47 protein-coding genes (1 of these 47 running past the window's edge) are annotated in these 57,671 nt (G+C 68.1%); 24 read left to right on the top strand and 23 right to left on the bottom strand.

Translation table 11 applies throughout. The annotated features are described in order from the left end of the window. The 5 genes from rnpA to AC5P5S_RS10070 all read left to right on the top strand — a co-directional run. Window positions 1-52, top strand: partial view of a ribonuclease P protein component gene (gene rnpA, locus AC5P5S_RS10090; protein WP_012481687.1) — the end only. 443 nt of this gene lie to the left of the window's left edge; 52 of the gene's 495 nt are visible here — the last part of the coding sequence; the start codon falls outside the window, past its left edge; its stop codon occupies window positions 50-52. Next, window positions 52-1,767 carry a membrane protein insertase YidC gene (gene yidC, locus AC5P5S_RS10085; protein WP_012481686.1) on the top strand — a complete coding sequence of 572 codons (1,716 nt, stop codon included), beginning with the start codon at window positions 52-54 and terminating at the stop codon, window positions 1,765-1,767. The genes rnpA and yidC overlap by 1 nt, the downstream gene beginning before the upstream one ends. 163 nt (window positions 1,768-1,930) lie before the next feature. Beyond that, window positions 1,931-4,603: a polysaccharide deacetylase family protein gene (locus tag AC5P5S_RS10080; protein ID WP_049418150.1), complete on the top strand. Its 2,673-nt coding sequence runs from the start codon at window positions 1,931-1,933 to the stop codon at window positions 4,601-4,603. Between the two features lie 3 nt (window positions 4,604-4,606). Further along, entirely contained in the window at window positions 4,607-5,956 is a 1,350-nt protein-coding gene (gene mnmE, locus AC5P5S_RS10075; RefSeq protein WP_231336660.1) for a tRNA uridine-5-carboxymethylaminomethyl(34) synthesis GTPase MnmE, read from the top strand. Window positions 5,957-6,115: 159 nt separating this feature from the next. Beyond that, entirely contained in the window at window positions 6,116-7,231 is a 1,116-nt protein-coding gene (locus tag AC5P5S_RS10070; RefSeq protein WP_495276313.1) for a glycerophosphodiester phosphodiesterase, read from the top strand. A 112-nt stretch (window positions 7,232-7,343) separates the two neighbouring features. On the opposite strand, the gene AC5P5S_RS10065 is transcribed toward AC5P5S_RS10070, so the two are convergent. Together AC5P5S_RS10065 and AC5P5S_RS10060 are read right to left on the bottom strand one after the other, a co-directional pair. After that, complete coding sequence (locus AC5P5S_RS10065; protein WP_012481682.1) at window positions 7,344-8,114, bottom strand: rhomboid family intramembrane serine protease; 771 nt, start codon at window positions 8,112-8,114, stop codon at window positions 7,344-7,346. Between the two features lie 93 nt (window positions 8,115-8,207). Beyond that, a complete protein-coding gene (locus tag AC5P5S_RS10060) occupies window positions 8,208-9,170 on the bottom strand; it encodes a TerC family protein (protein WP_062606442.1) in 963 nt (320 codons plus the stop codon). A gap of 348 nt (window positions 9,171-9,518) precedes the next feature. On the opposite strand from AC5P5S_RS10060, the gene AC5P5S_RS10055 reads away from it, so the two are divergent. Then, on the top strand, window positions 9,519-10,688 hold the full coding sequence (locus AC5P5S_RS10055; RefSeq protein ID WP_005411721.1) for a class I SAM-dependent rRNA methyltransferase: 1,170 nt from the start codon (window positions 9,519-9,521) through the stop codon (window positions 10,686-10,688). A 210-nt stretch (window positions 10,689-10,898) separates the two neighbouring features. Further along, complete coding sequence (locus AC5P5S_RS10050; protein ID WP_059033052.1) at window positions 10,899-12,140, top strand: dipeptidase; 1,242 nt, start codon at window positions 10,899-10,901, stop codon at window positions 12,138-12,140. A 92-nt stretch (window positions 12,141-12,232) separates the two neighbouring features. On the opposite strand, the gene AC5P5S_RS10045 is transcribed toward AC5P5S_RS10050, so the two are convergent. The 5 genes from AC5P5S_RS10045 to AC5P5S_RS10025 all read right to left on the bottom strand — a co-directional run bounded on the left by AC5P5S_RS10045 (window position 12,233) and on the right by AC5P5S_RS10025 (window position 16,556). Then, complete coding sequence (locus AC5P5S_RS10045; RefSeq protein ID WP_012481681.1) at window positions 12,233-13,660, bottom strand: amino acid permease; 1,428 nt, start codon at window positions 13,658-13,660, stop codon at window positions 12,233-12,235. A 166-nt stretch (window positions 13,661-13,826) separates the two neighbouring features. Beyond that, window positions 13,827-14,525, bottom strand: a complete 699-nt coding sequence (locus AC5P5S_RS10040) for a suppressor of fused domain protein (protein ID WP_005411718.1) — start codon at window positions 14,523-14,525, stop codon at window positions 13,827-13,829. Further along, the gene (locus AC5P5S_RS10035; protein ID WP_005411717.1) at window positions 14,522-14,944 is read right to left on the bottom strand and encodes a hypothetical protein; all 423 of its coding nucleotides are present in this window, start codon (window positions 14,942-14,944) and stop codon (window positions 14,522-14,524) included. The genes AC5P5S_RS10040 and AC5P5S_RS10035 overlap by 4 nt, the downstream gene beginning before the upstream one ends. Then, the gene (gene leuE / locus AC5P5S_RS10030) at window positions 14,941-15,570 is read right to left on the bottom strand and encodes a leucine efflux protein LeuE (protein ID WP_005411716.1); all 630 of its coding nucleotides are present in this window, start codon (window positions 15,568-15,570) and stop codon (window positions 14,941-14,943) included. Before leuE ends, AC5P5S_RS10035 begins: the two co-directional genes overlap by 4 nt. Before the next feature lie 14 nt (window positions 15,571-15,584). Next, the gene (locus tag AC5P5S_RS10025) at window positions 15,585-16,556 is read right to left on the bottom strand and encodes a LysR family transcriptional regulator (protein WP_049395268.1); all 972 of its coding nucleotides are present in this window, start codon (window positions 16,554-16,556) and stop codon (window positions 15,585-15,587) included. Between the two features lie 91 nt (window positions 16,557-16,647). Here AC5P5S_RS10025 and AC5P5S_RS10020 point away from each other — a divergent pair, with 91 nt between their 5' ends. Further along, the gene (locus tag AC5P5S_RS10020) at window positions 16,648-17,655 is read left to right on the top strand and encodes a zinc-binding alcohol dehydrogenase family protein (protein WP_049395267.1); all 1,008 of its coding nucleotides are present in this window, start codon (window positions 16,648-16,650) and stop codon (window positions 17,653-17,655) included. 79 nt (window positions 17,656-17,734) lie between these two features. Here the strand turns inward: AC5P5S_RS10020 and AC5P5S_RS10015 are convergent, their stop codons facing one another. Further along, entirely contained in the window at window positions 17,735-18,340 is a 606-nt protein-coding gene (locus AC5P5S_RS10015) for a glutathione S-transferase family protein (RefSeq protein WP_062606438.1), read from the bottom strand. 45 nt (window positions 18,341-18,385) lie between these two features. On the opposite strand from AC5P5S_RS10015, the gene AC5P5S_RS10010 reads away from it, so the two are divergent. From AC5P5S_RS10010 to AC5P5S_RS10000, 3 genes are all read left to right on the top strand, one after another. Then, window positions 18,386-19,945 carry a DNA recombination protein RmuC gene (locus AC5P5S_RS10010; protein ID WP_062606436.1) on the top strand — a complete coding sequence of 520 codons (1,560 nt, stop codon included), beginning with the start codon at window positions 18,386-18,388 and terminating at the stop codon, window positions 19,943-19,945. A gap of 71 nt (window positions 19,946-20,016) precedes the next feature. Continuing rightward, entirely contained in the window at window positions 20,017-20,415 is a 399-nt protein-coding gene (locus tag AC5P5S_RS10005; RefSeq protein ID WP_005411711.1) for a hypothetical protein, read from the top strand. A gap of 126 nt (window positions 20,416-20,541) precedes the next feature. Next, window positions 20,542-21,087 (top strand): glutathione peroxidase, encoded by a 546-nt coding sequence (locus AC5P5S_RS10000; protein ID WP_049417750.1) that lies wholly within the window; start codon window positions 20,542-20,544, stop codon window positions 21,085-21,087. 106 nt (window positions 21,088-21,193) lie between these two features. On the opposite strand, the gene AC5P5S_RS09995 is transcribed toward AC5P5S_RS10000, so the two are convergent. The 6 genes from AC5P5S_RS09995 to AC5P5S_RS09970 are packed head-to-tail and all read right to left on the bottom strand — an operon-like array spanning window position 21,194 to window position 25,293. Then, a complete protein-coding gene (locus AC5P5S_RS09995; protein WP_043035321.1) occupies window positions 21,194-22,210 on the bottom strand; it encodes an MlaA family lipoprotein in 1,017 nt (338 codons plus the stop codon). A 1-nt stretch (window position 22,211) separates the two neighbouring features. Next, a complete protein-coding gene (locus tag AC5P5S_RS09990; protein ID WP_005414956.1) occupies window positions 22,212-22,523 on the bottom strand; it encodes an STAS domain-containing protein in 312 nt (103 codons plus the stop codon). Continuing rightward, entirely contained in the window at window positions 22,513-23,175 is a 663-nt protein-coding gene (locus tag AC5P5S_RS09985) for an MlaC/ttg2D family ABC transporter substrate-binding protein (RefSeq protein WP_005411707.1), read from the bottom strand. Before AC5P5S_RS09985 ends, AC5P5S_RS09990 begins: the two co-directional genes overlap by 11 nt. Beyond that, window positions 23,172-23,696, bottom strand: a complete 525-nt coding sequence (gene mlaD, locus AC5P5S_RS09980) for an outer membrane lipid asymmetry maintenance protein MlaD (protein ID WP_005411706.1) — start codon at window positions 23,694-23,696, stop codon at window positions 23,172-23,174. The genes AC5P5S_RS09985 and mlaD overlap by 4 nt, the downstream gene beginning before the upstream one ends. A 59-nt stretch (window positions 23,697-23,755) precedes the next feature. Beyond that, window positions 23,756-24,505 carry an MlaE family lipid ABC transporter permease subunit gene (locus AC5P5S_RS09975; RefSeq protein ID WP_005411705.1) on the bottom strand — a complete coding sequence of 250 codons (750 nt, stop codon included), beginning with the start codon at window positions 24,503-24,505 and terminating at the stop codon, window positions 23,756-23,758. Then, complete coding sequence (locus tag AC5P5S_RS09970; protein ID WP_005411704.1) at window positions 24,505-25,293, bottom strand: ABC transporter ATP-binding protein; 789 nt, start codon at window positions 25,291-25,293, stop codon at window positions 24,505-24,507. Before AC5P5S_RS09970 ends, AC5P5S_RS09975 begins: the two co-directional genes overlap by 1 nt. A gap of 189 nt (window positions 25,294-25,482) precedes the next feature. On the opposite strand from AC5P5S_RS09970, the gene recC reads away from it, so the two are divergent. Genes recC through recD form a run of 3 tightly spaced genes read left to right on the top strand, consistent with a single transcriptional unit; the run spans window position 25,483 to window position 34,384 of the window. Then, on the top strand, window positions 25,483-28,830 hold the full coding sequence (gene recC / locus AC5P5S_RS09965) for an exodeoxyribonuclease V subunit gamma (RefSeq protein ID WP_062606434.1): 3,348 nt from the start codon (window positions 25,483-25,485) through the stop codon (window positions 28,828-28,830). Continuing rightward, a complete protein-coding gene (recB, locus tag AC5P5S_RS09960; protein WP_231336659.1) occupies window positions 28,827-32,507 on the top strand; it encodes an exodeoxyribonuclease V subunit beta in 3,681 nt (1,226 codons plus the stop codon). Before recC ends, recB begins: the two co-directional genes overlap by 4 nt. Beyond that, window positions 32,504-34,384: an exodeoxyribonuclease V subunit alpha gene (gene recD, locus AC5P5S_RS09955; protein WP_062606430.1), complete on the top strand. Its 1,881-nt coding sequence runs from the start codon at window positions 32,504-32,506 to the stop codon at window positions 34,382-34,384. Before recB ends, recD begins: the two co-directional genes overlap by 4 nt. A 469-nt stretch (window positions 34,385-34,853) precedes the next feature. Here recD and AC5P5S_RS09950 read toward each other — a convergent pair whose 3' ends face one another. The 6 genes from AC5P5S_RS09950 to AC5P5S_RS09925 all read right to left on the bottom strand — a co-directional run bounded on the left by AC5P5S_RS09950 (window position 34,854) and on the right by AC5P5S_RS09925 (window position 40,544). Further along, entirely contained in the window at window positions 34,854-35,252 is a 399-nt protein-coding gene (locus tag AC5P5S_RS09950) for a hypothetical protein (protein ID WP_059035979.1), read from the bottom strand. Between the two features lie 94 nt (window positions 35,253-35,346). Then, the gene (locus AC5P5S_RS09945) at window positions 35,347-37,386 is read right to left on the bottom strand and encodes an FUSC family protein (protein WP_049450019.1); all 2,040 of its coding nucleotides are present in this window, start codon (window positions 37,384-37,386) and stop codon (window positions 35,347-35,349) included. A 3-nt stretch (window positions 37,387-37,389) separates the two neighbouring features. After that, window positions 37,390-38,859 carry an efflux transporter outer membrane subunit gene (locus AC5P5S_RS09940; protein WP_062606428.1) on the bottom strand — a complete coding sequence of 490 codons (1,470 nt, stop codon included), beginning with the start codon at window positions 38,857-38,859 and terminating at the stop codon, window positions 37,390-37,392. Continuing rightward, window positions 38,856-39,773 carry an efflux RND transporter periplasmic adaptor subunit gene (locus AC5P5S_RS09935; RefSeq protein WP_062606426.1) on the bottom strand — a complete coding sequence of 306 codons (918 nt, stop codon included), beginning with the start codon at window positions 39,771-39,773 and terminating at the stop codon, window positions 38,856-38,858. The genes AC5P5S_RS09940 and AC5P5S_RS09935 overlap by 4 nt, the downstream gene beginning before the upstream one ends. Continuing rightward, window positions 39,770-39,979, bottom strand: coding sequence for a DUF1656 domain-containing protein (locus AC5P5S_RS09930; protein WP_010487502.1), 210 nt, complete (start codon window positions 39,977-39,979; stop codon window positions 39,770-39,772). Before AC5P5S_RS09930 ends, AC5P5S_RS09935 begins: the two co-directional genes overlap by 4 nt. Window positions 39,980-40,088: 109 nt before the next feature. After that, window positions 40,089-40,544 (bottom strand): MarR family winged helix-turn-helix transcriptional regulator, encoded by a 456-nt coding sequence (locus AC5P5S_RS09925; RefSeq protein WP_012481667.1) that lies wholly within the window; start codon window positions 40,542-40,544, stop codon window positions 40,089-40,091. Window positions 40,545-41,230: 686 nt separating this feature from the next. Between AC5P5S_RS09925 and folE the strand changes: the two genes are divergently transcribed. The 4 genes from folE to AC5P5S_RS09905 all read left to right on the top strand — a co-directional run bounded on the left by folE (window position 41,231) and on the right by AC5P5S_RS09905 (window position 47,509). Continuing rightward, window positions 41,231-41,842 carry a GTP cyclohydrolase I FolE gene (gene folE, locus AC5P5S_RS09920; RefSeq protein WP_004141296.1) on the top strand — a complete coding sequence of 204 codons (612 nt, stop codon included), beginning with the start codon at window positions 41,231-41,233 and terminating at the stop codon, window positions 41,840-41,842. 112 nt (window positions 41,843-41,954) lie between these two features. Further along, window positions 41,955-43,424 (top strand): DUF3375 domain-containing protein, encoded by a 1,470-nt coding sequence (locus tag AC5P5S_RS09915; protein WP_005411693.1) that lies wholly within the window; start codon window positions 41,955-41,957, stop codon window positions 43,422-43,424. Beyond that, complete coding sequence (locus AC5P5S_RS09910) at window positions 43,411-44,112, top strand: DUF4194 domain-containing protein (protein ID WP_005411692.1); 702 nt, start codon at window positions 43,411-43,413, stop codon at window positions 44,110-44,112. Before AC5P5S_RS09915 ends, AC5P5S_RS09910 begins: the two co-directional genes overlap by 14 nt. A gap of 16 nt (window positions 44,113-44,128) precedes the next feature. After that, entirely contained in the window at window positions 44,129-47,509 is a 3,381-nt protein-coding gene (locus AC5P5S_RS09905; RefSeq protein ID WP_005411691.1) for an ATP-binding protein, read from the top strand. 386 nt (window positions 47,510-47,895) lie between these two features. On the opposite strand, the gene AC5P5S_RS09900 is transcribed toward AC5P5S_RS09905, so the two are convergent. Continuing rightward, the gene (locus tag AC5P5S_RS09900) at window positions 47,896-48,675 is read right to left on the bottom strand and encodes a sulfite exporter TauE/SafE family protein (RefSeq protein WP_005411690.1); all 780 of its coding nucleotides are present in this window, start codon (window positions 48,673-48,675) and stop codon (window positions 47,896-47,898) included. Between the two features lie 102 nt (window positions 48,676-48,777). Here AC5P5S_RS09900 and AC5P5S_RS09895 point away from each other — a divergent pair, with 102 nt between their 5' ends. Next, window positions 48,778-49,170 carry a YchJ family protein gene (locus tag AC5P5S_RS09895; RefSeq protein ID WP_005414942.1) on the top strand — a complete coding sequence of 131 codons (393 nt, stop codon included), beginning with the start codon at window positions 48,778-48,780 and terminating at the stop codon, window positions 49,168-49,170. 3 nt (window positions 49,171-49,173) lie between these two features. Here the strand turns inward: AC5P5S_RS09895 and AC5P5S_RS09890 are convergent, their stop codons facing one another. Then, entirely contained in the window at window positions 49,174-50,454 is a 1,281-nt protein-coding gene (locus AC5P5S_RS09890; protein ID WP_024958384.1) for a GGDEF domain-containing protein, read from the bottom strand. A gap of 150 nt (window positions 50,455-50,604) precedes the next feature. Here AC5P5S_RS09890 and egtB point away from each other — a divergent pair, with 150 nt between their 5' ends. The 5 genes from egtB (at window position 50,605) to AC5P5S_RS09865 (ending at window position 55,931) form a co-directional block, all read left to right on the top strand. Beyond that, a complete protein-coding gene (gene egtB / locus AC5P5S_RS09885; protein WP_049395802.1) occupies window positions 50,605-51,876 on the top strand; it encodes an ergothioneine biosynthesis protein EgtB in 1,272 nt (423 codons plus the stop codon). Continuing rightward, window positions 51,873-52,847 carry an L-histidine N(alpha)-methyltransferase gene (egtD, locus tag AC5P5S_RS09880; protein ID WP_062606420.1) on the top strand — a complete coding sequence of 325 codons (975 nt, stop codon included), beginning with the start codon at window positions 51,873-51,875 and terminating at the stop codon, window positions 52,845-52,847. The genes egtB and egtD overlap by 4 nt, the downstream gene beginning before the upstream one ends. Window positions 52,848-52,931: 84 nt before the next feature. Next, window positions 52,932-54,200, top strand: coding sequence for a lytic murein transglycosylase (locus AC5P5S_RS09875; RefSeq protein ID WP_062606418.1), 1,269 nt, complete (start codon window positions 52,932-52,934; stop codon window positions 54,198-54,200). A 40-nt stretch (window positions 54,201-54,240) separates the two neighbouring features. Next, window positions 54,241-55,107: a D-hexose-6-phosphate mutarotase gene (locus AC5P5S_RS09870; protein WP_062606416.1), complete on the top strand. Its 867-nt coding sequence runs from the start codon at window positions 54,241-54,243 to the stop codon at window positions 55,105-55,107. A gap of 50 nt (window positions 55,108-55,157) precedes the next feature. Continuing rightward, complete coding sequence (locus AC5P5S_RS09865) at window positions 55,158-55,931, top strand: DUF2628 domain-containing protein (protein ID WP_005411683.1); 774 nt, start codon at window positions 55,158-55,160, stop codon at window positions 55,929-55,931. Window positions 55,932-55,937: 6 nt separating this feature from the next. Here AC5P5S_RS09865 and AC5P5S_RS09860 read toward each other — a convergent pair whose 3' ends face one another. Further along, complete coding sequence (locus AC5P5S_RS09860; RefSeq protein ID WP_495276312.1) at window positions 55,938-57,125, bottom strand: benzoate/H(+) symporter BenE family transporter; 1,188 nt, start codon at window positions 57,123-57,125, stop codon at window positions 55,938-55,940. Window positions 57,126-57,671 lie beyond the last annotated feature (546 nt).

Raw genomic sequence — 57,671 nt, 5'->3', positions numbered from 1 at the left:
TTCTTTGACCGAGCCGGCATCGCGTCCCGGCCCCGCCGAGCCTGTCCGCTGATGAACCAGACCCGCGTATTCCTCATTTTTGCCTGGCTGATGGTGGCCGTGCTGCTGTGGATGGAGTGGAGCCGTGAAAAGGCTGCTCCGACCCCGGCACCAACCACCACGTCGGCCCCGGCCGCCGCACAGAGTGTTCCGGGCGCGAACCCCGGCGCCATCCCCAGCGCCCAGGTGCCGGGCGCCCCCGGCCAGGCCGCCGCACAGGCCCAGGCCAGCGCTACCCCGGCCAGCCAGCGCGTGACCGTCACCACCGACGTGCTGCGCCTGGTGCTCGACGGCGGTCGCGTGCTCGATGCCGAGCTGCTGCAGTTCCCGCAGACCAAGGACGAAGGCAGCCCGCCGGTCCGCCTGCTGACCGAAGACCCCGCGCACCCGTACAGCGCGATCAGTGGCTGGGCCAGCGAAGACAGGAACACCCCGGTCCCCGGCGCCGACGGCTTCAAGCTGGTGGGTGACACCAAGGACTTCGTGCTGGCCAAGGGCCAGAACGAGCTGCAGATCCCGTTCGTGTGGACCGCCGACAACGGCGTGACCATCAAGCGCACCCTGACCGTCTCGCGCAACGAGTACGCCGTGCGCTTCAAGGACGAAGTCAGCAACGCTGGCGCCGCGCCGTGGAACGGCTACGTCTACCGCACCCTGGACCGCACCCCGACCATCCTGTCGCGGAGCATGACCAACCCGGATTCCTTCAGCTTCAACGGTGCCACCTGGTACGACAACGACAAGAAGTACCAGCGTCGTGCGTTCAAGGACTACCTGGAAGACGGCACGCTGAACCAGAACATCACCGGCGGCTGGCTGGCGATGCTGCAGCACCACTTCTTCACCGCCTGGATCCCGCAGAAGGACCAGACCGCACACTACGTGCTGTCGCAGGTGGCCGGTCGTGACCTGATCGAAGCGCGTGGCCCGGCCTTCACCGTGGCCCCGGGCCAGTCCACCAGCACCGAAGCCCGCCTGTGGGTCGGCCCGAAGCTGGTCAACCTGATCGCCAAGGAAGACGTGCCGGGCCTGGACCGCGTGGTCGACTACAGCCGCTTCTCGATGATGGCGGTGATCGGCCAGGGCCTGTTCTGGGTGCTGAACCAGGTGCACAAGCTGGTCGGCAACTGGGGCTGGGCGATCGTCGGCCTGGTGGTGCTGCTGAAGCTGGTGCTGTACCCACTGTCGGCAACCCAGTACAAGAGCGGCGCCAAGATGCGTCGTTTCCAGCCGCGCATCGCGCAGCTGAAGGAACGCTATGGCGATGACCGCCAGAAGTTCCAGACCGCGATGATGGAGCTGTACAAGAAGGAAAAGATCAATCCGATGGGGGGCTGCCTGCCGATCCTCATCCAGATGCCGATCTTCTTCGCCCTGTACTGGGTGCTGGTGGAATCGGTCGAACTGCGCCAGGCGCCCTGGTTCGGCTGGATCCAGGACCTGACCGCACGCGACCCGTACTTCATCCTGCCGGTCATCAACGTGGCAGTGATGTGGTTCACCCAGAAGCTGACCCCGGCACCGGGCATGGACCCGATGCAGCAGAAGATGATGCAGTTCATGCCGCTGGTGTTCGGCGTCATGATGGCCTTCATGCCGTCCGGCCTGGTCCTGTACTGGGTGGTCAACGGCGGCCTGGGCCTGCTGCAGCAGTGGTGGATGACCAAGCGCCATGGCGGCGAGCCGGTCCCGGCCACCACCGCGCCGGCCCCGGTCAAAAAGAAGTAATCCCGACCTGTAGAGTCGACTGTTGGTCGACTGGCAGTAGAGCAGTCGACCAACAGTCGACTCTACTACCGCCCCGGTCGATGAGAAGCCCGCCGCAAGGCGGGCTTTTCGCATGCGGCGTTAGAATCGCCGGCACACCGTTCCTCCCACCTTCGAGTCCACCATGCAGCGTGCGTCGTCGTTCCGCCTGTTCCTGCCGTCGCTGTTGTTGACCCTGGTCGTTGCCGGCTGTGGCGACAAGGACGCGAAGGCGCCGGCGACCACGGTCACCCAGCCCAGCGCGCAGGCCGCGGCCGCCGCCGATCCTGCCGCTGCACCGTTGCTGGCCGCGCTGCAGAAGCAGCTCGACGGCTACCGCCGCATCATCGTGCTGCTGGCCGACGAGGAACAGCAGTCGGCTGCCGACCGCGGTACCTCCACGCGCGTGGGCCAGCAGCTGTTCCACGATGGCCTGGAACAGCGCACGGCCATCGCCGCGCAGTTCGACACGCTGCTGCGCGGCTCCAGTCCGCAGCGCTTCGCCACCCTCGGCACCGTGCTGGACTACATCGAGTCGGCGCCGGAACTGTTCGACGCCGACCGCCTGGCCTTCCGCGAAGTGCTGCGTGACCTGCATGAACGGGTCGGCACCGATTCGTCGCTGCCGGCGGTGAAGCTGCACCAGCGCATCGGTGAGGACCTGGAGGCGCTTGATGAGATCGAGCGCAACTACAACCAGGAACTGACCCGCATCTTCAGCCGCTTCGAGCGCACCCGCGCCATCGAACTGAAGCGTGAGAAGTGGGACGACTACATCGCCCACCTGCACAAGGACTACAGCCGCGAAGCGATCCTGCGCGACTATGGCGTGATCGAGCCGTACCCGATGTCGATGAAGGACAGCGACCGCGAGATCTTCGGCCGCGACCTGCCGGCCAAGACCGTTGTGCTCACCTTCGACGATGGCCCGCACAAGGCCTACACCGATGAAGTGGTGGCCATCCTCAAGCGCTACGATGTGCCGGGCGTGTTCTTCGAAGTGGGCCGCAACCTCGGCAAGGTCGAGGCCGACGGCAAGGTCAGCCTCGGCCCGATGGCGAAGATCAGCCGCAACCTGATGGAAGAGGGCTATGCGGTCGGCAATCACAGCCTGACCCACGCCCAGCTGTCGCGCACCACCGGTGACGCGCTGCGCCAGCAGGTGCTGGACACCGACACGCTGCTGAAGGATGTCGACAGCAAGCGCGCGCCGCTGTTCCGCTTCCCCTATGGCGCACGCAATGCCGAAGGCCTGCAGCTGCTCAACGAAGCCGGGCTGAAGTCGATCATGTGGAACATCGACTCGATGGACTGGGCCGACCCGGTGCCGGAATCGATCGTGCAGCGCGTGCTCGACCAGGTGAACAAGGAACAGCGCGGCATCATCCTGTTCCACGACATTCACGATCGTGCGGTGAAGGCGCTGCCGCAGATCCTCGACCGGCTGATCGCCGATGGCTACCAGTTCGCTGGCTGGAACGGCCGCGACTTCACGGTCGCCCGTGCGCGCAAGGGCGCGACCAACGATGCCACCGTCACCACCGGCTACGAGAAGTCCTGGGCGATCGTGGTCGGCATCGACAACTACGCCAAGTGGCCGAAGCTGGAGTACGCCAGCCACGATGCGCAGGCGGTGGCCGATACCCTGACCGGGCAGTTCGGCTTCCCGTCCTCGCAGGTGATCGTGCTGAAGAACGAGCAGGCCACGCGCAACAACATCCTGGCTGCCTTCCACGACCGCCTGGCCGATGACCGCACTGGCAAGAACGATCGCGTGTTCGTGTTCTTCGCCGGCCATGGCGCGACCCGCCAGCTCGCCTCCGGGCGCGACCTCGGCTACATCATCCCGGTCGATTCGGACCCGAAGGAATTCGCTACCGACGCCATCGCGATGACCGACATCCAGAACATCGCCGAGAGCATGCAGGCCAAGCACGTGATGTTCGTGATGGATGCCTGCTACAGCGGCCTGGGCCTGACCCGTGGCGGTCCATCGTCGTCGTCGTTCCTGCGCGAGAACGCGCGGCGCAGCGCGCGGCAGATGCTGACCGCCGGCGGTGCCGACCAGCAGGTGGCCGACGCCGGTCCGAACGGCCACTCGGTGTTCACCTGGGTGCTGCTGCAGGCATTGGCCGGCAAGGGCGACCTCAACGGCGATGGGCTGATCACCGGTACCGAACTGGCCGCCTACGTTGCGCCGGCCGTCTCAGCCGTTTCACACCAGACCCCGGCCTTCGGCAGCCTGCCCGGTTCGCAGGGCGGCGAGTTCGTGTTCCAGGTGCCGGACAGCCAGGAGTTCCTCAATGCCGATACGCGCCAGTTGACCGCCGATGCGATCGCACTGAACAACAAGGTTGAAGCCGCCAGCGAAGCCAAGGGCAGCCAGGCGCCGGTGACGGTGGCTGACCTGCAGGGCGGCAAGGCCAAGCTGGTGGTGCCCACTGCGGGCCCGGCGTCGGATCGCCAGCGCGCGCAGCAGGCCAATGACCGCGGCCTGCAGCTGTACCGCGAGAAGCAGTACGACGAGGCGGTGGCGCAGTTCACCGAGGCACTGAAGCTGCGTCCGGACTTCGCCCAGGCCGCCAACAACCTCGGCTTCGTCTACTACCGCCAGCAGCGCTATGCCGAAGCGGCGCGCTGGCTGGAGAACACGCTGAAGATCGACCCCTCGCGTGCAGTGGCCTATCTCAACCTGGGTGATGCCTACTTCAACGCCGGCGACAAGGCCAAGGCCAAGCAGGCCTACACCACCTACCTGGCCTTGCAGCCGCAGGGCAGTGGCGCTGCACAGGCGCGCGCACAGCTGGAGAAGCTCTGAGCCATGAACGACGCGATCCGCACCGACACCATCGTCGCCATCGGCAGTGCCCCTGGCGCCGGCGGTGTCGGCCTGCTGCGCCTGTCCGGCCCGCGTGCTGCGGCCATCGCCAATGCACTGGGCGCACCTGCACTGCGTCCGCGCCACGCGCACTACGCGCGCCTGCGTGATGCCGACGGCGAGGTCATCGACGATGGCATCGTGCTGTGGTTCCCGGCACCGAACAGCTTCACCGGCGAGGAAGTGGTGGAACTGCAGGGCCATGGCAGCCCGGTGCTGCTGCAGCAGCTGGTCGCGCGCTGCATCGCGCTCGGCGCGCGCCAGGCGCGGCCGGGTGAGTTCAGTGAACGGGCATTCCTCAACGGCAAGCTCGACCTGGCCCAGGCCGAGGCCATCGCCGACCTGATCGCTGCGGGCGACAACCGCGCCGCGCGCGCGGCACGTCGCTCGCTGGATGGCGTGTTCTCGCGCCGCATCGACGCCGTGGTCGAGCAGCTGGTGCTGCTGCGCATCCACGTGGAAGCGGCCATCGATTTTGCCGACGAACCGCTGGATACGCTCGGTGGCGCGCAGGTGCGGCGTGGGCTGGAACAGGCGCGCAGCGATCTGGCCCTGCTGCGCCGCGATGCCGAACGCGGCCGTCGCCTGCGCGATGGCCTGCACGCGGTGCTGATCGGTCCGCCGAACGCCGGCAAGAGTTCACTGCTCAACGCGCTGGCCGGCAGCGAACGCGCCATCGTCACCGACATCGCCGGTACCACCCGCGACACCCTGCGCGAGACCATCCGCCTGGACGGCCTGGAGCTGACCCTGGTCGACACCGCCGGCCTGCGCGACGGGGGTGACGCCATCGAACGCGAAGGCATGCGCCGCGCCCACGTGGAAATCGAGCGCACCGATCTGGCGCTGATCGTGCTGGATGCGCGCGATCCGGCGGCTGGCGAAGCGGCGCTGGGCGAGGCCGTGGCGGCGGTGCCGCACAAGGTCTACATCCACAACAAGTCGGACCTGCTGGAGGCGTTGCCGTCGCTGGACGATCCGGACCGCGTGTTCGTTTCGGCCGCCACCGGCGCCGGGCTCGACGATCTGCACGCGCGTCTGCGTTCGATCGCTTCGGCCGGGGCAGGGGAGCAGGTGGATGGCGAGTTCTCCGCGCGCACGCGCCATGTGGATGCAATCGAACGTGCGCAGGAACATGCGCAGCGCGCCGATGGCGAGCTGGCGCACGAGCACCTGGAGCTGGCCGCCGAGGAACTGCGGCTGGCGCATGACGCGCTGGGTGAGATCACTGGGCAGATGAGTGCCGATGATCTGCTGGGGAGGATCTTCTCCAGCTTCTGCATCGGCAAGTAAGCCTTGGTAGTGCCGGCCGCTGGCCGGCAACCCAGCCGAACGAGCTTCTCGGGATCGCTACGGAGTCGGAGCCCCTGCGGGGATCCGACCCCAGGTCCCCCACCTGTCACATTGCCGCCGCATACTGACGCCCATCACATACCGCTTGGGGAAGTCGCAGTGAAGTCGTGGGGTTGTGCGTTGCTGTTGTCGCTGTCCGTGGCACCATCGGTGGCCATGAGTGCTGAATCCTCCACCCCGGCCGCGCACAAGGTGTCGGTCTATGGCCATCGCGGGGCGAGCGCGTTGCTGCCCGAGCACACCCTGGCCGCCTATGCGCAGGCGATCGCCGATGGCGCCGACTACATCGAGCCGGACCTGGTGATGACCAGGGACGGAGTGATGGTGGCCCGCCACGAGAACGAGATCAGCGGCACCACTGATGTGGCCTCGCATCCCGAATTCGCCAGCCGCCGCACCAGCAAGGTCATCGACGGGCAGAAGGTGGACGGCTGGTTCACCGAAGACTTCACCCTGGCCGAGCTGAAGACCCTGTACGCGCGCGAGCGCCTGCCGGAACTGCGCAGCACCGCCTATGACGGCCAGTTCCGCATCGCCAGCCTGGACGAGATCCTCGCATTCCTTGTCCAGCAGGCCGGGCGTGCCAACCGTGGCATCGGCCTGGTGCCGGAGATCAAGCACCCGACCTACTTCCAGTCGATCGGCCTGCCGATGGAAGACAAGCTCCTGACCGCGCTGCGTGGCAATGCCTATACCAACGTCGGCCCGGTCACCATCCAGTCGTTCGAGACCGCCAACCTGCGCTACCTGCGCGGCAAGATCCCGCGCGGCAGCAACATCCGCCTGCTGCAACTGCTGTGGAAGGGCGACACCCAGCCGGCCGACATCGCCAAGGCCGGTGGCAAGCTGACCTACGCGCAGATGATGACTCCGGCAGGACTGAAGGACATCGCCAGCTACGCCGACAGCATCGGCCCGGAACTGCGCTCGATCATTCCGCTGGACGCCAAGGGCGCGCTGAGCACTCCGACCACGCTGGTACAGGACGCACATGCAGTGGGCCTGATGGTGATTCCGTACACCTTCCGTCCGGAGAACCACTTCCAGGCCAGCAACCTGCGCCAGGGCGCCGACAACGCGCGCAATGCCGAGGGTTCGATTGCCGAGATGCGTGCCTATCTGGCCACCGGCATCGATGCCTTCTTCACCGATGACCCGGCACTGGGCCGGCAGGCGGTGGATGGCATGGGCGCGGCGGGGAATGCGGCGAACTGACGGACTCTGGTAGGTGCCAACCTTGGTTGGCACACAACAACCGCGCCGACCAAGGTCGGCCACTACCGGTTCATGAGGGTGCCGGCCAGCGGCCGGCACTACCGGGGCATTTTCAGCCGCGCGGCTCGTCTGGCCGGCGGAATGGAATCACCACGTAGTCCTGACCTTCGCGCGGCTGCCACAGCACCGGCACGCGCTGCGGTGACGGCGGTTCCAGCTCGTCGTCGGCCAGCGGTTCGGCCTCGTCTTCTTCGTCTTCCCAGCTGTAGCGCGGGCGCGGCGGCAGCGGGTCGGCGTTGCGGAACAGCAGCGCGGCGATGATGCCGGCGAAGGCGCCGCCCATGTGCGACTGCCAGGACACGCCGTCGGCGTGCGGCAGGATGGTCATCAGCATGCCGCCGTAGAACAGCATGCCGATCAGGCCGGTGGCAATCGCTGCACGGTCGCGGCGCAGCAGGCCCAGGCTGGCCAGCAGGAACATCAGGCCATGGGTGACGCCGCTGGCGCCCAGGTGCACGCTGCCCGGATTGCCCAGCATCCACGCACCGATGCCCGAGCCCAGCCACAGCAGGGGCAGGGCGCGCACGGTGGCTTTCGGGTAGACGCTGCCGGCCAGCGTGCCCAGGATCAGGATCGCGATGCTGTTGGCGGCGATGTGCTCGACCGAGGCATGCAGCATCGGGCCGCCGATCAGGCCAAGCAGGCCCTTGGCTTCCAGCGGCGCGACCGCCCAGGGCCGCCAGTCGAAGGTGCCCTGCAGGGCGAACACGGCCACCAGCACCAGCACGGCGGCCAGGCTGACATTGAACGCCCGCAGGATGCGCGAGCGGTCATTGCGGGGGGCCGGCAGGTCGCCAGCGGGCAGAGGCGCGTTGTTGTCCATACCTCAGCAATGGCGGTGACTGGCGCGAAACCAAGGCCACCGCAACGGGAGAGTGGGTGCGGCCGGCGGGACAATCCCGCCGGCCGGCCATGATCAGGTGTGGCCGGAGCCTTCCTTCGGCGGGTACTTCAGGCTCAGTACCACGGTGGCGGCGATGATCACCGCGACCACGCCCAGCGACACCGGGGTCGGGATCTTGAACAGGTCGATGATCATCATCTTGATGCCGATGAAGCCCAGCACCAGCGCCAGGCCATACGGCAGCAGGTGGAAGCGGTCGGCCATGCCGGCCAGCAGGAAGAACATCGCGCGCAGGCCCAGCACCGCGAACACGTTGGAGGTGAGCACGATGAACGGGTCGGTGGTGATCGCGAAAATCGCCGGGATGCTGTCCACGGCGAAGATCACGTCGGTGACCGCGATCAGGATCAGCACCGCGAACAGCGGGGTGAACCAGCGCACGCCGTCGCGCTTCACGCTCAGTGCGTTGCCGGCATAGTCCGGCAGCAGGCGCAGGTGCTTGCGCATCCAGCGCAGGGCGGGATTGGTTTCCAGGTCCGGCTCCTGGCCGGCGGCGAACCACATCTTCCAGCCGGTGAACAGCAGGAAGGCGCCGAACACGTAGAGCAGCCAATGGAACTGGCTGATCAGCACGCTGCCGGCGAAGATCATGATCGTACGCAGCACGATCGCACCCAGGATGCCGATGATCAGCACCTTCTGGCGCTGCTCCTCCGGCACCGCGAAGTAGCTCATGATCATCAGGAACACAAAGATGTTGTCGACCGCCAGCGCCTTCTCGACCAGGTAGCCGGTCAGGAACTCGAGGCCGACCTTGTTCGCCACCACCTGGCCTGCGGTCTCATTCAGGTAGTACCAGAGGCCCGCATTGAACAGCAGGGCCAGCGCGACCCAGCCGATGGACCACCACAGGGCCTCCTTGAAGGTGACCTTGTGCGGTCCACCATGGCGCATCAACACGAGGTCGACCAGCAGGGCGATGACCACCACCGCTGCGAAGCCGCCCCACAACCACACGTTACCGATCGTCTGCATTGGGAATGTCCGTTGGAAAGATGAATGCCAGGCCGGACGGCGAGGATCTGCAACGGAGGATCGGGAGGGGGATCCAGGGACAGAGCTTCGCCAGTACGGCGAAGGTCTCGCTCGCAGTTCCAGTCGGCTGGAACTGCCGTTGCACCGGAGCCTGCGGGCTCGAAATGACGGCGACAACGTCTGGGAGCTACTCCCCTTCTGGCGCCGATTCTGCCGTCTGGCCCCGCCGCCGTCAAATGGGGAGGCCAGGGGTCGGATCCCCAAAGGGGCTCCGACCCCATCGTCGCCACACTGGGGTCAGAGCCCCTGCGGGGATCCGACCCCCGGCGCCCGGTTTACAATGGGTGGATGAATACCCCCCTTCCGATTGTCCGCCTCAAGAATGCGTGGCGTTCCAGCCACCCGTGGATCTTCCAGAAACTGGTCGAGAAACCGACCGTCCGGCCCAAGCCCGGTTCCATCGTCGACGTGGTCGGCATCGATGGCGAGTTCATTGGCCGCGGGTTCTACAACGGGCACTCGCGCATTGCCGTGCGCATCCTCGAAACCGACCAGAACGTGCCGGTCGATGCCGGCTGGTTCTCGCGCAAGATCGCCCAGGCGGTGTCGCTGCGCCGTGAGGTGCTGAAGCTCGACGCGGTCTCCGACGCCTGGCGCGTGGTGCACAGCGAAGGCGACGGCCTGTCCGGCCTGGTGGTGGATCGCTACGGCGACCTGGTGGTGGTCGAGTTCTTCGCCGCCGGCATGTTCCGCCACCGCGAATGGATCTACGACGCCCTGCGCGAGCAGTTCCCGGGCTGCCGTTTCCACAGCTTTGCCGACGAACACGTGCAGAAGCAGGAGAGCTTCGACTTCCACGGCAACACCACCACCGAAGCGTCGGTGATCACCGAGTACGGCATCAAGTTCCGCGCCGACCCGGCCGGCGCGCACAAGACCGGTTTCTTCGCCGACCAGCGCGAGAACCGCGAGTGGCTGAGCCAGCAGGTGGAAGGCAAGAGCGTGCTGGACCTGTGCTGCAACACCGGCGGTTTCGCCGTGTATGCCGCTGCGCGTGGCGCTTCGGAAGTGGTCGGCATCGACATCGATGAGGACGTCATCCAGATCGCCAAGGGCAATTCGCGCCTGAACAACGTGCGCCCGAAGTTCATCCAGTCCGACATCTTCCCGTGGCTGCGCGACGCCGCCAACCGCGGCGAGCAGTACGACGTGGTGATCCTGGATCCGGCGAAGATGACCCGCGACCGCGACCAGGTCATCACCGCGCTGAAGAAGTACCTGGACATGAACAAGCTGGCGCTGGGCGTGGTCAAGCCGGGTGGCCTGTTCGCCACGTTCTCCTGCACCGGCCTGGTGGCCGAGGACCAGTTCCTCGACATGCTGCGCCGCGCGGCCTATTTCTCTGGCCGCACGATCCAGATCCTGAAGGTCGCTGGTGCGGGTCCGGACCATCCGTTCATGGCCCACGTGCAGGAATCGCGTTACCTGAAGGCCGTGTTCTGCCGCGTGGTCGACTGACCGCGGGACGATGTAGAGGCGAGCCGCGCCACCTGATCCTGGGGGCGCCATTGTTTCGAACGCATCGCAATGCGCGGGAAGCTGGCCGCTGGGCCGTGAATACGATTCATGCTCGACTCGCGGTGCCTGGCAGCCGAGCGTGAGCCCGACTCTACAAATCTGCCGGCTGCAGCGCTATGGTCGGGCTCTTCCCATTGCCGGTGAGAGCCCATGCCATCGTTGCGCCACCTGTCCGTCGTGCTTGCCCTGGCGCTGTGTGCGCCGCTGTCGGCTCATGCCATCGAGTTCAGCGCACAGGAACTGGCCCGCGCCAAGGCGCTGCAGCAGCGCCTGGTCACGCTCGACAGCCACCTGGATACGCCGGCCAATTTCGGCCGGACCGGCTTCGACATCGAGCAGCGCCACGACCGCAACGCACTCTCGCAAGTGGACTACCCGCGCATGGTCGAGGGCGCGCTGGACGGTGGCTTCTGGGCGATCTACACCGATCAGGGCGACCGCAGCCCAGCCGCGCACCTCGCCGAGCGTGACCATGGCCTGCAGCGGCTGCTGGAGATCCGCGAAATGCTGGCCGCCAATCCCGAGCGTTTCGCGCTGGCATTGACCGCCGATGACGCGGCACGGATCAAGGCCGCCGGCAAGCGCGTGGTCTACATCAGCATGGAAAACGCCAGCCCGCTGGTGGAAGACCCCAGCCTGCTCTCGTTCTACCACCGTGCCGGCCTGCGCCTGCTCAGTACCGTGCACTTCGCCAACAACGAGTTCGCCGATTCGGCCACCGACCCCAAGGGAGCGGAATGGAAAGGCCTGAGCCCGGCCGGCAAGGACCTGGTGCAGCAGGCGGTGAAGCTGGGCATCGTGATCGACCAGTCGCATGCGTCCGACGCGGTGTTCGATGACCTGCTGGCAATGATGCCGGTGCCCTTCGTGCTGTCGCACAGCTCAGCCAAGGCGGTCTACGACCACCCGCGCAATCTTGATGACGCGCGCCTGCGCAAGCTGGCCAAGGCCGGCGGCGTGATCCAGGTGAACGCCTATGGCGGCTACCTGATCGACACCGCAAAGACACCCGAGCGCAAGCAGGCCGAGGAAGCGCTGAGCAAGCAGCTGGGTGGCTGGGAAGGCATGGGCATCGAGCAGGGCGTCGCCCTGCTGAAGGCCGAGCAGGCGCTGGACCACGAACACCCGGTGCGCCATGCCAGCCTCGACGACTTCTTCGCCCACTTCGAGCACATCCTCAAGGTGGTCGGCCCCGAGCACGTGGGCATCGGCCTGGACTGGGATGGCGGCGGTGGCCTGAGCGACCTGCCCGATGTCAGCCAGCTGCCGAAGATCACCGCGTGGCTGCTGCGCAAGGGTTACACCGAGCAGCAGATTGCCGGCATCTGGGGCGGCAACCTGCTGCGGGTGATGCGCCAGGCGCAGGACTACGCGGCAAAGCAGGGCGGTTGACCGCCCTGCGGTAGTGCCGGCCGCTGGCCGGCATTGCCCGTATCAACAGGATGAGAGGTGCCGGCCAGCGGCCGGCACTACCGGCGATCCGGTTATTTCGCGATCAGCGCGTGGCGACGGCTGTACAGGAAGTACAGCACCAGGCCGGCCACGTTCCACAGCAGGAAATACAGCTGGGTGGTGTGCGGCAGGCTGAGGAACAGGTAGATGCAGCCCAGCGCGGCCAGCGGGCCGACCACGAAGGCCAGCGGCGTGCGGAACGTGCGCTCGCGGTTCGGCTCGCGCAGGCGCAGCACCACCAGGCAGATGCCGACGGCGGTGAACGCGGCCAGGGTACCGGCGTTGGCCAGCGCGGCAATCTCGTCCAGGCGCGCCACACCGGCCAGCGCCGACACCACCACTGCGGTGAACAGCGTGGTCGCCACCGGCGTGCCGGTGCGCGCGTTGACCTTGGACAGGCCACGCGGCAGCAGGCCATCACGGCTCATCACGAAGAAGATGCGGCTCTGGCCGTACAGGAAGGCCAGCAGCACGGTCGGCAGGGCGATGATCGCGATCACGCCGATCACCATCGCCGCGGTCGGATGGCCCAGCTGGCGCATGATCAGCGCCAGCGGCTCGGCGCTGTGGCCGAACACGGCGTAGCTCATCGCACCCACGGCGGCCAGCGCCACCAGCACGTAGACGATGGTGCAGCCGATCATCGAACCGATGATGCCGATCGACAGGTCGCGGCCCGGGTTCTTGGTTTCCTCGGCGGCGGTGGAGATCGCATCGAAGCCGTAGAAGGCGAAGAAGATGATCGCCGCGGCCGCCATCACGCCGTGCTCAACGCCGTCAGGGCCCATCGACTTGGCGAAGCCATACGGCATGAACGGCTGCAGGTTGGCGCTGTCGAAGGCGGGCAGGGCCACGGCCACGAAGATGGCCAGCGCGATCAGCTTGAACACCACCAGGACGGCGTTGAGGGTGGCGCTTTCCTTGGTGCCGGCCATCAGCATGCCGGCCACCAGCCAGGTGATGATGATCGCCGGCAGGTTGATCATGCCGCCTTCCACGTGCGGGCCGGCCGCCAGCCAGGCCGGCAGGTGCACGTTCCAGCCGAACTGGGTGTGGACCCATTCGAGGAAGCCGACGAAGTAGCCGGACCAGCCCACCGCCACCGTACTCACCACCAGCGAGTACTCCAGGATCAGACTCCAGCCCACCACCCAGGCAAACACCTCGCCCAGCGCACTGTAGCTGTAGGTGTAGGCACTGCCGGCGGCCGGCATCATCGTCGACAGCTCGGCGTAGGACAGCGCCGCGCAGGCGCAGACCGCACCGGCGATGGCGAAGGAGATCAGCACGGCCGGGCCGGCCAGGTTGGCACCGACGCCGATCAGCGTGTAGATGCCGGTACCGACGATGGCGCCAATACCCAACGCGATCAGGTGCGGCCAGCTGAGCGTCGGGATCAGACGCCTGCCGGCTTCGTGGACGGTGACGGAATCTAGGGACTTGCGCCGGAACAGGGACATGCAGGCCTCGGAAGGGGTGACTAAGAACGACAAGTTCCCGAGTGTGACCGAACGCAGCGCAGCATTACCACTGACGGGGGTCATGCATGGCGGGGCGCGCGCTGCACCCCGGCCACGCTGCCGGAATCGGCACAAATGCTGGCAGGGTTCGAAATGATTCGATCCCTCAAGGCGAGCCCGGAGGCGATTGAAGTACGAGAGCAGGGGCCAGATCGATGCTGACCCGCTGCGGATCGATCACCGGCGCCGCACCTTGGGTTCTCAACTGGGCCACCAGCACTTCGAAGCCATGCGCGCGGCCGAACGCGTGCTCGTCCAGGGTCAACGGCAGCAGCTGCAGGAAGTCGAATCGTCCCGATGGCAGTTGCTGGGGTCCCGGAAAGTGCAATGACGGCACGAAGACGGCCGCCTGCAGCATGCTCCCTGCGTGATCCACCGGCCCCCCCAGCTTCAGCCGGTCCCATGGCGCCAACGGATTGCCGGGCATGCGTGAGTGGCACAGCAGCAGGTGGTACGCGGTGAACCAGCGCAAGGTGGTCAGCGCCCACGTCGCTTCATCCTGCGTCTCAAGCATCAGTTCGATGCCCCACCCCGAATCTCCATCTTCGTGCCGCCCTTCCCAGGGGTTGGACAGGCCGGTGCTGACATAGATCCAGTGCCGTCGATCACCGTGCGGAGGGCACGCATTGACGCCGACATGCAGCCAGCGCGGGTCGATCTGCTCCTGCTTGAAGACGTTGCGCAGCAGATCCATGTCGAGGGGGTAGATCCCCGGTCCGGTATCGCCGAACAACCGCCGGTACAGCGTCTCCTCCCGATACTCCCAGCTGCGCTCCAGCAGGGTGTCGTCGTCGATGGTGCTCACTCAGCCACCCTGCCGGGCCAGCGGCAGCCGTCTTCCTGCCAGGCTTCGGGGTCGTCGTGGAAGGTGGTGCTGCGGCCATCGCGGGCGCGTTCGTAACGCAGATCCAGCACCAGGGCACCCTGCGTGCTCAGCAGGTAGCGGCCGTTGAGGCGTCCGTCGATGCGTTCTTCCCAGACGCTGTCGAACTGGTACGGGCGATCTTCGGCCAGCACCGTGGTCTCCATCGAGATCCGGTGCAGGGGCAGGCGCTCGCGCTGCCCGGCGTAGCGCACATCGGCCCGGCCGTCTTTCAGCCAGCGCCATTCCAGGTGGATGCTGTCATTGCGACCGCCGCTCAGGCAGCGATGGTCCTGCACGGTGGTACCAGAGGCGGTGCCGGCGAGCAGTAGTGCGACCGCGGTTGCCAGCCAGGCCTTCATCCGTTCAACCCCAACCGGATGCCGAACCCGACAAGGAACAGGCCGGCCACCCGGCGCAGCGCATCGCTGATGCGCGGATGCTGGATCAACCGGCGGCGGGCCAGGTTGCCCACACCGATCAGCATCGAGCAGTAGGCGATGCTGACCACCAGGATGATGCCGGCCAGGGCCGCGAAGGTGGCGATGCCCTGGTGCGCCTTCGGATCGATGAACAGCGGCAGGAAGGCCATGTAGAACAGGATCGCCTTCGGGTTGAGCAGGCTGACCAGGATCGCCTGCTGGAAGTAGCGGCCCGGCTGCATGCGGATCGGGCCGGCGTCACCGCCCTCGTGCTTCGGCGTGCGCAGCAGGCTGATGCCCACCCATACCAGGTAGGCCGCACCCAGGTACTGCACAGCGTGGAAGACCAAGGGGTTGGCCTTCAGCAGTGCGGCGACACCGGCCAGCGCCAGCCACATCAGGATCTGGTCACCGACCAGCAGGCCGGCCAGTGCGGTGTAGCCGCCGCGCACGCCGCCACGGCCGGTGGCGGTCAGCAGGGTGAAGGTGCCGGGGCCGGGCAGGGCGAGAAACACCAGCACAGCGACCAGAAACGTCCACAGGTCCTGGATGCCCATCCACGGCATGGCGGTGTTCTCTCTTACGGGGGGCTGCCATTGTCGGCCAGCACCGGGGTGGGCGACAGGGGGTGGGGGAGTCCATCGGGCATGCCAGACAGCAGCGGTTGCAGGTGCTGGCGCAGCTGCGCATGCAGCTGCCGCACCGCCGGCGAGAACTGCTTGCGGTGCGGGCACACCAGCTGCAGCGGAATGTGGCTGCCGACGCCGTCGAGCAGCAGCTGCAGGCGTCCGGCCAGCACGTCTTCGCGCAGGTCCAGCCAGGATTTGTAGGTGATGCCTTCGCCGGCCACCGCCCAGCGCCGCACCACGTCGGCGTCGTCGCAGACCAGCGGGCCGCGCACCGGGATCACGGTGCGGCGCCCTTCGACCTCGAACGACCAGCGATCGTAGGCGCGGCCACTGAGCTGGTAGACCAGGCAATCGTGCTCGCGCAGTTCGTCCAGGCGCACCGGCGTGCCCCGTCGCTGCAGGTAATCGGGCGAAGCCGCGAGCACACGACGGTTGCCTTCGAGCAGGGGCAGGGCCACGTAGCTGGCGTCGTCGAAGTGGCCGATGCGGATCGCCACATCGACCGGATCGCGGAACACGTCGGCCACTTCATCGGACAGCCGCAGGTGCAGGCGCAGCCGTGGATGCGCGGCTCGGAACGCGGTCAGCCACGGCAGCAGCAGGTTGCGACCAAAGTCCGACGGCGCCGACAGCTGCAGCGTGCCATGCAGTTCGGCGTCCTCGCCCTGCACGCGGGCCCGCCCTTCGCGCAGGGTAGCCAGCACCTCCTGCGCATACGGCAGGTACAGCGCGCCCTCGCCGGTCAGGCGCAGGCTGCGGGTGGTACGCACGAACAGGCGCAGGTCCAGTTCGCGTTCCAGCCGCGCCACGGCTGCAGCGACCTGTCCGGGTAACAGATCGGCCTCGCGGGCCGCCTGGGAGAAGCTGCCCAGTGCGGCCGTGCGGACGAACAACTGCAGGTCGTCGAAGCGGATCATCTTCATTGCCGGAGTGAAAGTGCTGCCCGATTCTGCGCCTTTCTGAGCGACCGTGCGCGGCGCAACCTGTGCACTCCTTCCCCACTGGACCGCTGCCATGCGCGCCATTGCCTACACCCACGCCGGCCTGCCGATCGACGACACCCGGGCCCTGATCGATATCGAACTGGAACTGCCGCAGCCCGGCCCACGCGACCTGCGGGTGGCGGTGCGCGCGGTGGCGGTGAACCCGGTCGACACCAAGGTCCGCCGCGGCGTGGCCACCGACGGCCCGCGCGTGCTGGGCTGGGACGCGGTCGGCATCGTCGACGCGGTGGGCAGCGAGGTCACCCTGTTCCAGCCTGGCGACGCGGTCTACTACGCCGGCGTGATCGACCGCCCGGGCAGCAATGCCGAGTACCAGCTGGTGGACGAGCGCAGCGTCGGCCGCAAGCCGGCCAGTCTCGACGATGCGGCCGCCGCCGCGCTGCCACTGACCGCGATCACGGCCTGGGAGCTGCTGTTCGACCGCCTGCGCATTCCGGAGGGCGGCGGTGAAGGCCAGACCCTGCTGGTGATCGGTGCTGCTGGCGGTGTCGGTTCGATCCTGGTGCAGCTGGCGCGGAAGCTGACGAAACTGACGGTGATCGGCACCGCATCGCGCCCGGACACCCAGGACTGGGTGTATGCGATGGGCGCACACCACGTGATCGACCACCGCCTGCCGCTGGCCGAGGGACTGGCACGGCTGGGCATCAGCGAGGTGCAGCACGTGGCCAGCCTGACCCACTCCGACCAGCACTACGCGCAGATCGTGGAGCTGCTGGCGCCGCAGGGCCAGTTCGGCCTGATCGACGATCCGGGCCAGGTGGACGTGATGGCGCTCAAGCGCAAGGCACTGTCGCTGCACTGGGAGTCGATGTTCACCCGCCCGCTGTACAAGACCGCGGACATGCAGCGCCAGCACGACCTGCTGAACCGGGTGGCCGAGCTGATCGATGCCGGCGTGCTGCAGACAACGCTGGGCGAGCATTTCGGGCGCATCGACGCGGCCAACCTGCGGCGCGCGCATGCGCTGCTGGAGAGTCACCGCGCCAAGGGCAAGATCGTGCTGGAAGGCTGGTAAGGCCGGGTCGTTCCCGCGCCCTTGGGGTCGCTCTTGGGATCAGATCCCTTTCCCCCGGGAAAGGGATCTGACCCCTGCCTCAGGCCACGCCGTTGTCGACGTGTTCGGCGAAACCGGGCTGCTGGCGCAGGCGTTCGAACCACGCCGCGAGGTGTGGCAGCGCGGGCTTGTGGCCGGGTGTGCTGCGCCAGCGCTGGGTCGACAGCCCCAGCACGATATCTGCAAGGGTGAAGGTGCTGCCCGCCACGTAGGCTTCGGTGGCGGCCAGCTGTGCATCAAGCACCCCCATCAACCGGTTCCACTGCGCCAGGCTGGCCTCGGCGCGGGCATCGTCCGGGTAGTCCGGATGCTGGCGCACGCGCGCCATGAACACATGGCGCCAGGCGCTGTTGAGGTCGCTGGACTGCCAGTCCATCCACTGCTCCACCCGGGCCCGGGCCTGCGCTGCTGCGGGCAGCAGGTCGTCACGGCCGGCGCGGGCAGCAAGGTAGCGGCAGATGCTGTTGGACTCCCACAGCACGAAGTCGCCATCGCGCAGCACCGGTACCTGCCGGTTCGGATTCAGTGCGGCCAGCAGGTCCGCGGGTGGCGCAGGCTCGTGGCGCAGGGGCAGATCCAGCCCCGCGCACAGCCACAGGACCTTGCGCACGTTGATGGAGGTGGGCTTTCCGTACAGAGCGAGCATGGTTCTGGCGCAGCAGCTGAGACTCCGCCAGCCTACACTTGCCCCATGCAAACCGAATATCTGCTCATTGGCGGCCTTCTATTGGCCGTGCTCATCCTGCAGCTTGTCGCCCTGCTGCGCCGCCCGCCGCACGACCGCCTCGAACAGGCGGTGCGTGAGGAGGCGCGCGCCGGTCGCAGCGAGCTGCGCGAACAGCTCGATGGCTTTGCCCGCGCGCTGACCGATCTGTCCACCCGCACCGACCAGCGCCTGGACCTGCTGCGCGAGGCGCTGGGCGAGGACGCCCGCAAGGCGCGTGCCGAGGCGGCGGAGAGCCAGCAGCGTGGCGCCGCACTCATGGGGCAGCGCCTGCAGGAACTGCGCGGCCAGCTGGAAACCTTCGGCCAGCAGCAGGAAGCGCGCATCCACGCCTTCGGCCAGCAGCTGCAGGAACTCACCGGGCGTACCGACACCCAGCTGGGTGCGTTGCGCCAGACCTTGGTCGATGACGCGCGCAAGGGCCGAGAGGAAGGCGCGCAGTCGCAGCAGCGCCTGACCGAAAGCCTTGGCCTGCGCCTGCAGGAACTGACCCAGCGCAACGAACAGCGCATCGCCGAGATGCGCGCCACGCTGGAAGAGCAGCTGCGCGCGCTGCAGAACGACAATGCGCAGAAGCTGGAGCAGATGCGCCACACCGTGGACGAAAAGCTGCAGTCGACGCTGGAAACACGCCTGGGCAACTCCTTCAAGCTGGTTTCCGAGCGCCTGGAACAGGTGCAGCGCGGTCTTGGCGAGATGCAGCAGCTGGCCACCGGCGTTGGCGATCTCAAGCGTGTGCTGACCAACGTCAAGAACCGTGGCAGCTGGGGCGAAGTACAGCTGGAGAACATCCTCGAACAGACGCTCACCCAGGAACAGTACGCGCGGGCAGTGAAGGTACGCCCGGACAGTGGCGAGATGGTCGATATCGCGGTGCGCCTGCCGGGCCGCAGCAGCGACGACACGCCGGTGTGGCTGCCGATCGACTCCAAGTTCCCGCGCGAGGACTACGAGCGCCTGCTCGACGCGCAGGAACAGGGTGACGCCGACGGCGTGCGCCTGCAGGGCATCCAGCTTGAACGCGCGGTGCGCGTGCAGGCCAAGTCGATCTGCGACAAGTACATCGCGCCGCCGCACACCACCGACTTCGCGGTGATGTTCCTGCCAACCGAAGGCCTGTATGCCGAAGTGATCCGGCGCCCGGGCCTGGTCGACCTGTTGCAGCGCGAGCACCGCGTGGTGGTGGCTGGACCGACCACGGTCACCGCGCTGCTCAACAGCCTGCAGATGGGCTTCCGCACGCTGGCCATCGAGCAGCGTTCCAGCGAGGTGTGGAGCCTGCTGGGTGCGGTGAAGAGCGAGTTCGGCAAGTTCGCCGGCATTCTCGAGAAGGCCGAGAAGCAGATCACCACGGTCGGCCGCAGCATCGGCGAAGCCAGCCGCAAGACGCGCACCATCGAACGGCGCCTGCGCGGCGTGGAGTCGCTGGCGTCAGAGCAGGCGCAATCCCTGCTGGGCGGCCTGGCCGATGCTGATGCCACGGCCGAGGACGAAGGCAACGAAGGCGACGAAGGCGACGAAGCCTGAGCTACGTCGACACGCCGCCTGCATGGTCGATGCGTATGCTGGCGGCCTGTCCTACTGGATCAGGTAACGCCATGCGCCTGCGCCTCTGCACCAGTCTCATCCTGACCGCGCTGCTTGTCGCCTGCAGCAGCGCACCGCCGGCTGCCAATCCGGCGGCGGCACCCGCCGCAGCCACCAGCCCCGAAGCAGCCGAGGCCTACCGCGAAGCGCGCGATGTGGACTGCCAGGCCGCTGGCGGCACCCTGCAGCGGCTGGGCCGGCTGCAGCGCGAACAGTGCGTGATTCCCTACGCCGATGCGGGCAAGGCCTGCAGCCGCAAGAGCGACTGCACGGGCCAGTGCCTTGCCGGCGGCGAAGTGGCGGTTGGCAGCCCCGCCACCGGCACCTGCCAGCGCGATGCCCGCCAGAACTTCGGCTGCCGCCAGCGCATTGATGAGGGCAAGGCGCAGGGCATGATCTGCGTGGACTGATCGTAGTGCTGGCAGCCTCATGAACCCTTGCGAACGATCGCACGATTGCCGGCCAGCGGCCGGCACGACCGACATCGCGCGGCGCTATGCTGGTGGGCCATTCCCCGCTGTTGCCGGAGCCCCCGCGTGAGCACTTCGATCCAGGACATTTCCCTCACCACCATCGACGGCCAGCCGTCCTCGCTTGCCGACTACCAGGGCAAGGTACTGCTGCTGGTCAACGTCGCCTCCAAGTGCGGCTTGACCCCGCAGTACGAAGGCCTGCAGGCGCTGTATGCGGAAAAGCACGCACAGGGCCTGGAAGTGCTGGGCTTCCCGGCCAACAACTTCCTCGGCCAGGAGCCTGGCAGCGAAGCGGAGATCCACCAGTTCTGCCAGCTCACCTACGATGTCAGTTTCCCGATGTTCTCCAAGATCAGCGTGGCCGGTGACGACACCCACCCGCTGTACCAGCAGCTGACCGCTGCGCAGCCGCAGTCGATCGGCGAAGGCCCGCTGCGCGAGCGCCTGGCCAGCAAGGAGATTCCGATCCACGCCGCGCCGGCGGTGCTGTGGAACTTCGAGAAGTTCCTGGTCGGCCGCGACGGCAAGGTCATCGCCCGCTTCGCCCCGGACGTGGCGGCTGACGACGCGCGCCTGCGCGAAGCCATCGAAGCCGCGCTGGCTGCCTGATCGGCCGGGGTCGGATCCCTTTCCACGTGAAAGGGCTCCGACCCCACCCACGGCGCCAAAGAAAAACCCCGCCGAGGCGGGGTTTTTCATGCGTCGCTGACAGGACTCAGTGCGTCCACTGCGGCATCGGCATCGCATCGACCGGGATCGGCGAATTGGCGTCGTCGTGGCCGCGCTCGCGCTTGCTGCGCAGATCGTTCTCGATCTGGTAGTTGCGACGCTGCATCCATGCATCGCGCACCAGCGAGTACTCGTCCACGGCAGTGTCACGCAGGTCGTCGATCGCCAGCAGCTGCGCGCGGGTATCGACCAGCTGCAGGCCCTGCAGGCCGATGCGGACCTTGTCCTCTTCGATACGGCGGATCGGCGACAGCGGAATGTCGCCGGCCAGGCCGAACACGTCGCGCACGGTACGCGGGCCGAAGAACGGCAGTTCCACGTAGCGCGAACGACGCCAGCCCCAGGCACCCAGGGTCTGGCCGAAGTCCTCATTGCGGCGCGGCACCATCGCCTTGCTGGCCGGATCGAACAGGCCACCGATGCCCAGCGTGCTGTTCATCAGGAAGCGGCCGAGGCTGTCCCATGCATCGGCACCGCGGCCCTGCAGCAGCTGGTTGGTGATGGTCACCGGCGCGCGCAGGTTGCTGAAGAAGTTGCTGACGCCGGTGCGGGCGAAGCGCGGCACCACGTGGGTATAGGCGGTGGCCAGCGGACGCGCGACGCCGCGGTCGACCGCGTTGTTGAACTTGTGCACCTTGCGGTTGAACGGTTCCCACGGATCGTAGGCCGCTGCGTTGGTGGTGTTGCCGGCACCGCCATAGAGGGCATCGAAGTCGTCATCGCCACCGGGCGCGGTGGCGGCTGAGGTCTTCGCCGCGCTGCCGTCGCCGCTGTCGGTGGGAGCAGCCGGCGACGATGCGGCAGCAGCCGGCGGATTGGCCACCGGCGCGACCAGGGCAGCGTCAGCCGTGCCGGCATCGGTGGCCGCGACGGCGGGCGAGGTGGAAGAACTGGCCGGGACCACGGTGCTGGCTGCCGGTGCATCGCTGCGCGCGGGCTTGCCGGCACAGGCGGTGAGGGCGGTGGCCAGGACGATCAGGGGGAGAGTGCGCACGACGTTCATGTCAGCTCGCAGCAGAAGTAGCGTTGAAATCCAGGTTGGGCGACAGCCGGTAGGCCGCGCTCAGTTCGTTGTAGCCAGCCGGCGCGCCGGTGATCACCAGCGGATGGCCGGCCTTGCGCGCACGTGCCGCCAGCTCGGCCAGCAGGGCCAGGCCGGCGCTGTCCACGCGTTCGACCTCAGCCAGATCCAGCCGTGCCAGCTTTGCCGGCAGGGCCTGCAGCTGCGGCCATAGCGCGATCACCGCAGCGCGGTCGAGCACCCCGCGCAGGCGCAGGGTGTCGCCTTCCAGCAGCGCCAGTGCGTTACTTGCCATTGCCCGCGGGCCCGGCCTGCATGCTGCCGCTGTGCAGCTCGCTGGCCACCTGCTTGATGCCCTTCTGGCGCAGCGGGGTGTCGAACTGGTTGCGGAACGTCTGCACGTAGGAGATGCCTTCGATGTTGACGTCGAAGATCTTCCACTGGCCGTTCACGTTGCGCATCCAGTACTCGACAGGGGTCGGCTCGCTGCCGGCACGCACCAGCTCGGTGCTCACGCGCACGCCGCGGTTGCCCGGCAGCGGGCTTTCACCCTTCAGGCGGAAGCTCGGCTTGCCCTGGATGTTGAGCAGGGTCGAACCGTAGCGCTGCATGAGGCTGTCGGCCATGGCATCGGCGAACAGCTTGATGTCGGCATCCGAGGCACCACGGGCGTGCGGGCCCAGCACCAGGCGCGCGGCATAGTCGCGGTCGAAGGTGCGGTTCAGTTCGCTGTCGATGTAGTTGCGCAGGCTGGCCGGATTGCTGCCGAATTCGCTCCTGCGCTGCTGCAGGGTGGTGAGGATGCGCGTGCTGGCATCGATCACCACCTTGCCGGCCTGGCCCTGCGCCGCGGCAGCGGCGGGGGCGGCGGCCTGGGCCTGGGCGAGGAACGGAGTAGCCGCCAGCAGCGCCGAGGCGAGCAGGGCCGGGATCAGTTTCATCTTCATGGTTGCGGTTCCGTTGCAGGCGCCTGCGCGCCATCGTTGGGCTTCTGAGCAGCGCCGCCACCGGCGCCGCCACTGAACATGTACTTGCCGACCAGCTGGATCAGGTCAACCGCCGGCTGGGTGAAGACAATTTCGTCGCCGGCCTTCAGCACGTCCGGATCACCGCCCGGCTGCAGTCCGATATAGCTCTCGCCGAGCAAACCACTGGTGAAGATGCCGGCCGAGGTGTCCGCCGGCAGGTCCTTGACCTTGCTGTCCATGCGCAGGGTCACGATCGATTCGAACTTCACCGGGTCCAGGTCGATGGAGGCGACCTGGCCGACGGTGACGCCGCCGATCTTCACCGGCGCCTGCTTGCGCAGCTGGCCGACCTGGGAGAAGCGCGCCTTCAGCTCGTAGCCCTGGCTGCCCCAGCTCCAGCGCTGGTTGGTCGAGGCCACCGCCAGCACCATCAGCGAGGCCAGGGCCAGCAGCAGGAAAGCGCCGACGGAGAATTCGAGTCTGGGACCGCGGATGGCCATGTGGATTACCTGATCGAGTCGTGGTGGCCGCGCGCGCCTGCGCACCGCCGGTGGAGGGGTTAGGTGAACAACATTGCCGACAGAACGAAGTTGAACATCAGCACCAGCAGCGAAGCGTTGACCACTGCACGGGTGGTCGCCACCGACGTGCCTTCAATGGTCGGCTCGGCATGGAAACCAACATAGGCGGCGACCAGCGCGGCGGTGCCGCCGAAGATCGCCGACTTCAGCATCGCCACGCCGAAGTCATCCCAGAAATCGACGCTGTTGCGCAGCGCCGACCAGAACACGCCATTGTCCAGGCCCAGCACGTGCACGGCCTCGAAGTAGCTGGCACTGATCGCCAGCGAGCAGAAGATGCCGGTCAGCAGCGGCACGGTCAGCACCGCCGCCCAGAAGCGTGGCGCCACGGCCTTGGCCACCGGGTCGATCGCCATCAGCTCCAGCGCCTTGATCTGGTCGGTGGCGCGCATCAGGCCCAGCTCGGCGGCGATCGAACTGCCGGCGCGGCCGATGAACAGCAGCGCGGTCAGCACCGGCGCCAGTTCGCGGTACAGCGACAGGCCAAGCAGGGTCGACAACGCGTCGGCCGCGCCGAAGGTGGTCAGCGTGCGGTAGCCCTGCAGGGTCAGCACCAGGCCGACGAAGGCGCCACCGACGGCGATGATCGGCAGCGAGCGCGCGCCGATCTTGTAGATCTCGCGGGTCAGCTCGGACAGGAAATCACGGGTCGGCAGGGAACCGCGCAGCACGGTCAGCGAGAACAGCCCGGCGCGGCCCAGCGAGCGGGTGGCTTGGACGAACGGCATCAGGCAACCCTCGCGCGTGGCGCGGCATCGAACGGAATCGGGCCATCCGGCTGGCCATGCAGGAACTGCCGCAGCAGCGGATCCTGGCTGGACTGCAGTGCCTCGGGCGTCCCCTGGAACACGACGCCGCCATTGGCGATGGCGATCACCTGGTCGCAGATCGGCAGGGTCTCGTGCACGTGGTGGCTGACGATGATGCTGGTCAGGCCCAGGCTGTGGTTGAGGCGCTGGATCAGGCTCATGATCACCCCGGAGGCGATCGGGTCCAGCCCGGTCAGCGGCTCGTCGTAGATCATCAGTGGTGGGTCCAGCGCCAGCGCACGGGCCAGCGCCACGCGGCGCGCCATGCCGCCGGACAGTTCGCGCGGCCAGGCGTCGGCGGCGGCCAGCAGGCCCACCGCATGCAGCTTCATCTCCACCAGCCGGCGCAGCACGGCGGCCGGCAAGCGGGTATGCGTACGCAGCGGCAGTGCGACGTTTTCGGCCACGGTGAGATCGGTCAGCAGGCCATTGCCCTGCAGCAGCACGCCCACGCTCTTGCGCATCTCCAGCAGCGCGCTGCTGTCATGCGGGATCGGCTTGCCGAACAGGGTGACGTCGCCGGCCACCGGTCGCAGTTCGCCGGTCAGCGCCGCCAGCAGGGTCGACTTGCCGCTGCCGGAGGGGCCGAGCACGGCGGTGATGCTGCCCTGCGGCACCTGCAGCGACACGTCACGCAGGATCGTGCGTCCGCTCCGGTCGATGCGGACGTTGGACAACTGCACCAGACTGGAGGTGGAAGCCGACATGGGCACCATTAACGTTTTTTAGACATCGAAGGATCGGGCCAGCCGGCTGAACATAAGCAGACTGGACGGTGCAGTATTGTTGCACGGCAGGGCGTGGCGCAGGCCGGGACAATCGGCCGGCAGCCCGGAACAATCCGTACCGTCGATGGGCCGACCATTGAATACTGCCTGCCGTCCTGCACACTGTGCATGATGAGTGACCCAGGCAGCGATTTCCGCCTCTACCATTCCAACTCGCTGGACGTGCTGGCCGCGCTGCTGGCGCGCAACGTGCGTGCGCCGGTGCCAGGCCAGCCGTTGCTGGCGCCGGAAGTGGTGTTGATCCCGCAGGTGGCGATGCGCCGCTGGCTGCAAGCGACACTGGCCGCCGAATTCGGTGTCGCCGCCAACCTCGAATTCCTCACCCCGGGCGAGTTCGTGGCCCGCGCGCTGAAGGCCAACGTCAGCGGCGAGCAGGACGATCTGGACGCGGCCGGCCTGCACTGGAAGCTGTACCAGGCCCTGCGCGACCCGACATTGCTGGCGCAGCCACCGATGCGTGCGCTGCAGTCCTATCTTGCCGGCGGTGACGCATTGAAACCCTGGGCGCTGGCCGGCGAGCTGGCCTCGGTATTTGAAAAGTACCAGGCGTGGCGCCGTGACTGGCTGCTGCGCTGGGCAGCCGGTGCCGATCCTGCCGACCCGCAGGCGATCCTGTGGCGCACCATCACCCAGGGCCACGACTACCGCGCGCGCCGCATCCAGGAGTACCTTGACCGTTTCGAAGGTGCCGGCCAACCGCTGCCGAAGGGCTTGCCACCGCGCATGTCTGCGTTCGCAACGCTCAACATCTCGCCCGACGTGCTGCGGGTGATGGCCACCCAGGCGCGGGTGGGCGAGCTGCATTTCTATATGCCTACCCCGGTGCAGTCGTACTGGGGTGACCTGCAGACGCTGGCCGAGCGCCTGCGCAGCGGCGCACCGGACCCCTTCGGCGAAGCGGCCGGCGAGAACCGCCTGCTGGAAGCCTGGGGTGCGGCCGGGCGCGACTTCATGGCGGTGCTGGGCAGTTACGAGGTGGTGCATCCGGCCGGCGAAATCGCTGCCTATTCCGATCCGGAGGAGGACACCCGCCCGACCCTGGACGAAGGCGGCCTGTCCGACAGCCTGCTGCATCGCCTGCAGCGTGACCTGTTCCACCGCCGCGCGCTGCCCTCGGGCGAGCTGCGCGACGGCCTGCGCAGCGACGACCCCAGCCTGCAGGTGCATGCCTGCCATACCCGCCTGCGCGAGCTGCAGGTGCTGCACGACCAGCTGCGCAGCCTGCTGCAGGACCCGCGCTTCGACCCGCCGCTGCAGGCGCGCGAGATCGCGGTGCTGGCGCCGGACATCGATCCCTATGTGCCGTACCTGGAAGCGGTGTTCGGCGGTCGCGGCGGCGAGGAGGAACACATTCCGTATGCGCTGGCCGACAGCAGTCCGCTGGCCGGCGAGCCGTTGGCCGATGTGTTCGTGCACCTGCTGGGCCTGCCGGTCTCGCGCTTTGGCTTGAACGAAGTGCTGGACCTGCTGGCCAGCGCGCCGCTGGCCGAGGCGGCCGGGCTGGAGGCGGTGGACTTCGACCGCCTGCATGGCTGGCTGCAACAGGCCGGTGCACGCTGGGGCCTGGATGCGAAACACCGCAACCAGCACCAGGCACCGGCCGACGACGCCTACACCTGGCAGTTCGCGCTGGATCGCCTGGTACTCGGCCACGCCACCGGCAGCGAGGCCGACCTGGCCGGCGTGGCGCCGTGGATCGAACTGGAAGGCGGTGCGCTGGACGCGCTGGACCGGCTGCTGCGCCTGCTGCGCGTGCTGGCCATCTACCAGCGCCGACTGGGCGAGCTGCTGACCCCGGCGCAGTGGCGGCAACGCCTGCTGTCGCTGCTGGATGCACTGCTGCCCACCGCGCCCAGTTCCCCCAACAGCCAGCGCGCGCTGGAGCGCCTGCGCAAGCTGCTCAACCAGTTCGCCGAAGATGCCGCCAAGGCCGGCTTCGAGGAAGGCGTGCCGCCGGAGGTGGTGCGCGCGCACTTCGCCGGCGCGCTGGGCGAGGCCGATACGCGCGCACCGCTGCTGACCGGTGGCATCAGTTTCGGCCGCATGGTGCCGATGCGCCTGCTGCCGTTCCGGGTGATCTGCGTGCTCGGCCTCAATGATGGCGATTTCCCGCGCCGTGACCCCGCTGCCGGTCTCAACCAACTCACTGCCGAGCTGGATACGCCGCGCCGCCGTCCGGGCGACCGCTCCACCCGCGAGGATGACCGCTTCCTGTTCCTGCAGCTGTTCGCCGCGGCGCAGGAGGTGTTCTATCTCAGCTATCTCGGCGCCGATCCGCGCGATGGCAGCGTGCGCGAGCCGTCGGTGCTGGTCAGCGAACTGATCGACGCCGCCGCCGCGTATCACCTCGATCCGCCTGCGGCGGTCCGCGACTTCACCGTGCGCCACGCCCTGCAGCCGTTCTCACCGGCGGCGTTCGGCGATGGCGATCCGCGTCGCTTCAGCTATCGCCGCCAGTGGCATCCGGCCGCCGGTCGCCTCACCGGCCAGCGCGGTGGCCTGCAGCCGTGGTTCGATGCACCGTTGCCGCCGCCGCTCGACGACGCGGTGGAGGAGGAGGTCGCGCTCGATACCCTGCGCCGCTTCCTGTGCGACCCGGCCGGACAGTTCCTCGCCCAGTCGCTGGGCCTGCGCCTGGCCGACGAGGTCGAGGAGGTGGATGACCTGGAACCGCTGGTGCTGTCCTCGCGCGGGCCGGAAAAGCGCAGCGTGCAGGCGGCGGTAGTGCGCGCCACGCTCAGCGGCGATACCGAGCCGTTGTACCCGCGGCTGCGCGCGCGTGGCCTGCTGCCGTCGGGTCCATTGGGCGAGCGTCAGTTCGAGGTGGAGCAGTTGAAGACACGCCCGTATGCCAGTGCGCTGCTGGGCTGGATGCAGGGCGAACCACTGGAAAGCCGTCGCTACGAAGTGGACATCGATGGCGTGCGCCTGCATGGCCGCGTGGCCGATCGGCATCCGGAAGGGCTGGTGCGCTTGCGTGCCGGCACGCTCAATGGCAATGCAGTGATCCGCCACGGCCTGGACTGGCTGCTGGCGAATGCGGCGGGCGACGCGCTGCCGCTTGTGCAGTTCCATGATGGCGGCGACGCCGGTCCCGGCCCGCATGTACTGCCGGCACTGAGCGTTCCCGCTGCACGTGCGGCGCTGCGTGCGCTGCTGCAGCTGCGCCAGCGTGGCCTGCGCGAGCCGCTGCGCTTTGCCCCGTACACCGGCTGGGTGCTGTACAACGCGCCGGCAGAAAAGCAGCGCAGCGAAGGCTGGAAGCAGTGGCACGGCAGCGACCGCAGCTGGGGTGAATCCAGCAGCGACGCCTGGCAGCTGCTGCTGCGGGGTGCCGACCCGTTCGCTACCGAGGCCAGCTACGCTGACCTGCTGCGCAACAGCCAGCTGGTCTTCAGCGCGGTGCGCGAAGGCCGCGCTCTCGGCGCCGAAGCACGCCAGGAGGGCGACGCATGAACACCGCCATCGCCGAAGACGGCCTCGAATCCCTCAGCCGCGATCCCTATCTGGCGCTGCCGCTGGAGGGCATCCGGCTGATCGAAGCCAGCGCCGGCACCGGCAAGACCTTCACCCTGGCCACGTTGTTCACCCGCCTGGTGGTGGAGCAGGGCCTGCGCATCGGCCAGATCCTGGCGGTGACCTTCACCGATGCCGCCACCCAGGAACTGCGCAAGCGCATCCGCGAGCGCCTGGCGCTGGCCGCGCGCCTGGTCGACCTGGAAGCGGCCGACGGTGAAGCACCGGAGGTACGATTGACGCGCGACGTGCTGCAGCGCCATCTGCAGGGCGGCACCGAGAGCGCCGCCGCACTGAAACGCCGCCTGCAGGTGGCCGCAGACGAGATCGACCTGGCGTCCATCTTCACCATTCATGGTTTCTGTACCCGCGTGCTGCGCGAGCATGCGCTGGAAAGCGGCCACACCTTTGATCCGCCGGAACTGCTGGCCAGCGACCGTGAACTGCTGGAGGAGCTCGCGGCCGATCTGTGGCGCGTGCATGCCAACGACCCGGCCACGCTGGAGCCGCTGACCTGGTTGTGGTCCAGCCCCGACGCGCTGGCCGCCGATCTGCGCGCGCTGCTGGGCACACCGCCGCTGCATCCGCTGCCACGGCCGGCGGCGCTGGCCGATCCACGCCCGGCATTGCAGAGCGCGGCGGAAGCCCTGTCCGCAAGCGTGCGCGAGCATGGCGAGCAGTTCTTCATCGACCTCTGCGATGCCGTCGACAACAAGTGGCTCAACGGCGTGTCATACAAGCTGGGCTGGCTGCACGCGCTGGGCCGGCAGCTGCTGGCCTGGGCCGAGCGCGCCGACCCGCGCGAGCTGCTGGCCAGCGATCGCCTGCCGGCGCTGCTGCCGGAGGTGCTGGCCGACAAGACCAACAAGAAATTCCTGGATCGCACGCCGTCGTCGCCATTGCAGGCGCCGTTGTCGCGCTATGTCGCGCTGCTGGCCGAACGCGATGCCTGGCTGCGTGGTACCGCGCTGGATTTCCTGCACACGCTTCGCGCCGAAGCCACGCAGCGCCTGCAGGCGCTGAAGCGTACGCGCCGGGTACAGACCTACGACGATCTGATTGATGGCGTAGCGCTCGCCCTGGAAGGCCCGCAGCGGCTGACGCTGGTCAGGCAACTGCGTGCGCAGTACCGCATCGCGCTGGTCGATGAGTTCCAGGACACCGACGATCGCCAGTGGGGCATCTTCCACACCGTGTTCGGCGATTCGCCGGAGGTGCGCGAACTCGGCCTGGCGCCGGCGCTGTTCCTGATCGGCGACCCCAAGCAGGCGATCTACGGTTTCCGCGGTGGCGACATCCACACCTACCTGAAGGCCAAGCAGGTGGCGCAGCAGGCGCCGGTGCTGGACCAGAACTTCCGCTCGCGACCGTCTGTGTTGCGCGCGTTGCAGGCGCTGTACGACAACGGTGGCGAAGACGCCTTCCTCGAACGCGACATCCGGTTCGAGCCGGTGCGGCCCGGTGGCGTGCGCAGCGATGCGGACTACCTGCGCGACGGCCAGGCCGCCAAGGCACTCACCCTGCGCGTGCTGCGCAGTGGCGATGACAAGGCGATGAGCGCCGATGCCTCGCGCGATGCGGCGACCCAGGCCTGCGTGGCCGCGATTCACCAGATCCTGGTCGATGCGCGCACGGGCAATGCCGTGTTGCGTGAGCGACCGGTGCAGCCCGGTGATATCGCGGTGCTGGTGCGCTCGCATCGCGAGGCCACCCTGGTACAGCGCGCGCTGGCCGCGGTCGGCATTCCCGCGGTGGCGGCCGGCAAGCAGAGCCTGTTCGCCACTGCTGAAGCCCGCGACCTTCGTGCGCTGCTGCTGGCACTGCTGCAACCGGCCGACGAAGGCCGCCTGCGTGCAGCGCTGGCCACCGTGCTGCTTGGCCAGCGGGCCAGCGCGATCGCGGCAATGGAACGCGAAGGTGACCTGCAACGCGGGTTCCAGGCACAGCTGCTGCATTGGCGCGAGCGCTGGCAGCGCGGCGGACCGTTCGCAGTGATTGCCGATGTCTGTGCCGCACAGGGTGAACGCCTGCTGGCGCTGATCGATGGCGAGCGCCGCCTGACCAATTACCTGCAGCTGGGTGAACTGCTGCAGGAGGCCTCGGCGCAGGCGCTGGGCATGCATGGCCTGCTGGACTGGCTGCAGGGGCAGATGGCCAGTGCCGACCAGGATGACGAGCAGCAGCTCCTGCGCCTGGAGTCGGATGCGCGCCGCGTGCAGATCATCACCCTGCACAAGAGCAAGGGCCTGGAGTATCCGCTGGTGTTCCTGCCCTTCGTCGGCATCGACGGCGGCGCGCCGAACACCGCCTCGCACTGCACCGTGCACGTTGGCGGCCAGCGCCAGCTGCACTGGAAGCTGGACAAGGACGAGGCCTGGGAAGCGGCCAACGCGCAGCGTGAGCGCGAGCAGCGTGCCGAGGATGCGCGCCTGCTCTATGTGGGACTGACCCGTGCCGAGCATGCGCTGTGGATCGCCGTGGGTGATCTGGCCGGGCTCGGCAGGACGCGTCTGGCGCCACTGCTGGGTGACCTGCAGGCGCTGCGCGCGCACGCCGATGTGCATATTGATGACAGCGAGGCACCGGCCGCGCTGCCGCAGCTGGCGGCCGAAGTGGAAGGCGACCTGCCGGCGGTACGTGCACTGACCCGGCGCGTGCCGCATGACTGGTGGGTGTACAGCTTCACCCAGCTGGCGCATGCCGATGCGGGCGCTGGCAGTGATATTGAAGCGGCCGCCACCGAGCTGCCGGCACCGGCCGCCGACGAACCGGCTGGCCCGGAGCTGCCGCTGGAACCGGCGCTGCCCGAACCCACCGCCGTCGTCGAAGACAGCGCGCCGATCGACCCGCGCTTCATGGGCAGCCGCTTCGGCAATGTGCTGCACGAGGCGATGGAGAACGTCGACTTTGCTGCCTGGGGTGACTGGCAGCCGGGCCGGGAAGCGCCCGAGGGACAGGCCGAGGTGCTGCGCAAGGCGCTGCACGACGAAGGCTATGCCGACGTCGACCTGGACGATGGCGTGGCCGTGCTGGTGCCACTGGTCGGCCACACGCTCACCGTGCCGCTGCCCGAAGGCGGGGCCCTGCACAGCCTTGGCGAAGGCGAGCGCCGTGCGGAGATCGACTTCCATTTCGCCATCGAACCCACCACGGTGCCGGCGCTGCTGCAGGTGCTGCATGCACACGGCGTTTCCAGTGGCCGGCGCGGCTTCGGACAACGCCGCCGCCTGGAAGGGCTGATGACCGGCATGATCGACCTGACCTACGTGCGCGACGGTCGCTGGTATGTTCTCGACTACAAATCCAATCGTCTGCCCGGCTACAGCCCGGACCTGCTGGCCATCGCCATGCGCCACAGCGAGTACGACCTGCAGGCGCTGATCTATACCGTAGCCCTGCATCGCTGGCTGCGCTTCCGCCTGGGCGCGGCCTACGACTACGAGCGTGACATGGGCGGCATCCGCTACCTGTTCTGCCGCGGCCTCGATGGCACCGGCAACGGTGTGCATGTGGACCGTTTCCCGCTGGCGCTGGTGGATGCACTGGATGCGTTGTTCGCCGGTGGCGAACAGGCCCAGGCCGAACTGGCCGCACGTGCCCGTGGGGCCAGCGCATGAGCCTGCTGAAGGAACTGCACCAGAAGGGCCTGCTGCGCACCCTCGACCACGCGTTGGCGACCAGCCTGATGCGGCTGCGCGGCGACACGCCGGAGAGCGTGGCGCTGGCGGCGGCGCTGGCCTCGCTGGCGGTGGCGCAGGGCCACGCCGGCTTCGATCCGGCGCAGCCGCAGCGCCTGCTGGAAGGGGTGCCCGAGTGGCCCGCCGCGCAGGACTGGCTGGCACAACTGCGCGCATCGCCTTGGGTGGCTATACCCGAGCAGGCCGACGCCATCGCCGAGGATGCGCCGCTGGTGCTGGAGAACGGCCTGCTCTACCTGCGCCGCTACCGCGAGTACGAACGGCAGTTGGCCGCCGGGCTGCAGCGCATCGGCCGGCATCCGCTGCCGGCACCGGACATGGCGGCGCTGGCACCGTTGTTCGCGCAGCTGTTCCCGCAGGCATCGGGCAGCGAGGATCACCAGGCCCGTGCCGCCGGCGTGACCCTGCGCCATCCGCTGGCGCTGGTGACTGGCGGCCCCGGCACCGGCAAGACCACCACCATCGCGCGCCTGTTGCTGCTGCTGGCGGCGCAGGCCCGGCACGCCGGCCAGCCGCTGCCCGAAGTGGCGCTGGCCGCGCCTACCGGACGCGCCGCCGAGCGTATGGCCGAGAGCCTGCGTCTGGCCGTGCAGCGCCTGCAGGAGAACGGCGTGGACCCGGCGCTGTGCGCGGCATTGCCCAGTACCGGCACCACCCTGCATCGCCTGCTCGGCGTGATCCCGGATTCGCCGCGCTTCCGCCACCACGCCGACAACCCGCTGCCGGTGGACGTGGTGGTGGTCGACGAAGCCTCGATGATCGATCTGCCGATGATGGCCAAGCTGGTCGACGCGATCGCCAGCGGCACCCGCCTGATCCTGCTTGGCGACCCCGATCAGTTGCCCTCGGTCGAAGCCGGTGATGTGCTCAGCGCGATCCTGCGCGCCAGCGGTGATGGCATCGGCACCCGCGCCGATGATGCGCAGGCACTGCAGGGTCTGTTGGCACCGGCCACGTTGCAGCCGCAGGCCACGCCGCGCGCCTTCGCCGGCCGCCGCGTGCAGCTGCAACGTGGTTACCGGCAAAGCGATGCGCTGGACCTGGCACCGCTGGCGCATGCCGTGCGCGAAGGCGACAGCAGCACCGCATTGCAGCTGCTGCGCGGTGGGTCGCTGGCAGGCGTGCATTTCCACGAAGGCGAGGCCGATCCATTGCGTGGCCAGCGCGAGCACCTGCTGGGCCATTGGCGTGCGTTGGCCGACGCCGCCGATCCGGTGCTTGCCCTGCAGCAGGCCGGGCGACTGCGCGTGCTGACCGCGCTGCGCGAAGGCCCGCAGGGTGCGCGCGGGCTCAACAGCCGCATCGAACAGCTGCTGGCTGGCAACACCCCGGGCTACTTCCAGGGTCGCCTGCTGCTGGTGACCGAGAACAGCTACCGGCACCGCCTGTTCAACGGCGATATCGGCATCTGCCTGCACGATGGCAGTGGCGCGATGGTGGCCTGGTTCCCCGGCGACACGGTCGAGCAGCCGCGCGCCTTCCACCCGGCCGCACTGCCCGCGCACGAAAGCGCCTTCGCGATGACCGTGCACAAGGCGCAGGGCTCGGAGTTCGATGAAGTGTGGCTGCAGCTGCCGCGCCAGGACAGCCGCGTGCTGTCGCGCGAACTGGTCTACACCGGCCTGACCCGCGCCCGCCAAGTGCTGCATGTGGCGGGCAGCGCAGAGGTGCTGCAGGCCGCATTGAAACGCCACGCCAGCCGATTGGGTGGCCTGGCCTGGCGGCTGGGTACGGAAGCGGTGGCCGAAGCACCGGTGCGCATCGAACAGCCCACGATGCAGGGCCAGTTGTTCTGAATCGGGGTCGGATCCCGTTCCCATCTGGAACGGGCTCTGACCCCTTCACCTGATCGCCAGCCAGAAGCAGTCGAGCATGGCTCGACTCCACAACAGCGTACTTCGATCATTCCGACGTTCATCCACGCATGCCGTGGATCTACCGTGTCGACCAAGGTCGACACCCACCAGAGCAGAACGCCGTGCCGACAGATCGCAGGAAACTGTCGAAGGCGGGGTGGGTCCGGGTGCGGGGGCGTGAGCCGCATGGGCCCGAGGCATGCCTCGGGCGGGTTGGGCAGGACGCCCAACCCCGGTCTTGCCGTGTGCGCAGGACTGCGCACACGAGCAAGCGGCGACCAGGCCCCCATGGATGGGTTGACGGCGTCCCCCTCAACCGGACCCACCCCGCCTACCCACGGATAGCACGCATTTGACGTTGCCGTTGCCGTTGATTCGGCAGGTGCAGGGCGCAGCCCTGCCGCCGCCTTCATTCCGCGATCAGCACCAGCCCATCCGGGAACACGATCGCCGCTTCATCGGCACTCACATCGAAGAAGCCCACGCCGTGCTTCTCGGCCAGGTCCTGCACGCGGCCGTGCGCGCGCTCGGCCACCGAATAGGCAAACGCGCCGTAGATCACCTGCCGGCCGATGCTGTACTCGGTCACCTCGGCACGGTCGTCATCGTCGTTGCTCAATGGGCCGTTCATCGGCGGGAAGTCCTGCGCCATCTCCGCGAACCACGCCTGCAGCGACGGGCTGCTGACCACCGGGTCATCGTACTCGTGGCGCTCGTTCCACTGCGTCTGCTTCTCGAACCAGGCGATGAAGGCCGCCGCCTCGCGTGGCGCGGCGCTGGCCTCGAACACCATCATGTCGTAACTCATTGAACCGTCCTGTTGCAGCGCCAGGGTCGGATCCCTCTCCGCAGGCGAGGGCTCTGACCCCTGCGCGGGGTCTGTGGCTGCACAGGGTATCGCGCTACGGCTGTCCGGCTGCACTCATCGCCAGGCCCGGCGCCAGCGCCTTCGCCTCCGGGAACAGCGCGAAGCGCAGGCCGATCAGGCCCATCAGGGCTTCATCGCGGGCCTTGCAGGCGGCCACGCTACCGACCCGGCCCAGCGAAGTATCCAGCCGCTCGCGCAACGCGTCGGCCGCCACAATCGGCTTGCGCGCGGCGATCTGCCGCCGGTAGTGCACGGCGACCTCTTCCAGAATGTGCTCGACCGCCTCGCGGCTGCGCTCGGGCAGTTCCAGCCGGGCGCGGCGCAGCTGCAGGATATTCAGGCCGATGCGTGCTTCATTGAGCATGTCCACCGAGGCGATGTCGCTGCCTTCCGGCGTTGCCGCCAGGCGCGGCGCGAGCAGGCCCAGCAGGTCAAGCATGCGCGCGGCGAAGCGCTGGCGGTCCTGCTGGCCACGACCTTCGGCGGCTTCGGCCAGCGTGGTCCAGCCCTGCCGCACCAGCCGGCGCGCGGTCCACTCGGCGCCCACCGAACGGAACAGGCGGGTCATCACCACCGCAAAGCCAATGCCGATGAACATCGCGATGGACGAGTTGAGGAAGGTCTGGATGTTGGCGCTGTAGGTGTTCTGCAGGCTCAGCAGCGCGGCCAGGTTCACCGTCAGCGGCAGCGCGAACAGCGCGCTCTTGGGGTGGTGCAGCATCAGCCCCAGCGGCAGGAACGCCACCGCCAGCACCAGCGCCAGCAGGCCGAAGTCGTGCACTGCCGGGAACACGCCGAACAGGTACACGCCGGCCACCACCGAGGCGACCATCGCCCACACCAGGAACGACACCATGCTCGGTGCCGGATCGTCCTGCGCGGCGAAAAATGCGGCGGTCACCGCGGCCATCATCGCGCCGTTGCCGCCGCCTTCCCACCCCAGCGCGATCCACAGCACGCAGTAGCTCATCAGCGCCGCGCCGGCACTGAGCGCGGAGAACAGCGCCATGCCGTAGTCGACGTGCTTGTCGGCGGCCACGCGTTCGGTGCGGATGCGGTAGTGCGCACGGTCCAGCGGCGCGGTGCCCTGGTCGATCGCGTGCTGCAGGGTGCGGCAGTCCTGCCACAGGTCCACCAGTTCCTCCAGGCGCAGCAGCAGGCTGGCCAGCTGCAGGTGCTGCAGGTCGCGGTCCACCTGCGGCTTCAATGCACTGATGCGCGCGCGCAGGCGCGCGTATTCGCTGGCGTTGGTCGGGCCATCCAGCCAGTCGTGGATGTCATCGACCAGTGCCGGCAGCCCCTCGGGCAGGTCCTGGCCGTCGCTGCGCAGCGCACTCAGGCGGTCGGCAATCGAGGACAGCACCGGCAACAGCAGCAGCATGCGCTCGCGCAGCCGCTCCATCGACACGGCCGAACCGGCATGGCGCGGGTCGTCGCGGCGCAGGAACTCGATCAGCGCCTCGAACTGCACCAGGTCGGCGGCGAGCCGGTTGCGCGGCGCGTGCGCGCGGCCGCGTTCGAGGATCTGCCGGCACCACTGCGCCGCGTCCTCCATCCAGTTGCCGATGCGGGCGCGCAGCATCGGGCGTACCGAGGCCGGGAACAGCAGCGAAGCAAACAGCACTGCCACCACGGTGCCGAGGATGATCTCCTCGCTGCGGGCCACCACGGTGTCGAAGATGGTCTCCGGCGAGGTCACGGCCGGGAAGCCGATGAAGGCGGTGGTGTAGCCGGCCAGCAGGAACGCGTAACCGCGCGGGCCGCGGTTGAGCAGGGCCATGAACAGGCACCCGGCCAGCCAGATCGACATCGCCGCGCTCAGCACCAGCGGCGTTTCCACCAGCGCCGGCAGCACCAGCAGGGTGGCCAGGCCGGCCACCAGGGTGCCAACGATGCGGTACACGCCCTTGGCGCGGGTTGGGCCCAGCAGCGGCTGGCTGACGATGTACACCGTGCCCATCGCCCAGTACGGGCGCGACAGGTTGCCGGCCATGGCGATGTACAGCGCGGCCACCGCGGCCAGGTAGGTCTTGATCGAGAACAGCCAGGCCTGGCGATCGGTCAGCGCGTTCATGGCTTACTTCGCCGAGGCCTGTGCGGTGGACGGCGCGGGCGGGGCAACCGATGCCTGCCAGCCGCCACCCAGCACCAGGAACAGATGGATCTGGTCGCGCGAGACCTGCGCTTCGGCGGCGGCCAGGGTGGCGTCGCTGGTGGCCAGGCTGCGGTCGGCATCCAGGCTGGACAGGTACGGCGTACGGCCACCCTGGTACAGCCGGCGGTTCTGCTCGGCGGCCAGTGCGGCCTGCTCCTGCGCGATGCGCAGCGACTGCAGCCGGCGCAGGTCCTGCGCATAGCGGTCCAGCGCGGTCTGGGTCTCGCGCAGCGCCTGCAGCACGGTGTGGTCGAACTCGGCCAGCGCGGCATCGGCACCCGCCTCGGCGGCGTGGATGCGTGCGTGCGTGCCGGACGACGGCAGCGTCCACGAGATCAGCGGGCCGATCGACCACTGCTGGGTCATCGGCGTGCCGAAGTCTTCCAGCAGGCCGGCGGCACCCACCGAGGCACCCAGGCGGATGTCCGGGTACAGCTCGGCGGTGGCGACCCCAATCCGCGCCGTGGCCGAGGCCAGCTTGCGCTCGGCCTGGCGCACGTCCGGGCGGCGCTGCAGCAGCGCCCGGCCATCACCGACCGGCAGCGGCTGCGCCAGGCCGGGGGCGTGCGCACAGTCGATCACGCCGGCTGGCAGCTGGCCCGGGGTTTTCCCAAGCAGCGCGGCCAGCGAATAGGCGGCCGCCGAACGCTGCGCGCGTAGCGGCGGCAGTGCCGCCTCCAGCAACGCTACCTGCGCATTGGCGCGGGCCAGTTCCGGCGGCGTGCCGCGGCCGGCCGCGATCAGGCGCTCGGTGACCGTGCGGCTGCGCTGCTGCAGCTGCAGCGAATGCTCGGCCACGTGCAGTTCGTGGTTGGCGTGGCAGATTTCCAGGTAGCTGTCGGCGACCTGCGCGACCACGCTGACCTGGGCCAGGTCGCGCGCCGCAGCGACCGACTGCTCGTCGGCACGCGCTGCCTCGGCGCCGCGCTTGAGCTTGCCGAACAGGTCGAACTGGTAGCTGACCGCGAACTTGCCATCGGCCAGGTTGATCACCGGCAGCTCGTGCTCCTGCAGGAACGATTCGGCCGACAGCTGCGCGCGGCTGACACCGGCCTCGGCCTCGTACTCGAAGCCACCGGCGTCCAGCGCCTGTTCGTACATCGCCGCGGCACGACGCAGGTGTGCATCGGCGGCCTTCAGTTCCACGTTGTCACGCAGCGCCTGGGTGATCAGGCCGTCCAGCACCGGGTCGTTGTACAGCGACCACCAGCGGTCGGGCAGCGCCTGGTTGGCGGCCACCTGCGGGTTCTGCGTATCGATGAAGGCTGCATTGGCCTCCGGACGCTTGAAGGCCGACCCTTCCGGCAGGGCGTAATCCGGGCCGACGGTCCTGCAGGCCGCCAGGCTGGCCAGCGCAACGATCAGACCGAGACGGGGCAGGGCGGCGTTCACAGGCCCGCCTGTGTCGGCGCAGTGCCGGCCTTGTCGTTGTGCGGATGGCGGCCGGTGTCCACGGTCACCGTGGCGGTGCGGCCGGCGATCAGTTCCACGCCCTGGGGTACTTCGTCGATGGTGATGCGCACCGGAATGCGCTGTGCCAGCCGCACCCAGTCGAAGGCCGGGGTCACGTTCGGCAGCAGGGTGCTGCCGTTGCTGCGGTAGCGGTCCTCGATGCCGGCGGCGATGCTTTCCACGTGGCCACGCAGCGGGGCCGACTCGCCCATCAGGCGGATGTCCACGCTCTGCCCCGGAGCTACGCCGCGCAGGCGGGTTTCCTCGAAGTAGCCATCGACGCGGAACGAGCCGGTATCCAGCAGCGCCAGCACCGGCTTGCCGGCCACCACGTAGTCGCCCACGCGCAGGGTGCGGTCGTTGACCCGGCCATCGGCCGGCGCGCGCACCTCGGTGCGGTCCAGGTTGAGCTCGGCCAGGTCGACCGCCGCCTGTGCGGTGGCCAGCGCAGCCTGTGCGGCCTGCAGCTTGGCGCGGCGCACTTCGGCGTCCTCGGCGGCGACCAGGTCCTGCAGGCTGCGGTCACGGCCGATCTCGCGGCGCAGCTGCGCCACCGATGCCTGGCGCTCGGCCAGGTTGGCGCGGGCCTGCTCCAGCGCGATGCGGTAGCGGGCGCGATCGACCACGAACAGCAGGTCACCCTTCTTCACCGCCTGGTTGTCGGCTACCTGCACCGTTTCCACCAGCCCGGACACGTCCGGCGCCACCTGCACCACGTCGGCACCGACATGGGCATCGCGGGTCCATGGCTCATCCATGTAGTAGACCCACAGCTGGCGCAGCACCAGCAGGGCGATGATCACGGCTGCGCTGGTGAGCAGCACCGGCAGGGTCTTCTTCACGATCTTGTTCACGATTGCATCCAACGCAGGAGGTGGAACAGCAGGCCAAGCACGATCCCGTACAGGGCCAGGTTGAACAGCGCCGGGTGCCATACGTGGCGATAGGCGCCGGCACGCTGCAGCAGCGCGTGCAGGCCGCTGTTGACCAGGTAGGCCAACAACATCAACCCGAGCAGGGTCGGGACGAACACTCCGTGGAGACTGAATTCACCGGGCATCGGTAGGGGCGGGGGCGAGGTGGGGGGAGGGGAGGAACAACGAAACAACGGCAACGGGCAAAAGCCGCTGGCGTGTGCACGGCAGCGGCGGTGTTCAGGGGCAGCGGTCTTACGTGATGCGGTCGGCGGCCTCGGCCAGCAGGCGCCATGCCTTCAGCACGGCGTGCAGTTCATCCATGGAAAGCTCGCCGAACACGTCCTGGCGCAGGCCGATCAACTGGTCTTCCAGCTCGCTGACCAGCGCGTGGCCCGCGTCGGTCAGCCACAGCAGGTTGGCGCGGCGGTCGCTGGCGTCGCTCTCGCGGCGGACCAGGTCGCTGGCGCACAACTTGTCCAGCAGGCGCACCAGCGAGGGACCTTCCATGCCCAGCTGCTGCGCCAGCGCCACCTGACGGATGCCACCGCCGGAGCGGCCGATCATCAGCAGCGGCATGGTGCAGGCGGTGGAGATGCCGTAGCTGCCGAGCCGGCTGTCGGCCAGGCGCTGCCACTGCCGCCCTGCGTACAGCAGGCCGGAGCTGAGCTGCATCTGCAGCACGGTGCGCTCGTCGAGGGGTCGGTCCATAAGAGATAGATAGGATACTACTAATTTCATTCCTATCAATAGGTTTTTCTGAATGGGTGGGTGTAGTGAGGAAAGCGTTGCGCCTGCCTGGTGTCGGGTGGGGCAGCGGGCGCCGGACGGTGCAGGACACGCCGTGAACCCCCCTCCGGGGTCCGGCCCAGCCGCTGGCGGCTGTGCGTTCGGGCGCTTGCGAGGCATGCCTCGCAAGCAAGCGCCCTCACCCTTGGGGGCTCGGCCGCGGCATCCATGCCGCGGACGGTCCTGCCCCGCCCGGCCCCCGCTGCCTTCCCATCCCCCGCGAGCGCGGTGGGTTGGCTCTTGGAAGCAAGAGCAGAAGCAGTGCGGACCAACGGTCCGAACCCACCAAAGCACAAGACACCACAGCAGCGGCGCGCCGCTTCCGAAGCCATGAACCCCCGCTTTTGCCCCCGCTTTCGGGGGGCAGGCCGCGCCCGCGGGACACCGCCAGGGAGTGGGAGAGGGGGCTGCGCAGGACCGTTGGCGCCATGGATGGCGCCATCGAGCCCCCATGGACGGGTTTACGGCGTGTCCTGCGCTGCCCCCTCTCCCACTCCAAACCGATAGCAACGACGCGCCAACAACGACCCCCGATGAACCGTCCCAACAGGACGACCCACCCCCCGGTCGGGTACGATGCTCGCCCCCCGTTCGGGACGCTGTACGCAATGAGCAAGAACAACGAAAAGGCCGCCCCGCAGGGCGACGTGACCCAGGACCAGGCCGAGGATGCCGTGCGCACCCTGCTGCGCTGGGCCGGTGAGGACCCGTCCCGTGAAGGCCTGCTGGATACCCCCCGCCGTGTCGCCGAAGCCTATGGCGACTGGTTCAGCGGTTACCGCGACGACCCGCGCGCCTACATGGAGCGGACCTTCGAGGAAGTGGCCGGCTACGACGAGCTGATCGTCCTGCGCGACATCGAGTACGAAAGCCACTGCGAGCACCACATGGCCCCGATCATCGGCCGCGTGCACGTCGGCTACCTGCCGGCCGGCAAGGTGGTGGGCATCAGCAAGCTGGCCCGTGTCGTCGAAGCCTACGCCCGCCGTTTCCAGGTGCAGGAGAAGATGACCGCGCAGATCGCCCAGTGCATCCAGGATGTGCTGCAGCCGATCGGCGTCGGCGTGGTCGTCGAAGGCGCCCACGAGTGCATGACCACCCGCGGCATCCACAAGCGCGGCGTCAGCATGGTCACCTCCAAGATGCTGGGCAGCTTCCGCGACGACGCGCGCACCCGCGCCGAGTTCCTGCGCTTCATCGAAGTGGGCGGCAAGCGCTGAGCCGCTTGCCCGCACCACGCCGGCTCCTGCAGGCCGGCATGCCCACGGCTGTCCACGCGGCAGCTGTGCATGGCGGTTTGTCCCTGTCAGCCCTACAGACTTCTTTCGCTGCATGAAGCATCGCGAACGCATTGCCCGTTACCGCCACCTGCGCGAACAGCCCCAGTGGAAGCTGCTTGCCGCCGACCACGCTCCGGAAATCATCGGCCTGCTGCAGGGCCTGCTGATGGACGGCGAGCGCACGTTGCCGTCCTCGGTACTGAACGAGCGACTGCAGCGCGCGCTGGACCAGCTGGCCGGCGATGAACTCTCGCGCGAGCTGCCGCGCACCGCGCAGGCCTACATCGCGCACTGGCTGGCCCAGGGCTGGCTGGAACGCCGTCTGCCCGAAGGCGCCGACCAGGAGCAGTACGAGCTGGCGACCGCGGCACTGCAGGCGATCCGCTTCGCCGACGGCCTCGAGCAGGCCCGCGTGGCCGCCACCGAAAGCCGCCTGGCGCTGGTCATTGAGCAGCTCTCGGCGCTGGCTGCGCAGACCGAAGCCGATCCCGATGCGCGCCTGTCCGCGCTGCACGACGAGCGCGACCGCATCGATGCCGAAATCGCCCGGGTCGGCACCGGCCGCGTGGTTGCGCTGGACGGCAAGCGCGCGCTGGAACGCACCCGCCAGATCATCGGCCTGGCCGACGAGCTGACCGAGGACTTCCGCCGCGTGCGCGATGACTTCGAGCAGCTCAACCGCGATTTCCGCGAACGCATCATCGACGACGAGGGCGAGCGCGGCGATGTGCTGTCGCAGCTGTTCGAAGGTGTGGATGTCATTGGCGAAAGTGACGCCGGGCGCAGTTTCCAGGCCTTCTGGCGGCTGCTCAACGACGCCGAACAGAGTGCCCAGCTCGATGCCGCGCTGGAAGCAGTGCTGGCGCGCGGCTTCGCGCGCCGCCTGGACCGCAACGAACGCAACTTCCTGCGCAGCTTCACCAGCACCATGCTCGAGCGCGGTGGCCAGGTACACGACGTGCTGCAGAACTTCGCGCGCAGCCTGCGCGGCTTCGTGCAGAGCCGTGGCTACCTGGAACAGCGCCGCCTCAACCAGTTGTTGAAGCAGGCGCAGTCCGAAGCCCTGGCCCTGCGCGACGAATTCCCCGCACAACGCGGCATCGGCCGCGACCTGCAGCTGACCACCAGCCGACTGCGCTCGTGGTCGCAGTGGAAGCTGCATGATCCGCGCAGCGCCCAGGTCGACGGCAATGTCGAGTACAACGACGCGGCCGCGATCAGCCTGGAGAGCGTCGGCGACCTGGTCGCTTCGTCCGAAATCGACTTCCGCACCCTGCGCCGCGACCTGCACGACCTGCTCGATGCACAGCCGCGGCTCAGCATCGCCCAGGCCCTGTCGCAGCGCGAGGCGCCGCAGGGTCTTGGCAGCGTCATCGGCTATCTGTCGCTGGGCACGCGCTTCGGCAACGTGGTCGCCGGCGAGCAGGAGCTTGCGCAATGGCGTGGTGGCGACGGCCAGGTCCGTCGCGCCCGCATCCCGCTGGTTTGGTTCACCCAGGAGAGACGCCATGAGCTGGCATGAAGATCCCATCGACGCAGCGCAGGCCGACGTGGCGGAAGACGCCTACGAGGCCGAACCGGTGGCGGCCGTGGCGCAGCCCCGCCGTGGCAACGACGTGTACTACCTCGGCGATACCGGGCGCCTGCCGCTGGACGCACGCCGCGCGCTGTGCCAGCTGCTGATCGGCCCCAGCATCGACCAGCTGCGCCACGCCAAGCTGTGGCCGGCACTGATCCGCAGCGAGGCGGCCATCCGCTCCTCGCTGGCGGACCTGTTCCTGGAACTTGTGCTCGACCGTGACAGCGGCGTGGCCTTCACCCGCCAGGCCGATACCGAAGACGTGGATGCGCCGGTGCTGCTGCGCACCTCGCCGCTGACCTTCATCGACTCGGTGCTGCTGCTGTACCTGCGGCAGCAGCTGGCCGAGGCCGATGCGCGCGGCAACCGCGCGGTGGTCGCCGATGCCGAAATGGCCGAAGCACTGGCCATCTACGAAAAGAACCTGTCCACCGACCGCGCCGGCTTCAACCGCCGCGTCGCCTCGGCGGTGCAGAAGATGAAGGACAACCACATCCTGACCCGCCTCAGCGGCCAGGAAGACCGCCACGAAGTCTCGCCGGCGCTGAAGCTGCTGTTCTCCGCCGAAGACGTGTCCCAGCTCTCGGCGGTCTACCGCCAGCTGCGCGAAACCCCGGCCGCCGAGGCCTGAGAGACCCGACCATCGCATGGCTATCTCCAAGCACACTCCCGCCCTGTTCAACGAAGGCCTGCCGGACCCGCGCCTGCAGCAGTTCCGCATGCGCCGCCTGCAGGTGCACAACTGGGGCACCTTCAACGGCCTGACCGAAGTACCGATCGCCGAGCGCGGCTTCCTGTTCGTCGGACGTTCCGGCTCGGGCAAGTCGACACTGCTCGATGCCATGTCCGCGCTGCTGACGCCGCCGGCCATCGTCGACTTCAACGCTGCTGCGCGTGAAGCCGAGCGCAGTGGCCGCGACCGCAACCTGGTGTCCTACGTGCGTGGCGCGTGGGCTGACCAGCAGGACAGCGGCACCGGCGAAATCGCCACCCAGTACCTGCGCAAGGGCGCCACCTGGACCGCACTGGTGCTGGAATACCGCGCCGGCGATGGCCGCGTGGTCAGCCTGGTGCGCCTGCTGTGGATCTCCGGCAACGGCACCTCGGCCGGTGACGTGCGCAAGCACTACATGATTGCCGAGCGCCCGTTCGACATCGCCAAGGATCTTGGTGGGTTCGACCTGGACCTGCGCAAGCTCAAGCAGAAGCTGTCCGACCTGCACCACTTCGACACCTTCTCCGGCTACGCCGAGCGCTTCCGCGACCTGCTCGGCATCGACAATGAGATGGCGCTGCGCCTGCTGCACAAGACGCAGTCGGCGAAGAACCTGGGCGACCTCAACGTCTTCCTGCGCGACTTCATGCTCGACACGCCGAAGACCTTCGACGCCGCCGAGCGCCTGGTCAGCGACTTCGCCGAGCTCGATGGCGCGCACCAGGCGGTGGTCACCGCCCGTCGCCAGGTGGAGACCCTGCTGCCGGCACGCGCCTACTACAACGACCTGAAGGAAATGCACCGCCGGCGCGGCGACGACGAAGCCCTCAAGCTTGGCGTCGACAGCTTCCGTGAAAGCCGCCGCCAGGCGCTGATCGAAGCGCGCCTGCGCGAGATGGACGTGCGTGACCGTGGCCTGCTTGGCGAAGAAGCCCAGCGCCGTGCCGCACTGGACAATCACACCGAGCGCCTGGCCGAACTGGAACTGCAGCGCCGCCAGCAGGGTGGTGAGCGCATCGAAGAACTGGAACGCGAGCAGGGCCGCGCCGAAGCCGAGCGCGACCGCCGCCAGGCCAAGCGCGAGCAGGCAAGCCTGGCCGCGCAGCAGCTGGGGGCCGAACTGCCGGACGACGCACACGGCTTCGCCGAACTGGTCGAGCGCGCACAGAACGAGCTGCAGGACCGCCAGCGCGCCTCTTCGGCGCTGGACGATGCGATCAGCGATCGCCTGGGTGGCAAGCGCGATGACGAGCGCCGCTTCGGCGAGGTCCGTGCGGAACTCGAAGCGATGCAGCGCACGCCCTCCAACATCCCGGCGCCGATGCAGAAGCTGCGCGCGCGCCTGGCCGAGGAAACCGGCATCGCTGAAGCGGCGCTGCCGTTCGTCGGTGAACTGATCCAGGTCCGCTCGGAAGAGCAGGGCTGGCAGGGTGCCATCGAGCGCGTGCTGGGTGGCTTCGCGCTGTCGCTGCTGGTCGACGACAAGCATTACAACGACGTCGCCGAGTGGGTGAACCGTACCCACCTGGGCATGCGCTTCACCTACTACCGCGTGCGCCGCAACGATGATGCGTTCGCCCGTGAGCCGTCGGCGAAGTCGCTGCTGCACAAGCTGGAACTGCGCGAACACGTGTTCGAAAGCTGGCTGCGCCGCGAGCTCGGCAAGCGATTCGACTACGAGTGCGTGGATGCCAAGCAGCTGCGCAACGTCGACCGCGGCATCACCCGCGAAGGCCAGGTCAAGCATCCGGGCGACCGTTTCGAGAAGGATGACCGCAGTGCGGTGGGCGACCGCCGTCGCTGGATCCTCGGCTTCAACAACCACGACAAGGTGGGCGCCTTCGAGCGCGAAGCTCAGGAACTGGCCAAGCGCATCGCCAGCTGCGAGACCGACATCGCGCGCCTGCGTGGGCAGCGTGACCGCGACAACGAACGCCGCCTGGCCTGCCACGAGCTGGTCAGCATCAGCTGGAACGAGATCGACATCGCCGCCCCGCAGCAGCGCCTGAGCGACATCGAGGCCACGCTGCGCGACCTGCGCGAAGGCAATGCCGACCTCGCCAAGCTGGCCAAGCAGATTGACGCCGTGCGCGCCGACATCGAGCAGGCCCGCCGCACCTATGAAGACGTCCGCGTCGAGCGCGGGCAGCTGGTCAAGGAACGCGACCGCCTGGACCGCGCGCGCCAGCAGAGCCGTGCGCTGGTGCTGCCGAGCCTGGCCCAGGAGCAGGAAGCCGGCCTTGCCGAGCGCCTGCAGGAGCAGGGTCCGCTCAGCCTGGAAACGCTGGAAGCGCACATGCGCCAGGTCAGCAACGCGCTGAACGAGCAGCTGTCGTCCTCGCAGCAGGACCTCAACCGCATCGAGAACCAGCTGATCGGCTGCTTCCGTCGCTTCATCCAGCAATGGCCGGAGGAATCGGGCGACTTCACCGTGTCGGTGGCCTCGGCCGAGGACTTCCTCGCACGCCTCGAACGACTGGAGCGCGATGGCCTGCCGCAGCACGAAGAGCGCTTCTTCGATCTGCTGCAGAACCAGAGCAAGAACAACCTGCTGGCCCTGCAGCGCCACAGCGCCGAGGCCCGCAAGTCGATCGGCCAGCGCCTGGACGAAGTGAACGCCAGCCTGGAACAGGTGCCGTTCAACCGCGGTACGTTGCTGACCATCGAACTGAGCGACCGTCGTCTGCCGGAAGTGGGCGAGTTCCAGCTGCAGCTGCGCGAAGTGCTGTCGCAGCAGCAGACCGAGCAGCGCGAGCTGGCCGAATCGCAGTTCACCGTGCTGCGCCAGCTGGTCAACCGCCTGGGCTCGCAGGAAGGCGAGGACAAGCGTTGGCGGGAGCTGGTGCTGGACGTGCGCATGCACGTGGAGTTCATCGGCGTCGAGCTGGATGCGGAAACGCGCCAGCAGGTCGAGATCTATCGCAGCGGCGCCGGCAAGTCCGGTGGTCAGCGCCAGAAACTGGCTACCACCTGCCTGGCGGCCGCGCTGCGCTACCAGCTCGGCGGTGCTGACAGCCAGCTGCCCAGCTACGCCGCAGTGGTGCTCGACGAAGCCTTCGACAAGGCCGACAACGAGTTCACCGCCCTGGCGATGAACATCTTCGACAACTTCGGCTTCCAGATGGTGGTTGCCACCCCGCTGAAGTCGGTGATGACGCTGGAACCGTTCATCGGCGGCGCCTGCTTCGTCGAAATCAGCGGTCGCCACGACTCCGGCGTGCTGCTGATCGAGTATGACGAGGAAGGCAAGCGCCTGAAGCTGCCCGAGCGCAGCCGCCAGCAGGCCAACGAACCGGAAGAAGCCGAGGCCTGACCTGGCCGATTGAAGGGGAATGCCGGCCAGCGGCCGGCACTACCCATGGGCGGGGTTCATGACCTGATCGGATGGGGATGCCGGCCAGCGGCCGGCACTACCCATGGGCGGGGTTCATGACCCGATCGGATGGGAATGCCGGCCAGCGGCCGGCACTGCCCATGGGCGGGGTTCATGACCTGATCGGATGGGGATGCCGGCCAGCGGCCGGCACTGCCCATGGGCGGGGTTCATGACCTGATCGGATGGGGATGCCGGCCAGCGGCCGGCACTATCCATGGGCGGGGTTCATGACCTGATCGGATGGGGATGCCGGCCAGCGGCCGGCACTACCCATGGGCGGGGTTCATGACCCGGTAGTGCCGGCCGCTGGCCGGCAACCGCGTTCACGCAGCGCGGAACGTATCCCACGCCATCCGCGCGATCAGCACCACCACCAGCCCCACGAACAGCTTGCGGATGAACGGCGTGCCGCCCTTCAGCGCCAGGCGCGTGCCCACCACCGAGCCGATGATGTTGGCCGCCGCCATCGGCAGCGCGAACAGCCACAGGATGTTGCCGGTCGGCACGAAGAACGAGATCGCCGCCACATTCGTCGCCAGGTTCACCACCTTTGATGCCGCCGAGGCGCGCAGGAAATCCAGCCCGAAGAAGCGCACGAACAGGAAGATCAGGAAGCTGCCGGTGCCCGGCCCGAAGAAGCCGTCGTAGAAGCCGATCGCCGCACCGATCGCCAGCGCGATCACCAGTTCGCGGCGACCGATCTCCTGCGGACGGTGCAGCGCGCCGAAGTCCTTCTTCCACAGTGTGTAGGCCAGCATCGCGACCAGCAGCACCAGCACCAGTGGGCGCACCGCGTCCTTGGGCAGCAGGCTTACCGCGGTGGCGCCGGCGAAGGAGAAGATGAAGGCCGTGCCGGCCGCGAACAACACCGGCTTCCACGGGAAGCGCACGTTGCGCGCATAGCGCCAGGCGGCCGCACCGGTACCGAACATCGAACTGAACTTGTTGGTACCAAACAGCATCGCCGGCGTCTGCTGCGGCAGCACCGTGAACAGGCCAGGCAGCTGCACCAGCCCACCGCCACCGACGGCGGCATCGACCAGCCCGGCGATGAAGGCGATGACCACCAGCCACCACAACTCAGGGGGAACCAGTTCCAGCACGGCGATCAATCGATATGGGGGCGCGACAGCATACGCCTGTCCTGCACTGGTTGACCGGTGCCCCGCGTGGATCCATCCGCACAACCCGGCGACAATGTCCGCATGAGCCGAAAACCCACCGATCCCTGCCCCTGCGGCCTTCCCGCCGAGTACGCCGCCTGCTGTGGCCGTTTCCATGCCGGTGAGGCCGCCCCCGATGCCGAGCGCCTGATGCGATCACGTTACAGCGCCTATGTGCGGGGGCTGGCGGACTATCTGCGCCAGAGCTGGCATCCGGATACCCGTCCGGCCGAGTTGTCGCTGGATGATGCACCCGGCCAGCGTACGCATTGGCTGGGCCTGACCGTGCACGAGCACACCGTCACCGGCGCCGACAGCGCCGAAGTGCGTTTCACCGCCCGCTACCGCGTGGGCGGCGGCAGCGCGGTGAAGATGGCCGAGCACAGCCGCTTCCTGCGCGTCGACGGCCGCTGGTACTACCTCGACGCGGTGTGAGCCTCAGCCGCCGCGTGCCGCCAGCACGCGCTGGCCGGCATGCGCGCGGACCTGGTTGCGGCCACCGTCCTTGGCTGCGTACAGCGCCTGGTCGGCGGCCTTGATCACTGCCGCTGGCCGCTCATCCACGCGGCTGTCTGCCAGCCCGATGCTCACCGTCACCTGCACCGTCTGCCCGCTTCCGCCGCGTCCGCGCTGCCGGCGCCCCGTTTCATCGTCGCGGCTGCGTGTGCTCCGGTCGCGCAGCTGCATGCGGGTGTCCTCGATGGTCTGCCGCAGCGCCTCGACTGCATCCACGCAGGCGGCTGCGGGACGATCCAGGAACACCACCGCGAACTCCTCGCCGCCATAGCGGAACGCCCGGCCACCATCGCCCACCCGGCCCAGGCGCGAGGCCACCAGGCGCAGCACATCGTCGCCGGTGTCGTGGCCGTGGGTGTCGTTGAACGACTTGAAGTGGTCCACGTCCACCATCGCGATGCTGTAGGTGCCGCGCGCCCGCTGCAGGGTCTCATTGAAGGCGCGGCGCCCCGGCAGGCCGGTCAGCTCATCGCGGAAGGCCATATGGAAGGACTCCTGCAGCATCGCGCCCAGCATCAGCAGCAGGGCCGCGCTGGCCAGTGCCGGTAGCAGCACCGGCTGCAGGAACACCCGTGGCAGCATCCACCACAGGCACAGCAGGGCCAGCAGCATCGCCGTGTGCAACGGGCGCGGATGCCGCCAGGCCTGCCAGCCCAGCGCGGCGGTTGCCAGAAGGAACAGCAGCGCTGGCAGCTGTGCCAGCGCGTTCCAGTCGGCCGGAATCCAGCTCCAGTGGCGGTTGGACAGCAGATCGTGCATGCCCCGGGGTTGCTGCGTGGCCAGTAGCAGGAAGATCATCAGCGCGGTGCCACTGGCAACACCCCGCAGCAGCAGGTCGCGGCGGCGCCGCCCGCGCTCGGGCCACAGTGCCAGGCCCGCGAACAGCAAGGGCAACCAGGCCGAAATGGCATGGAAGCGCAGCGGTGTCAGCGCCGTGACATGGCCGCTGTGCAGGTAGCCGCCCACGTCCTGGTGCAGCAGCGCGAACATGACCGCCACCACCAGCAGCAGGCAGAGCGTACGCACCTGGTGGTAGAGCAGGGCAAGGCCGGCGCCGAGGCAGGCCAGCAGCCAGGGCAGGATGCGTTGGGCCGGACTGGCAACGTCTTCGTTGCCCAGTGCTGCCCACAGCACCACGGCAACCAGCACGGCGGGCAGCACGAACAGGTAATGCGCAGGCTGTCGGAGCGGATGCAGGGGCAAGCAGGAATTCCAGCGCGGTGACGACGCGGCCGCAGCATTGCCGTTAGCGGCGTTCGCACCGGCTTCTTGAATGCGGGATGGTCACGCATGTGAACGCGTTGACGTCGAACGATGACATCGCACTCACCCTGTTGCGCAGATGCTGCCCGGATGGACAGCGTAGCCACCGCCGTCGCTGCCCCGCAGCGCGATCTCGCCCGCCAGTACGCATGTGTGCGGAACCGCAGCATGCACCTGGCAGCCCCCCTCAGCGCCGAAGATGCCATGCTGCAGAGCATGGCCGATGCCAGCCCGAGCAAATGGCACCTGGCCCACACCACCTGGTTCTTCGAACGCTTCGTGCTGGCCGGCTTCCCACCCGCACCGGCGCATGACCCTGCCTGGGACTACCTGTTCAACAGCTACTACAAGAGCCTCGGCCCGGCGCATGCCCGGCCGCAGCGTGGGCTGCTGTCGCGGCCATCGCTGCAGCAGGTGCGCGACTACCGCCAGCAGGTCGATGCACAGGTGCAATCGCGGCTGGCGGCAGGCGACCTTGATGAGCAGGCACTGCAGCACCTGCAGTTGGGCCTGCAGCACGAACAGCAGCACCAGGAACTGCTGCTCACCGACATCAAGCACGCGTTCTGGTGCAATCCGTTGCAGCCGGCCTACCGCGAGGACCTGCAGCCTGCAACCAGCGCTGCCAGTGCGCAGGGCTGGATCGAGTCGCCCGAGCGCATCGTCACCATCGGCGCCGCAGCCTGGCCGCAGCACACCGCCTTCGCCTACGACAACGAATCGCCGGCGCATCGCGTGCTGCTCCCCGCGCACGCACTGGCCGAGCGCCCCGTCAGCAATGCCGAGTACCGCGCCTTCATCGACGCCGGTGGCTACCGCGAACCGCGCTGGTGGCTCAGCGAAGGCTGGGCGCTGCGCGAAGCCGAGGGCTGGCAGCACCCGCTGTACTGGGATGACGCCCTGCAGCGCGAGTACACCCTGGGCGGTTGGCGCGAACTGGATCCGCATGCGCCGGTCTGCCACCTCAGCTACTACGAGGCCGATGCCTGCGCCCGCTGGGCCGGTGCGCGCCTGCCCAGCGAGTTCGAGTGGGAGGCTGCCGCCGCAACGCTGCCGCCTCGCGGTCATTTTGCCGATGACGATCGGCTGCACCCGCAGGCTGCAGGGGGCAGTGGACTGCGTCAGCTGTTCGGCGATGTATGGGAATGGACCCACAGCGCGTATGGCGCCTACCCGGGCTTCCGCCCTTTCGCCGGCAACCTCGGTGAATACAACGGCAAGTTCATGTGCGGGCAATGGGTGCTGCGCGGTGGCAGCTGCGCCACGCCGCGTGGCCACGTGCGTGCCAGCTACCGCAACTTCTTCATGCCCCCGGCGCGTTGGCAGTTCTCCGGGCTGCGCCTGGCCAGGGACCTCGCATGAGTACGGTGCACGACGCACTGCAGGCGCTGACCGATCTCACCCCCAGCCGCCAGCAGATCCTCACCGACGTGGTGGCCGGGTTGTCGCGCACGCCGCGCCAGCTGCCGTCCAAGTACTTCTACGATGCGCGCGGCTCGCGCCTGTTCGAGCAGATCACGCAGACCGCCGAGTACTACCCCACGCGCACCGAGCTGGCCCTGCTTTCACGGGTACTGCCGGACATCGCCCGAAGCGTCGGGCCGCACCTGCACGTGGTGGAACTGGGCAGCGGCAGTGGCCGCAAGACCGCGTTGCTGCTGGCCGCCCTGCACGACCCGGTGGCCTACACGCCCATTGAAATCTCGCGTGCCGCGCTGCTGTCCAGCATCGACCACCTGGCCCCGGCGCTGCCCGAGGTGGAGATGCTGCCGGTCTGTGCCGACTTTACCCGTCCCGTCGCCGTACCCATGCCCGAACGCGAACCCGCGCGACGGCTGCTGTTCTTCCCCGGTTCCACGCTGGGCAACTTTGAAGGCGAAGACGCGGTCGCGCTGCTGCGCGCGATGCGCCAGACGATGGGCCGCGACGGCCTGGCTCTGGTCGGCATCGACCTGCACAAGAATCCGGCGCTTATCGAAGCAGCCTACAACGATGCGCAGGGCGTCACCGCCGCATTCACCCTCAACCTGCTGGCCCGGCTCAATCGCGAGATCGGCAGCGACTTCGATCTCGACGGATTCCGTCACCGCGCCCGTTACAGCACCGCGCGGCTGCGCATTGAAACCGACCTGGTCAGCCAGTGGGCGCAGGACGTCCATCTGGATGGCCGGACCTTCCATTTCGAGGCCGACGAACCGATCCGCGTCGAATACAGCCACAAGTACACCGACGAGAGCTTCGAAGCGCTGCTGCAGCCGGCTGGCCTGCAGGTCATGCAGCGCTGGGATGCTGAAGGCCCGGCCTATGGCCTGCGCCTGTTGCGTGCCATCTAGGGCGGACGGCCAGCCGGTACCGCTTCAGGTTCAGCAGCACCGCTACCCCTAAGATGGCCGTGCAACGGCAACACGGAGGACGCCATGCCCATTCTGACCACGCTCGGCCTGGCGGCCGCTCTTGCCTCGGCGCCGACAGCGCCCGCCGCGCCTGCCGGCGACATCGATCCGGCGTTCAGCCGCTGCCTGTCGGGCCTGCAGGCCACCGCTGTGACACAAGGCATCAGTCCCGACCGTTTCAACGCGATCACCGCCGGCCTCACCCCGGACCCGAGCGTGCTCGGCCTGCTCGATGCACAGCCCGAATTCACCACGCCGATCTGGGATTACCTGGCCGCGCTGGTCGACCGCCAGCGCGTGGCTGATGGCCGCGCCCTGCTGCAGCAACATCGCGATCTGCTTGATCGCGTCTCCGCGCAGTATGGCGTCGATCCGGCCACCATCGTCGCGGTCTGGGGGGTGGAGAGCGACTATGGCCGCGTATTCGGCAAACGCCCGCTGCTGCAGTCGCTGGCCACGCTTTCCTGTGCCGGCCGCCGCCAGGCTTTCTTCCGTGGCGAACTGCTGGCGCTGCTCAAGCTCATCGATCGCGGTGACCTGCAGGCCCAGGGGCTCACCGGCTCCTGGGCCGGCGCCTTCGGGCACACCCAGTTCATGCCCAGCACCTACGCCCGTATCGCGGTCGATGGTGATGGCGATGGCCGCCGCGATCTGGTCGGCAGCATTCCTGACGCGCTGGCCTCCACCGCCAACTATCTGAAGCGTGCCGGTTGGCGCAGTGGCGAACCGTGGGGCATGGAAGTCCGTGTTCCCGCCGGCTTCAACGCCAGCCAGGCCGGCCGCACCCAGCGTCGCGCCCTGGCCGACTGGCGTGCGCAGGGCGTGACTGCGCTGGATGGCAGCGTGTTGGCTCCGGCCAACCTGCCGGCGGATGCGCGCGCCGCGCTGCTGCTGCCGGCCGGCAACAAGGGCCCGGCATTGCTGGTGTTCCGCAACTACGACGCGATCTACAGCTACAACGCCGCCGAAAGCTATGCGCTGGCGATCGCGACGCTGGCTGACCAATTGCGTGGCGGCAACGGGTTGGCCACCGCCTGGCCGACCGATGACCCGGGCCTGGGCCGCGATGAGCGCCGCCAGCTGCAGACCCTGCTGCTGGCCCGCGGCCACGATATCGGTGCCGCCGACGGCATGATCGGTACCGCCACGCGCCGCGCGATCCAGGCCGAGCAGCAGCGCCTGGGCTGGAGCGAGGTGGACGGCCGCGCAGGCCAGCGCATCCTGCGCACGCTGCAGGAAGAGGCGACCGCCATCGCACCCGCTGGGCAGAAAGCCTTGCCGGCGGCACGTTGACCGCGACATCATCGCCGCGGTCTTCAAGGAGCGTCATCGCATGCAGTCGAATCCGGACATCAGCACCGGCCTGTATCACGGCCTGGAGGCCTGGCAGGTGCGAACCGCCAACGCCACGGCGGTCGTCAGCGTGTTCGGCGGCCAGCTGCTGTCGTTCATTCCCGATGGGCAGCCCGATCTGCTGTGGCTTTCGCCCACGCGCGCCGAGCTGCCCACGCCCATCCGCGGTGGCGTCCCGGTGTGCTGGCCGTGGTTCGGTCGCCAGGGCCAGAGTGCCGATGTACCGGCGCATGGCCTGGTACGTACCGCGCGCTGGGAGCTTCTGCAGGCCAGCCAGCGTGATGATGGCGAGGTCGAGCTGCAGTTGGCGCCTGCGCCCGGCGCCAATCGCGGCCTGCGCCTGCAGATGCAGCTGCGCATCGGCCGCCAACTGCGCCAGCAGCTGGTCACCGAGAACACCGGAACCTCGCCGGTGACCTTCACCCAGGCCCTGCACAGCTATTTCCGGGTGGGCGATGCCAAGCGGGTCGAGGTCGAGGGCCTTGACGGCCTGCAGTACCTGGACAAGTACGAGGACTATGCGCAGCTGCGCCTGCAACAGGGACCGTGGTCATTGCGCGATCCACGTGATCCCGGTCGCAGCGATCGCATCTACACCGGTGCCGGCGGCCATTACGTGCTGCATGATCCCGTACTGCAGCGGCGGATCGAGATCCGCAGCGAAGGCAGCCAGACGCTGGTGGTCTGGAATCCGGGCGCCGAGGCGGCAGCCAGGATGGCCGATGTCGGCGAGGGCTGGCGCGATTACGTATGCCTGGAAGTGGCCAACGCAGGCCCGGAGCAGATTACGCTTGCGCCGGGTGCGCGCCATCAGCTGGTGCAGACCCTGGGCAGTACCGCGCTGTAGGCGCGGACAACGATTTCAGTTTGTCGATGCAGGTAGCAAGGACGGAAAACATGCAGGAAGCACAATGGTGGTACGCCAATGGCAGGCAGAGCAGTGGGCCGGTGGATCTGGCCGGTCTTCGCCAGCTGCAGCAGGAAGGGACGGTTACGGCGCGCACCCTGCTCTGGTGCGAAGGCATGCCCTCATGGCGGCCGTTGGCGGAACTGGAGCAGGCTTCCACCCCCGTCGAGGTGGCTCCGGCCCTGGATATCGACGCAGCCCCTGCGGTTGAGGGCATCGCGCCGGATGTCGGCGATCCGTCCGATCCCTATCGTGCGCCGGCCGCCGCACCGGACAGGGCTGCGGCTGCCGGGCTGGAGGGCGAGATGGCCTTGTACGCCAGCGTGGTCGGCGGCAACTTCCCGATCTATCGCCAGCGCTGGCGGCTGGATCAGGGCGTTGCCACGGGCAGTGGCACCTGGCATTGGCCGGCCTTCCTGCTCGGGCTGATCTGGATGATGTACCGCAGGATGTACCGCCTGGCGGCGATGTGGGCTGGCCTGCTGCTGCTGATCAGCGTGGTGGAGACCTGGCTGGATGTGCCGGATGGCCTGTCGCTGGTCATCACCTTCGCGCTGAGCATCACCACCGGCATCTTTGGCAACAGCTGGTACCTGGCACACTGCCAGCGCCTGATCGCCCAGGCCCGTGCCGTCACCGGCGACGATGATGCACGGCTGCGCAGCGAGCTGACCGCGCGTGGCGGCACCAGCGTGGTCGCCACACTGATCGCCATCGTCATCGCGGTGGCGCTGAGCATCGTCGGCGCAGCATTGGCCGGGTAGGGTGGGTCAGCGGTCCTGACGGGGCCGCAGCACCAGCAGGCACAGCGCACCGGCCACCAGGCCCCAGAACGCCGAGCCGATGCCGGCCAGTGAGACGCCCGAGGCGGTGACCAGGAAGGTGACCAGTGCCGCCTCGCGGTCCCGCTCTACCGCCAGCGCACTGGCCAGGCTGTTGGCGATGGTGCCGAACAGCGCGATACCGGCCACGCAGGCCACCAGCTCCTTGGGGAAGGCAGCGAACAGTGCGGCTACGGTGGCACCGAACAGCCCGATGACGATGTAGAAGGCACCTGCCGCCATGGCGGCGGTATAGCGTCGTGCCGGGTCCTCATGGGCATCACGGCCTATGCAGATCGCGGCGGTGATTGCCGCCAGGTTCAGCGCGTACGCACCGAACGGCGCCAGTAGTGTATTGACCACACCGATCCAGCCGATCAGCGGCGACACCGGGGCGTCGTAGCCGGATGCCCGCATCACCGCCACGCCCGGAATGTTCTGCGAGGCCATGGTGACCACGAACAGGGGCAGGGCGATGCCGGCCACCGCGGTCCAGGACAGGGATGGGGTCACCCATTGCGGTACCGCCAGTTGCAGCTGCACCTGCTGTGCGTGCAGCAGGCCACGGCTGGCCGCAATCGCGATGCCGACCAGCAGGGTGGCGATGACCGCATAGCGCGGGAACAGGCGGCGTCCGGCCAGCCACGTGGCGAACATGGCCAGCGCCAGTACCAGCTGGGTGTTCATGGCCACGAACACGTCCAGACCGAAGCGCAGCAGCACCCCGGCCAGCATGCCGGCGGCCAGCGCCATCGGTACCCGTTGCATCAACCGGGCGAAGATGCCGGAGAAGCCAGCCAGCATGCCCAGAACCGCAGCGAGCAGGAATGCGCCGGTGGCCTCGGAAAGAGATGCGCCGCCGGCACCGACCACCAGCATCGCCGCGCCCGGTGTCGACCATGCGGTCACCACCGGTACCCGATAGCGTAGTGACAGCCCGATGCAGGTGACACCCATGCCCAGTCCCAGTGCCCACATCCATGAGGCGATCTGCGCCTGATTGGCACCGACAGCTTGTGCAGCCTGGAACACGATGACGGCCGAACTGGCGAAGCCGACCAGCACAGTAATGAAGCCGGCAACGAGGGCCGGTACTGAAAGGTCGCGCCACCACGCTTGCCGCACCTGCATGTTCATTGCCGTCTCTCCACTGTGCATCCGTGCATTGATAGCCCTTGTGGCGTTGACCGCGCAACGCGCGGTCAACGCCACAGTGATCTTCGAGCGTATGCCATGCGTGACGTTGCCTTGGTTCTGTCATCACCCTGCAAAAAAATGCTTGACGAAATCTGCAGGATCTCTAGAATTCGCTCCCTTGCTGCAGCGCACCGCTTCTTCGGAAACGGCACGCAAACAGCAACGCCACCACCGACGAACGAGATGATCGAACGAAGGTGTTGACGGACTCGAAAAGTCCGGCATAATAGGCGGCTCGCAACGACGAAAGGCCTTCGGGTCCAACGCCGAAGCAGCATCGGCAACAACGTCCACCCCGGTGAGACGGCCTTGAAAAAAGGTGTTGACGAAGCGGAAAAGCCGGCTATAATGGGCGGCTCGCTACGAAGGAAACTTCGCAGCACACGGGAACGGCGCTGAGGCCACTTCCCCGGATCTTTGAAAGTATGCGCAGGTATCTTGTGAAGGCGCCTGCAGGAAGGATGATTGTCCATCTTGCAGACGTTT

The organism is Stenotrophomonas sp. YJH_SMC_54 (genome assembly GCF_059368435.1).
Note: the sequence above shows the minus strand (reverse complement) of the source record. Positions and strands in the feature narration are given on the sequence as shown.

Bases quoted from the DNA above. Each gene is read 5' to 3' on its own strand.
- AC5P5S_RS09945 (WP_049450019.1), bottom strand. From the start codon at position 37,386: ATGAACGCGCTGACCGATCGCCAGGCCTGGCTGTTCTCGATCAAGACC.
- AC5P5S_RS10020 (WP_049395267.1), top strand. From the start codon at position 16,648: ATGCGCGCCATTGCCTACACCCACGCCGGCCTGCCGATCGACGACACC.
- AC5P5S_RS10035 (WP_005411717.1), bottom strand. From the start codon at position 14,944: ATGAAGGCCTGGCTGGCAACCGCGGTCGCACTACTGCTCGCCGGCACC.
- AC5P5S_RS10065 (WP_012481682.1), bottom strand. From the start codon at position 8,114: ATGGACAACAACGCGCCTCTGCCCGCTGGCGACCTGCCGGCCCCCCGC.
- AC5P5S_RS09905 (WP_005411691.1), top strand. From the start codon at position 44,129: ATGGCTATCTCCAAGCACACTCCCGCCCTGTTCAACGAAGGCCTGCCG.
- AC5P5S_RS09975 (WP_005411705.1), bottom strand. From the start codon at position 24,505: ATGCCGTTCGTCCAAGCCACCCGCTCGCTGGGCCGCGCCGGGCTGTTC.
- AC5P5S_RS10080 (WP_049418150.1), top strand. From the start codon at position 1,931: ATGCAGCGTGCGTCGTCGTTCCGCCTGTTCCTGCCGTCGCTGTTGTTG.
- AC5P5S_RS09895 (WP_005414942.1), top strand. From the start codon at position 48,778: ATGAGCCGAAAACCCACCGATCCCTGCCCCTGCGGCCTTCCCGCCGAG.
- AC5P5S_RS09995 (WP_043035321.1), bottom strand. From the start codon at position 22,210: ATGAACGTCGTGCGCACTCTCCCCCTGATCGTCCTGGCCACCGCCCTC.
- AC5P5S_RS10050 (WP_059033052.1), top strand. From the start codon at position 10,899: ATGCCATCGTTGCGCCACCTGTCCGTCGTGCTTGCCCTGGCGCTGTGT.
- AC5P5S_RS09925 (WP_012481667.1), bottom strand. From the start codon at position 40,544: ATGGACCGACCCCTCGACGAGCGCACCGTGCTGCAGATGCAGCTCAGC.
- AC5P5S_RS10055 (WP_005411721.1), top strand. From the start codon at position 9,519: ATGAATACCCCCCTTCCGATTGTCCGCCTCAAGAATGCGTGGCGTTCC.
- AC5P5S_RS10015 (WP_062606438.1), bottom strand. From the start codon at position 18,340: ATGCTCGCTCTGTACGGAAAGCCCACCTCCATCAACGTGCGCAAGGTC.
- mnmE (WP_231336660.1), top strand. From the start codon at position 4,607: ATGAACGACGCGATCCGCACCGACACCATCGTCGCCATCGGCAGTGCC.
- AC5P5S_RS09875 (WP_062606418.1), top strand. From the start codon at position 52,932: ATGCCCATTCTGACCACGCTCGGCCTGGCGGCCGCTCTTGCCTCGGCG.
- AC5P5S_RS10010 (WP_062606436.1), top strand. From the start codon at position 18,386: ATGCAAACCGAATATCTGCTCATTGGCGGCCTTCTATTGGCCGTGCTC.
- AC5P5S_RS09990 (WP_005414956.1), bottom strand. From the start codon at position 22,523: ATGGCAAGTAACGCACTGGCGCTGCTGGAAGGCGACACCCTGCGCCTG.
- AC5P5S_RS10025 (WP_049395268.1), bottom strand. From the start codon at position 16,556: ATGAAGATGATCCGCTTCGACGACCTGCAGTTGTTCGTCCGCACGGCC.
- AC5P5S_RS09865 (WP_005411683.1), top strand. From the start codon at position 55,158: ATGCAGGAAGCACAATGGTGGTACGCCAATGGCAGGCAGAGCAGTGGG.
- recC (WP_062606434.1), top strand. From the start codon at position 25,483: ATGATGAGTGACCCAGGCAGCGATTTCCGCCTCTACCATTCCAACTCG.
- AC5P5S_RS09950 (WP_059035979.1), bottom strand. From the start codon at position 35,252: ATGAGTTACGACATGATGGTGTTCGAGGCCAGCGCCGCGCCACGCGAG.
- AC5P5S_RS09860 (WP_495276312.1), bottom strand. From the start codon at position 57,125: ATGAACATGCAGGTGCGGCAAGCGTGGTGGCGCGACCTTTCAGTACCG.
- egtD (WP_062606420.1), top strand. From the start codon at position 51,873: ATGAGTACGGTGCACGACGCACTGCAGGCGCTGACCGATCTCACCCCC.
- mlaD (WP_005411706.1), bottom strand. From the start codon at position 23,696: ATGGCCATCCGCGGTCCCAGACTCGAATTCTCCGTCGGCGCTTTCCTG.
- AC5P5S_RS09930 (WP_010487502.1), bottom strand. From the start codon at position 39,979: ATGCCCGGTGAATTCAGTCTCCACGGAGTGTTCGTCCCGACCCTGCTC.
- AC5P5S_RS09970 (WP_005411704.1), bottom strand. From the start codon at position 25,293: ATGTCGGCTTCCACCTCCAGTCTGGTGCAGTTGTCCAACGTCCGCATC.
- egtB (WP_049395802.1), top strand. From the start codon at position 50,605: ATGGACAGCGTAGCCACCGCCGTCGCTGCCCCGCAGCGCGATCTCGCC.
- AC5P5S_RS09915 (WP_005411693.1), top strand. From the start codon at position 41,955: ATGAAGCATCGCGAACGCATTGCCCGTTACCGCCACCTGCGCGAACAG.
- AC5P5S_RS10045 (WP_012481681.1), bottom strand. From the start codon at position 13,660: ATGTCCCTGTTCCGGCGCAAGTCCCTAGATTCCGTCACCGTCCACGAA.
- AC5P5S_RS09985 (WP_005411707.1), bottom strand. From the start codon at position 23,175: ATGAAGATGAAACTGATCCCGGCCCTGCTCGCCTCGGCGCTGCTGGCG.
- recD (WP_062606430.1), top strand. From the start codon at position 32,504: ATGAGCCTGCTGAAGGAACTGCACCAGAAGGGCCTGCTGCGCACCCTC.
- recB (WP_231336659.1), top strand. From the start codon at position 28,827: ATGAACACCGCCATCGCCGAAGACGGCCTCGAATCCCTCAGCCGCGAT.
- AC5P5S_RS10060 (WP_062606442.1), bottom strand. From the start codon at position 9,170: ATGCAGACGATCGGTAACGTGTGGTTGTGGGGCGGCTTCGCAGCGGTG.
- yidC (WP_012481686.1), top strand. From the start codon at position 52: ATGAACCAGACCCGCGTATTCCTCATTTTTGCCTGGCTGATGGTGGCC.
- leuE (WP_005411716.1), bottom strand. From the start codon at position 15,570: ATGCCGTGGATGGGCATCCAGGACCTGTGGACGTTTCTGGTCGCTGTG.
- AC5P5S_RS10005 (WP_005411711.1), top strand. From the start codon at position 20,017: ATGCGCCTGCGCCTCTGCACCAGTCTCATCCTGACCGCGCTGCTTGTC.
- folE (WP_004141296.1), top strand. From the start codon at position 41,231: ATGAGCAAGAACAACGAAAAGGCCGCCCCGCAGGGCGACGTGACCCAG.
- AC5P5S_RS09910 (WP_005411692.1), top strand. From the start codon at position 43,411: ATGAGCTGGCATGAAGATCCCATCGACGCAGCGCAGGCCGACGTGGCG.
- AC5P5S_RS09870 (WP_062606416.1), top strand. From the start codon at position 54,241: ATGCAGTCGAATCCGGACATCAGCACCGGCCTGTATCACGGCCTGGAG.